The 56,372-nt window shown below is 72.0% G+C and carries 53 protein-coding genes and 2 pseudogenes (1 of these 55 only partly in view); 27 read left to right on the plus strand and 28 right to left on the minus strand.

Annotation, left to right across the window (positions count from 1 at the left end; translation table 11 throughout):
• Positions 1–22: 22 nt before the first annotated feature.
• From AB0O48_RS29845 to AB0O48_RS29860, 4 genes are all read left to right on the plus strand, one after another.
• Positions 23–1,123, plus strand: a complete 1,101-nt coding sequence (locus tag AB0O48_RS29845) for a magnesium and cobalt transport protein CorA (protein WP_365069314.1) — start codon at positions 23–25, stop codon at positions 1,121–1,123.
• Between the two features lie 176 nt (positions 1,124–1,299).
• Positions 1,300–1,719, plus strand: coding sequence for a YchJ family metal-binding protein (locus AB0O48_RS29850; protein ID WP_365069315.1), 420 nt, complete (start codon positions 1,300–1,302; stop codon positions 1,717–1,719).
• A 188-nt stretch (positions 1,720–1,907) separates the two neighbouring features.
• On the plus strand, positions 1,908–2,618 hold the full coding sequence (locus tag AB0O48_RS29855; protein WP_365069316.1) for a hypothetical protein: 711 nt from the start codon (positions 1,908–1,910) through the stop codon (positions 2,616–2,618).
• The gene (locus AB0O48_RS29860) at positions 2,615–3,001 is read left to right on the plus strand and encodes a VOC family protein (protein WP_357239319.1); all 387 of its coding nucleotides are present in this window, start codon (positions 2,615–2,617) and stop codon (positions 2,999–3,001) included. The genes AB0O48_RS29855 and AB0O48_RS29860 overlap by 4 nt, the downstream gene beginning before the upstream one ends.
• A 61-nt stretch (positions 3,002–3,062) precedes the next feature.
• Here AB0O48_RS29860 and AB0O48_RS29865 read toward each other — a convergent pair whose 3' ends face one another.
• From AB0O48_RS29865 to AB0O48_RS29875, 3 genes are all read right to left on the minus strand, one after another.
• Positions 3,063–3,779, minus strand: a complete 717-nt coding sequence (locus AB0O48_RS29865; RefSeq protein WP_357239322.1) for a metalloregulator ArsR/SmtB family transcription factor — start codon at positions 3,777–3,779, stop codon at positions 3,063–3,065.
• A gap of 86 nt (positions 3,780–3,865) precedes the next feature.
• Positions 3,866–5,194 (minus strand): MFS transporter, encoded by a 1,329-nt coding sequence (locus AB0O48_RS29870; RefSeq protein ID WP_357572681.1) that lies wholly within the window; start codon positions 5,192–5,194, stop codon positions 3,866–3,868.
• A 211-nt stretch (positions 5,195–5,405) separates the two neighbouring features.
• A complete protein-coding gene (locus tag AB0O48_RS29875) occupies positions 5,406–6,536 on the minus strand; it encodes a hypothetical protein (RefSeq protein WP_365069317.1) in 1,131 nt (376 codons plus the stop codon).
• A 232-nt stretch (positions 6,537–6,768) separates the two neighbouring features.
• On the opposite strand from AB0O48_RS29875, the gene AB0O48_RS29880 reads away from it, so the two are divergent.
• The 4 genes from AB0O48_RS29880 to AB0O48_RS29895 all read left to right on the plus strand — a co-directional run bounded on the left by AB0O48_RS29880 (position 6,769) and on the right by AB0O48_RS29895 (position 10,899).
• On the plus strand, positions 6,769–7,878 hold the full coding sequence (locus tag AB0O48_RS29880) for an N-acetylmuramoyl-L-alanine amidase (protein WP_357239330.1): 1,110 nt from the start codon (positions 6,769–6,771) through the stop codon (positions 7,876–7,878).
• A 106-nt stretch (positions 7,879–7,984) separates the two neighbouring features.
• Positions 7,985–9,559, plus strand: a complete 1,575-nt coding sequence (locus AB0O48_RS29885) for an FMN-binding glutamate synthase family protein (RefSeq protein ID WP_357572685.1) — start codon at positions 7,985–7,987, stop codon at positions 9,557–9,559.
• A gap of 159 nt (positions 9,560–9,718) precedes the next feature.
• Complete coding sequence (locus AB0O48_RS29890; RefSeq protein ID WP_357239336.1) at positions 9,719–10,300, plus strand: N-acetyltransferase; 582 nt, start codon at positions 9,719–9,721, stop codon at positions 10,298–10,300.
• Positions 10,297–10,899: a GNAT family N-acetyltransferase gene (locus tag AB0O48_RS29895; protein WP_365069318.1), complete on the plus strand. Its 603-nt coding sequence runs from the start codon at positions 10,297–10,299 to the stop codon at positions 10,897–10,899. The genes AB0O48_RS29890 and AB0O48_RS29895 overlap by 4 nt, the downstream gene beginning before the upstream one ends.
• Here the strand turns inward: AB0O48_RS29895 and AB0O48_RS29900 are convergent.
• Positions 10,794–11,768 carry a YafY family protein gene (locus AB0O48_RS29900; protein WP_357573012.1) on the minus strand — a complete coding sequence of 325 codons (975 nt, stop codon included), beginning with the start codon at positions 11,766–11,768 and terminating at the stop codon, positions 10,794–10,796. The genes AB0O48_RS29895 and AB0O48_RS29900 overlap by 106 nt on opposite strands.
• Positions 11,769–11,863: 95 nt before the next feature.
• Between AB0O48_RS29900 and AB0O48_RS29905 the strand changes: the two genes are divergently transcribed.
• The 3 genes from AB0O48_RS29905 to AB0O48_RS29915 all read left to right on the plus strand — a co-directional run bounded on the left by AB0O48_RS29905 (position 11,864) and on the right by AB0O48_RS29915 (position 14,033).
• Complete coding sequence (locus AB0O48_RS29905) at positions 11,864–12,301, plus strand: VOC family protein (RefSeq protein ID WP_357239345.1); 438 nt, start codon at positions 11,864–11,866, stop codon at positions 12,299–12,301.
• A 58-nt stretch (positions 12,302–12,359) separates the two neighbouring features.
• Positions 12,360–13,547, plus strand: coding sequence for a DNA polymerase IV (gene dinB, locus AB0O48_RS29910; protein ID WP_357573013.1), 1,188 nt, complete (start codon positions 12,360–12,362; stop codon positions 13,545–13,547).
• A gap of 123 nt (positions 13,548–13,670) precedes the next feature.
• Positions 13,671–14,033 (plus strand): hypothetical protein, encoded by a 363-nt coding sequence (locus tag AB0O48_RS29915; protein WP_357239351.1) that lies wholly within the window; start codon positions 13,671–13,673, stop codon positions 14,031–14,033.
• 106 nt (positions 14,034–14,139) lie between these two features.
• On the opposite strand, the gene AB0O48_RS29920 is transcribed toward AB0O48_RS29915, so the two are convergent.
• Entirely contained in the window at positions 14,140–14,802 is a 663-nt protein-coding gene (locus AB0O48_RS29920) for a ThuA domain-containing protein (protein WP_357239354.1), read from the minus strand.
• A 65-nt stretch (positions 14,803–14,867) separates the two neighbouring features.
• On the opposite strand from AB0O48_RS29920, the gene AB0O48_RS29925 reads away from it, so the two are divergent.
• Together AB0O48_RS29925 and AB0O48_RS29930 are read left to right on the plus strand one after the other, a co-directional pair.
• The gene (locus AB0O48_RS29925) at positions 14,868–15,203 is read left to right on the plus strand and encodes a helix-turn-helix domain-containing protein (protein WP_357239357.1); all 336 of its coding nucleotides are present in this window, start codon (positions 14,868–14,870) and stop codon (positions 15,201–15,203) included.
• Positions 15,200–15,892 carry a nitroreductase family protein gene (locus AB0O48_RS29930; RefSeq protein ID WP_357239360.1) on the plus strand — a complete coding sequence of 231 codons (693 nt, stop codon included), beginning with the start codon at positions 15,200–15,202 and terminating at the stop codon, positions 15,890–15,892. The genes AB0O48_RS29925 and AB0O48_RS29930 overlap by 4 nt, the downstream gene beginning before the upstream one ends.
• On the opposite strand, the gene AB0O48_RS29935 is transcribed toward AB0O48_RS29930, so the two are convergent.
• The gene (locus AB0O48_RS29935; protein WP_365069319.1) at positions 15,837–17,318 is read right to left on the minus strand and encodes a nitrilase-related carbon-nitrogen hydrolase; all 1,482 of its coding nucleotides are present in this window, start codon (positions 17,316–17,318) and stop codon (positions 15,837–15,839) included. The two genes, AB0O48_RS29930 and AB0O48_RS29935, sit on opposite strands and share 56 nt — an antisense overlap.
• Positions 17,319–17,427: 109 nt before the next feature.
• Between AB0O48_RS29935 and AB0O48_RS29940 the strand changes: the two genes are divergently transcribed.
• The gene (locus AB0O48_RS29940; protein WP_365069320.1) at positions 17,428–18,588 is read left to right on the plus strand and encodes a sensor histidine kinase; all 1,161 of its coding nucleotides are present in this window, start codon (positions 17,428–17,430) and stop codon (positions 18,586–18,588) included.
• Positions 18,589–18,634: 46 nt separating this feature from the next.
• A complete protein-coding gene (locus tag AB0O48_RS29945) occupies positions 18,635–19,288 on the plus strand; it encodes a response regulator transcription factor (protein WP_365069321.1) in 654 nt (217 codons plus the stop codon).
• Positions 19,289–19,347: 59 nt separating this feature from the next.
• Here AB0O48_RS29945 and htpG read toward each other — a convergent pair whose 3' ends face one another.
• Positions 19,348–21,264 carry a molecular chaperone HtpG gene (gene htpG / locus AB0O48_RS29950; protein ID WP_365069322.1) on the minus strand — a complete coding sequence of 639 codons (1,917 nt, stop codon included), beginning with the start codon at positions 21,262–21,264 and terminating at the stop codon, positions 19,348–19,350.
• 162 nt (positions 21,265–21,426) lie between these two features.
• On the opposite strand from htpG, the gene AB0O48_RS29955 reads away from it, so the two are divergent.
• Positions 21,427–22,125 (plus strand): SDR family oxidoreductase, encoded by a 699-nt coding sequence (locus tag AB0O48_RS29955; protein WP_357573019.1) that lies wholly within the window; start codon positions 21,427–21,429, stop codon positions 22,123–22,125.
• 63 nt (positions 22,126–22,188) lie between these two features.
• Here the strand turns inward: AB0O48_RS29955 and AB0O48_RS29960 are convergent, their stop codons facing one another.
• Positions 22,189–23,637 carry a M28 family peptidase gene (locus AB0O48_RS29960; protein ID WP_357239380.1) on the minus strand — a complete coding sequence of 483 codons (1,449 nt, stop codon included), beginning with the start codon at positions 23,635–23,637 and terminating at the stop codon, positions 22,189–22,191.
• A gap of 203 nt (positions 23,638–23,840) precedes the next feature.
• On the opposite strand from AB0O48_RS29960, the gene AB0O48_RS29965 reads away from it, so the two are divergent.
• Positions 23,841–26,600, plus strand: a complete 2,760-nt coding sequence (locus tag AB0O48_RS29965) for an ATP-binding protein (protein ID WP_365069323.1) — start codon at positions 23,841–23,843, stop codon at positions 26,598–26,600.
• Between the two features lie 34 nt (positions 26,601–26,634).
• Here the strand turns inward: AB0O48_RS29965 and AB0O48_RS29970 are convergent, their stop codons facing one another.
• Complete coding sequence (locus AB0O48_RS29970; protein ID WP_357239386.1) at positions 26,635–27,393, minus strand: hypothetical protein; 759 nt, start codon at positions 27,391–27,393, stop codon at positions 26,635–26,637.
• The gene (locus AB0O48_RS29975; RefSeq protein WP_357239389.1) at positions 27,390–27,890 is read right to left on the minus strand and encodes a SigE family RNA polymerase sigma factor; all 501 of its coding nucleotides are present in this window, start codon (positions 27,888–27,890) and stop codon (positions 27,390–27,392) included. Before AB0O48_RS29975 ends, AB0O48_RS29970 begins: the two co-directional genes overlap by 4 nt.
• A gap of 135 nt (positions 27,891–28,025) precedes the next feature.
• Here AB0O48_RS29975 and AB0O48_RS29980 point away from each other — a divergent pair, with 135 nt between their 5' ends.
• Positions 28,026–28,862: a DUF3152 domain-containing protein gene (locus AB0O48_RS29980; protein WP_357573021.1), complete on the plus strand. Its 837-nt coding sequence runs from the start codon at positions 28,026–28,028 to the stop codon at positions 28,860–28,862.
• Positions 28,863–28,994: 132 nt separating this feature from the next.
• On the opposite strand, the gene AB0O48_RS29985 is transcribed toward AB0O48_RS29980, so the two are convergent.
• The 8 genes and pseudogenes from AB0O48_RS29985 to AB0O48_RS30020 all read right to left on the minus strand — a co-directional run bounded on the left by AB0O48_RS29985 (position 28,995) and on the right by AB0O48_RS30020 (position 34,419).
• Positions 28,995–29,699 (minus strand): trypsin-like serine protease, encoded by a 705-nt coding sequence (locus AB0O48_RS29985; protein ID WP_357240637.1) that lies wholly within the window; start codon positions 29,697–29,699, stop codon positions 28,995–28,997.
• Positions 29,700–29,702: 3 nt separating this feature from the next.
• A pseudogene (locus AB0O48_RS29990) lies at positions 29,703–30,110 on the minus strand (snapalysin family zinc-dependent metalloprotease); the annotation flags it as partial.
• Positions 30,111–30,297: 187 nt separating this feature from the next.
• Positions 30,298–30,876 (minus strand): dihydrofolate reductase family protein, encoded by a 579-nt coding sequence (locus AB0O48_RS29995; protein ID WP_365069324.1) that lies wholly within the window; start codon positions 30,874–30,876, stop codon positions 30,298–30,300.
• Positions 30,873–32,072: an RNA polymerase sigma factor gene (locus tag AB0O48_RS30000; RefSeq protein WP_365069325.1), complete on the minus strand. Its 1,200-nt coding sequence runs from the start codon at positions 32,070–32,072 to the stop codon at positions 30,873–30,875. The genes AB0O48_RS29995 and AB0O48_RS30000 overlap by 4 nt, the downstream gene beginning before the upstream one ends.
• Before the next feature lie 20 nt (positions 32,073–32,092).
• Positions 32,093–32,446: a YciI family protein gene (locus AB0O48_RS30005; RefSeq protein WP_357573024.1), complete on the minus strand. Its 354-nt coding sequence runs from the start codon at positions 32,444–32,446 to the stop codon at positions 32,093–32,095.
• Positions 32,447–32,485: 39 nt separating this feature from the next.
• Positions 32,486–32,899: a DUF6069 family protein gene (locus tag AB0O48_RS30010; RefSeq protein ID WP_365069326.1), complete on the minus strand. Its 414-nt coding sequence runs from the start codon at positions 32,897–32,899 to the stop codon at positions 32,486–32,488.
• A gap of 115 nt (positions 32,900–33,014) precedes the next feature.
• Positions 33,015–33,842 (minus strand): peptidoglycan-binding domain-containing protein, encoded by an 828-nt coding sequence (locus tag AB0O48_RS30015; RefSeq protein ID WP_357239408.1) that lies wholly within the window; start codon positions 33,840–33,842, stop codon positions 33,015–33,017.
• A 202-nt stretch (positions 33,843–34,044) separates the two neighbouring features.
• Complete coding sequence (locus tag AB0O48_RS30020) at positions 34,045–34,419, minus strand: L-rhamnose mutarotase (RefSeq protein ID WP_357239411.1); 375 nt, start codon at positions 34,417–34,419, stop codon at positions 34,045–34,047.
• Between the two features lie 262 nt (positions 34,420–34,681).
• On the opposite strand from AB0O48_RS30020, the gene AB0O48_RS30025 reads away from it, so the two are divergent.
• The 3 genes from AB0O48_RS30025 (at position 34,682) to AB0O48_RS30035 (ending at position 37,739) form a co-directional block, all read left to right on the plus strand.
• Positions 34,682–35,311, plus strand: coding sequence for a TetR/AcrR family transcriptional regulator (locus tag AB0O48_RS30025; RefSeq protein WP_357239414.1), 630 nt, complete (start codon positions 34,682–34,684; stop codon positions 35,309–35,311).
• 33 nt (positions 35,312–35,344) lie between these two features.
• Positions 35,345–36,838, plus strand: a complete 1,494-nt coding sequence (locus AB0O48_RS30030) for an MFS transporter (RefSeq protein ID WP_357239417.1) — start codon at positions 35,345–35,347, stop codon at positions 36,836–36,838.
• Positions 36,839–36,947: 109 nt separating this feature from the next.
• A complete protein-coding gene (locus AB0O48_RS30035; RefSeq protein WP_365069327.1) occupies positions 36,948–37,739 on the plus strand; it encodes a maleylpyruvate isomerase family mycothiol-dependent enzyme in 792 nt (263 codons plus the stop codon).
• A gap of 42 nt (positions 37,740–37,781) precedes the next feature.
• On the opposite strand, the gene AB0O48_RS30040 is transcribed toward AB0O48_RS30035, so the two are convergent.
• The 3 genes from AB0O48_RS30040 to AB0O48_RS30050 all read right to left on the minus strand — a co-directional run bounded on the left by AB0O48_RS30040 (position 37,782) and on the right by AB0O48_RS30050 (position 41,313).
• A complete protein-coding gene (locus tag AB0O48_RS30040; protein WP_357573026.1) occupies positions 37,782–38,981 on the minus strand; it encodes an RtcB family protein in 1,200 nt (399 codons plus the stop codon).
• Between the two features lie 125 nt (positions 38,982–39,106).
• Entirely contained in the window at positions 39,107–39,229 is a 123-nt protein-coding gene (locus AB0O48_RS30045; RefSeq protein WP_357239426.1) for a hypothetical protein, read from the minus strand.
• An 86-nt stretch (positions 39,230–39,315) separates the two neighbouring features.
• Positions 39,316–41,313: a translation factor GTPase family protein gene (locus AB0O48_RS30050; RefSeq protein WP_357573027.1), complete on the minus strand. Its 1,998-nt coding sequence runs from the start codon at positions 41,311–41,313 to the stop codon at positions 39,316–39,318.
• 360 nt (positions 41,314–41,673) lie between these two features.
• On the opposite strand from AB0O48_RS30050, the gene AB0O48_RS30055 reads away from it, so the two are divergent.
• Together AB0O48_RS30055 and AB0O48_RS30060 are read left to right on the plus strand one after the other, a co-directional pair.
• A complete protein-coding gene (locus tag AB0O48_RS30055; protein WP_365069328.1) occupies positions 41,674–43,065 on the plus strand; it encodes a glycosyltransferase family 39 protein in 1,392 nt (463 codons plus the stop codon).
• A gap of 75 nt (positions 43,066–43,140) precedes the next feature.
• Positions 43,141–44,100 (plus strand): YafY family protein, encoded by a 960-nt coding sequence (locus AB0O48_RS30060; RefSeq protein WP_365069340.1) that lies wholly within the window; start codon positions 43,141–43,143, stop codon positions 44,098–44,100.
• Here the strand turns inward: AB0O48_RS30060 and AB0O48_RS30065 are convergent.
• Positions 44,088–44,696, minus strand: coding sequence for a hypothetical protein (locus AB0O48_RS30065; protein WP_365069329.1), 609 nt, complete (start codon positions 44,694–44,696; stop codon positions 44,088–44,090). The two genes, AB0O48_RS30060 and AB0O48_RS30065, sit on opposite strands and share 13 nt — an antisense overlap.
• Before the next feature lie 280 nt (positions 44,697–44,976).
• Positions 44,977–46,245, minus strand: a complete 1,269-nt coding sequence (locus AB0O48_RS30070) for an RICIN domain-containing protein (protein ID WP_365069341.1) — start codon at positions 46,243–46,245, stop codon at positions 44,977–44,979.
• 199 nt (positions 46,246–46,444) lie between these two features.
• Here AB0O48_RS30070 and AB0O48_RS30075 point away from each other — a divergent pair, with 199 nt between their 5' ends.
• Together AB0O48_RS30075 and AB0O48_RS30080 are read left to right on the plus strand one after the other, a co-directional pair.
• Positions 46,445–47,632, plus strand: a complete 1,188-nt coding sequence (locus AB0O48_RS30075; RefSeq protein WP_365069330.1) for a spore photoproduct lyase family protein — start codon at positions 46,445–46,447, stop codon at positions 47,630–47,632.
• Between the two features lie 291 nt (positions 47,633–47,923).
• Positions 47,924–49,672, plus strand: a complete 1,749-nt coding sequence (locus AB0O48_RS30080) for a cellulose binding domain-containing protein (protein ID WP_365069331.1) — start codon at positions 47,924–47,926, stop codon at positions 49,670–49,672.
• A gap of 139 nt (positions 49,673–49,811) precedes the next feature.
• Here AB0O48_RS30080 and AB0O48_RS30085 read toward each other — a convergent pair whose 3' ends face one another.
• The gene (locus tag AB0O48_RS30085; RefSeq protein ID WP_365069332.1) at positions 49,812–50,675 is read right to left on the minus strand and encodes a M15 family metallopeptidase; all 864 of its coding nucleotides are present in this window, start codon (positions 50,673–50,675) and stop codon (positions 49,812–49,814) included.
• An 80-nt stretch (positions 50,676–50,755) separates the two neighbouring features.
• Positions 50,756–51,724, minus strand: a pseudogene (locus AB0O48_RS30090) (acetylxylan esterase).
• A gap of 183 nt (positions 51,725–51,907) precedes the next feature.
• On the opposite strand from AB0O48_RS30090, the gene AB0O48_RS30095 reads away from it, so the two are divergent.
• Complete coding sequence (locus tag AB0O48_RS30095; RefSeq protein WP_357239448.1) at positions 51,908–52,942, plus strand: LacI family DNA-binding transcriptional regulator; 1,035 nt, start codon at positions 51,908–51,910, stop codon at positions 52,940–52,942.
• 131 nt (positions 52,943–53,073) lie between these two features.
• Here AB0O48_RS30095 and AB0O48_RS30100 read toward each other — a convergent pair whose 3' ends face one another.
• The 3 genes from AB0O48_RS30100 to AB0O48_RS30110 all read right to left on the minus strand — a co-directional run bounded on the left by AB0O48_RS30100 (position 53,074) and on the right by AB0O48_RS30110 (position 55,987).
• Entirely contained in the window at positions 53,074–53,901 is an 828-nt protein-coding gene (locus AB0O48_RS30100; protein WP_365069333.1) for a peptidylprolyl isomerase, read from the minus strand.
• A 104-nt stretch (positions 53,902–54,005) separates the two neighbouring features.
• Positions 54,006–55,214 (minus strand): D-alanyl-D-alanine carboxypeptidase, encoded by a 1,209-nt coding sequence (locus AB0O48_RS30105; RefSeq protein WP_365069334.1) that lies wholly within the window; start codon positions 55,212–55,214, stop codon positions 54,006–54,008.
• Positions 55,215–55,258: 44 nt separating this feature from the next.
• Complete coding sequence (locus tag AB0O48_RS30110) at positions 55,259–55,987, minus strand: MerR family transcriptional regulator (protein ID WP_357573036.1); 729 nt, start codon at positions 55,985–55,987, stop codon at positions 55,259–55,261.
• A 165-nt stretch (positions 55,988–56,152) separates the two neighbouring features.
• Between AB0O48_RS30110 and AB0O48_RS30115 the strand changes: the two genes are divergently transcribed.
• Positions 56,153–56,372: the beginning of an excinuclease ABC subunit UvrA gene (locus tag AB0O48_RS30115; RefSeq protein WP_357239460.1), read on the plus strand. It continues 2,075 nt past the right edge of the window; the window shows 220 of its 2,295 coding nt (coding positions 1–220); the start codon lies at positions 56,153–56,155; the stop codon falls past the right edge of the window.

Below are 56,372 nucleotides of genomic sequence, written 5' to 3' on the forward strand. Positions count from 1 at the left end.
GCGGGCGACGGGGAGGCACGCGGTGGATCAGCGACCGGTACGGGACCGGGCCGGTCGAGGCGTACGCGCCCTGGCCCGTCGACTGCTCGGCCGGGTCGAGGACGACTCCCCCACCCCACGCCGGTCCAACCCGGACGCGGTCGTCGACTGCGCCGTCTACGTCGACGGCCGGCGCGAGCCGGGGCAGCCGCACTACGCCGACGCGTACGCCCGGGCGCGGTACGGCCGCAACGCGTTCGTGTGGCTGGGCCTGCACGACCCGGGGCCGGCCGTGCTCGCCGCGGTCGGCCGGACCTTCGGCCTCGACGAGCTGACCGTCGAGCAGGCGCTCGCCGACGGGCACCGGCCCACCGTGCAGCGGCACGGGCCGGTCACGCTGCTGGTGCTGCGCACCGCCGGGTACGTGGAGCACGACGAGCTGACCGACACCTCCGAGGTGATCGACACCGGGGACGTGATGGTGCTGCTCGGAGACCGGTTCGCCATCACCGTGCGGCACGGCGCCGCCGGGGCGCTGCGCAGCGTCCGCGCCGACATCGAGCGTCGTCCCACGCTGCTGGCCGCCGGCCCCTGGGCGGTGGCGTACGCGGTCTGCGCCCGGATGGTCGACTCCTACCTGGAGGTGGCCGGGCACGTGGAGCGGGACCTGGAGCGGGTCGAGGAGGAGGTGTTCGCCCGCGACCGCAGCGCCGACATCCAGCACATCTACCAGCTCAAACGGGAGGTGGTGGAGTTCAAACGGGCGGTGTTGCCGTTGCAGGCGCCGATGCGGACGCTGCTCGACCCCGACGGCCCACCACGCGCCCTGCACCGCTGGTTCGTCGACGTGGACGGCCGGCTGGCCCGGGCCGTCGACCGGGTCGCCGCGTACGACGATCTGCTCACCTCGATCGTGCAGTCCCGGCTGGCGCAGCTCGCCGTCGAACAGAACAACGACATGCGCAAGATCGCGGCGTGGGCGGCCATCGCGGCCACCCAGACCGGCATCGCCGGCATCTACGGCATGAACTTCGACCACATGCCGGGGTTGGCCTGGCGGCACGGCTTCGCCGCCTCCCTGACCCTGATGGCCGTGGTCGCCCTGGCCCTGTACCGCCTGTTCCGCCGCTCCGGCTGGCTCTGACCGCCTCGGGCGGCTCTGACCGACTCGGCCGGTCTGATCGACTCGGGTTCCTTGAAGTCGGGGTGTCGGACCCTTTCGGATACCGCGACTTCCAGGAAGTCGAGTGGATCAGGCAAGGGCCGCGCGCCACAGCGACCGGCGGGAGCCGTTGCCCGGCGATGGGGCAGGATGACGATGTGGGTAAGGGTGCGGGACGCCGACGGGCGAACACGACGACCGGGCGGGCCTGCCCGTGCGGCTCCGGCCGGGCATACGCGGACTGCTGCGCCCCGGCGCACGGCGGCGACAGCCCGGCGGCGACGGCCGAGGCCCTGATGCGTTCCCGGTTCAGCGCCTTCGCCCTCGGCGACTCCGGTTACCTGCTGCGCAGCTGGCACTCGTCGACCCGGCCCGCCTCCCTGGACCTGGACCCCGGGCAGCGGTGGACCCGGCTGGAGATCGTGGACACCGAGCGGGGCGGCCTGCTCGACGCCGCCGGCACGGTGACGTTCCACGCCCACTACCGGGCTGCGGGCCGGCCCGGCACGGTGACCGAGCACAGCCGGTTCGTCCGCGAGGACGGCCGATGGTTCTACCTCGACGGTGACCAGACCTGACGGTCGAATTGGCGTAGGATCTCCTTGGCGTCGTCCTACGCCGCACCTCCCTCCCGGCGCTCACGCCGCCGGCCACGCGGAGGCAAAGGGGGCCTGGAGCCCTCGGGACGTGGTGCCACATGCCCCACTCCGGCGGGGTCGGCGGGAGCGTGAGTCCCGGTGACCGTGCCGTTGACCGGGAGCATGTGATGACCAACCAGAGATCGTTCAAGACCCGGGTCCGCACCCGGATGGAGAAGACCGGCGAGAGTTACACCGCCGCTCGTCGGCACCTGATCAACAAGGCCGCCGCGCCGGCCACCGAGGTGCCCGCGGCCCCATCTCCCGCGTCCGCCGCCGCGCAGACCGAGCGGATCACCGACGATCTGATCCGCGCCCGGACCGGCCGCGGCTGGGACGAGTGGTTCGCCCTGCTCGACGCCGTGGGCGCCACCGAACGGACGCACACCCAGATCGCCCGTCACCTGGTGGTCGAGCACGAGGTGCCGGGTTGGTGGGCACAGACCATCACCGTCGGGTACGAGCAGGTGCGCGGCCTGCGCGCGCCCGGTCAACGGCGCGGGGGCGGCTTCGAGGCCAGCGTCAGCCGGACGGTGGCGGTCCCGGCGACGCGGCTGTTCGCGGCTTTCGCCGACGAGACGGTACGCGCCCGTTGGCTGCCCGACGTCGAGGTGCGCGTCCGCACCGCCACCGCGCCGCGCAGTTTCCGGGCCGACTGGGCCGGTGGTCCCACCCGGATCGTGGTCGGCGTCGACGCGGTCGGCGAGTCGAAGGCCCGGGTCGCCGTCCTGCACGAGAAGCTGACCGCAGCCGAGCAGGCCGCCGAACTGAAGGCGTACTGGCGGGAGCGGCTCACCGCGTTGAAGGCACTGCTCGAGTCGAACGGAGACCACCGATGACCATGACCTTCATCAACCTGCCGGTGCGCGACCTGACCACCGCCGCCGAGTTCTACCAGGCACTCGGCTTCACCAGCGACCAGGCCGAGCCGGACGGAGACTCCATGGTCCTCACCATCTCCGACAGCACCCGGCTCGTGCTGCACCTGCGCTCCGGTTTCGAGTCGTACACCGGGGTCGCCGCCACCGACACGGAGACCAGCCGGGAGGTCGTCGTCGGGCTGTCGGCGCAGAGCCGCGAGCAGGTCGACGAGCTGGTCGACAAGGCGACGGTCGCCGGCGGGCAGCCGCTCGGGCCGGGGATGGCCAACGGGCCGATGTACATGCGCGGCTTCCGCGACCTCGACGGCCACCAGTGGTCGTTCCTGCACCTGGCCGGCTGACCGTGCGGCCCGGCGGCGGCCTCCTCGGGCCGCCGCCGGGCACCTCGTCGATTCGGGGTGATCAGTCCGGCAGGTCGGCGGCCAACCGGGCGAGGCCGGGCAGGATCTTGTCCCGCCAGCCGGGCCCCATCCGCGCGAAGGCGTCTCGGGCCCGGGGGTCGTCGAGGTCGAATCCCGAGTGGTCCAGGAACAGTCGGGTGCCGTTGCCCTCGGGAACCAGCCGCCAGGTCAGCGTCCAGTTCTCGTTGAACGTGTAGACGAGACGCCGCTCGGGCTCGACCTCGGTGACCTCGCAGGCCACCGCTCCCCAACCGGGCATCTGTAGGTGGAAGCGGTGGCCGACGACGGCGGCGACGTCGCCCGGCACCCACCAGCGGGCGAGCAACTCCGGCTCGGTGAGGCTGCGCCAGACCTTCGACGGTGGCGCGGCGATGAACTGGTCCACGGCGATGGTGGCGGTATCTGTCATGGTCTCCTCCAGGAGCATGTCGGCGAGGGTACGGAGGCGGTGGCGCCAGAACCGCTCGAAGGGGTGGAGCCAGTCGCCCACCTGGGCGAGCGGCTCGGCGGTCAGGTGGTAGTGCCGTTGTCGCCCGGTGGGCTGGTCGTGCACGAGCCCGGCCCGCCGCAGGATCTGCAGGTGCTCCGCGACGGCAGGCCGGCTCAGCTCGAAGCTGGCGGCGAGGTCACCTGCCGTGCGGGGCCCGTCGCTCAGGATTTCCAGCAAACGTCGGCGGACCGGATTCGCCAGTGCGAGGAAGAGGTCGTCGTCGGGCACGTCAGGAATGATGCGTCGGAAACTCCCGACACGTCAAGAACTCCCGACATAACCGTACGTGACGGTGTCTCAGATCACTGCGACTCTCAGTCATCAGCACTTCCGGCACGGAGGGCGAGTTCGGCAGGCGACCGGCGGCGGGTCAGTAGCACCAGCGGCATCACGAGGTACGCCCCGGCGATCAGCGCGAACGCCACCGCATTGCCGGCCACCGTGGCGAGCAGACCGTAGACGGCGTACGTCACGATGATCAGCACGTCGGTGGCCATCCCGGCCAGGGAGGTGACGGTGGCGCGGCTGGTGCCCGTGATCCGAGCCTGGAGCCGCGCGTCGGCCAGCACGGTGGCCAACTGCGCGGCGCCGAAGGCCACCGCGAGCAGCACGAACCCCGCCGGGTGCCGAAGCAGGGCACCTCCGGCCAGTGCGACGCCGACCAGCCCCAACAGTGCGGCGTACCCTCGGCGGCCCAGCCGCTCCCCCGCCGGGGCGAGCAGCCCGCCGACTGTCACCCCGGCCCAGAGCAGCAGGAGCAGCAGGGGTACGGCCCGCGCCCCGACGCCGGTGTCCAGGGCCAGCAGCGGTGTGTACTCGTCCAGGGCACCCCAGTCGGCGGCGACCACCGCCACCAGCAGCACGGCGGCCCGTACCGGCGGATGGGTGCGGACCTGCGCCACTCCGGCGCGCAGCGTGTCCCACCACCCCAGGTCACGATCGTCGTCCGGGTTCGCGGGTGGGACGGTGTCCGGCTCGTCCGGTCGGAGTGGTGCGGCACCCACCGACCGAGCGGCCAGCGCCGACTCGGGGACCGGGACGGGCACGGCGGCCGGTGGGCGGTGCTCCGGCATCCGGGCGGCGACGAGCGTGGCGAGTAGGCAGGCCAGCACGCTGGCCGCGCCGACCGCCGGATATCCGCCGGCGGCGAGCACCGGGCCGGCGAGCACTCCGGAGAGCACCACGCCCAGCACGCCCGCCGTCCGCGCGCGCCCGAGCACCCGGGCGTACCGGTCGACCGCGCCGAGCCGGTCCAACTCGGTCCACACCAACGCCTCCAGCGCACCGGAGACCAACGCTCCGCCGGCGCCCCAGAGCAGGAACCCGACCGCGAACGCCGGGTACGACGGCAGCAACACCCAGAGCGCGAAACCGGCGGCGGCCACCAGCGGCGCGAGGCACAGCAGCAGCCGTCGGGACACCACGTCGGCCCACGCGCCGGAGGGCACCTCGAACAGGATGCCGGCCGCCGACCAGACGACGAAGAGCGACGAGATCTGCCCCACCGACAGCCCGGTGTCGGCGAAGAACACCACGTACAGCGGGTAGAGCAGCACGAGGTCACTGAGGAACGCGTACCCGTAGAGGGTGATCGTCAGCCGGCGGGCCGCCAGGTCGGGCACGCGTGCGGCGATGTGGATCATTAGGCCTTCCCGTGGGAGTGGAGACGGACACCGGACGTGCGGTGCCCGTGGCGGCCCACGGTTTCGGCCTACGGTGCGGGATCAATGTCGCCAGGTCATGCCGGCGATGCTAGCCGCGTCCCGCCGCGTCGGCGAGCGCTTTCGGCGTGCCGGGCGAGACACCGCGGGGTGGGGTCGCTTCCGGACCCCACCCCGCTGGCATCGTGGCGAATCAGCGGCGGTTCGGGTCGACCGGCGGGATGACCGTGGTGGTCTCGCTGTCGTCGCCGGCCCGCTGTCCGGGAACCGGGCCGCCGGCACCGGTGCCGACGACCTGGGTGGTGTCGGCGTCGCGGCTGACCACCTGGGTGGTGTCGGCGTCGGTCCGCGCCGATGGCAACCGCTCGGTGTCCAGGTCGGCCGGTCGGGTCACGATCTGGGTCGCCTCCGGGTCGGCCGAACGGGTCACGATCTGCGTAGCCTCCGGGTCGGCCGGGCGGGTCACGATCTGCGTGGCCTCCGGGTCGGCCGGGCGGGTCACCACCTGCGGATCGGCCGGCACGGTCACCACCTGGGTGGCCTCCGGATCGCTGACCGCCTTCGACGGGCGGACCGGGTCGGCGGTGGGGGTCGACCGCCGGGCCAGCTCGGCCTCGGCGTCGCGGCGACCGGCCCGGTAGGCGCGGGTGTGCGAGGCGATCACCTGCGACTCCTGCTCCGCACGGCTCAGCCACCCCTCCCAGCGGCTCTGCATCGGACGGATCAGGCCACCACCGACACCCACGACGAGGATCCCGCCGACGGTGGCCAGCACGGCGATCAGCACGGGCGTGGTGACCGCGGTGGCCACCCCGATCTGGTTCAGCGCGGCGATGACGCCGAGACCGAGAATGAACACCGAGGCGATGTTGGCCAGCACCCGGCCGTACGACAGTCCGCCGAGCGCGCCGCTGATGATGTCCTTGACGGCGTTGGCGATGGCGGCGGCGACCACGACGATGACGATCGCGACGAAGGCTCGGGGCAACCACGAGATCACCGCGGCGAGCAGGTCGGAGATCGGGTTCGGCCCCCAGATGCCGAAGGCGAGCTGGAGGGTGAACAGCAGCACCGCGTAGTAGACGAGCTTCGCGACGATGTCGCTGGCGTCGTACCGGGAGCGACTCAGCGCCCGACGGATGCCGCCGCGCTCGACGGCGCGGTCGAAGCCCACCCGCTCCAGGACCTTCTCCACGATCTTCAACACAGCCTTGGCGATCAGCCAACCAGCCACCAGGATCGCCAGGAAGGCGACGGCCTTGGGCAGGAAGAGCATCACCGAGCGGAGGGCGTCGCCCACCGCGTCGCTGACGTTGTCACTCATCTGGTCATTCCTCTACGCGCAGCCGGGGATGGTCAGTTCCCGACCTACCCTCGACCCGGCGTGGGGAAACGCCTGCCGCTGACGGCCCGACCGGCTGGATCATGGGCTCCGCCCTCTAGCGCGCGAGCAAGTCTTGGCAATATTCTCCGGAGTGCGTGCGGCCACTGGAGCTACTTTTCATCCCCGCCGTCGGCCGCAGGAGGAGATGTCAATGCACGTCGATCATTCCGAAGTGGACCGCCGGACACTGCTGCGCGCCGGTCTCGGCGCCGCCACGGTCGCCGTCGTCGGGAGCGAACTCGCCTTCCCCACCACGGCACAGGCCGCGCCCGGCACCGACCTGGACTGGATCATCAGCTGTGACGAGTGGGCCGCCCGCCCGCCGAAGGACCCGCTGTCGGTGAGCGCCATCGCCACCAACAAGATCATCGTGCATCACATGGCGTTCCCGAACGTCACGGACTACTCCCGCGAGCAGGCGGTCAAGCTGGCCCACGACTGCCAGGACCTGCACATGGACGGCAACGGCTGGTCGGACACCGGCCAGCACTTCACGGTGAGCCGCGGTGGCTACGTGCTGGAGGGCCGCCGGGGCAGCCTGGAGCGCCTCGAAGCCGGCGACCGGCAGATGGTCTCCGCCCACTGCCCGGGTGAGAACGGCCGGGCCATCGGCATCGAGAACGAGGGCACGTACGTCACCGAGACGCCGCCGAAGGCGCTGACCGACTCGCTGGTCACACTCTGCGTCGCCATCTGCCGGCAGTACGGGCTGCACGCGTACGACATCTTCGGCCACTGGGACTTCCGCACCACCGAGTGCCCGGGGGCGGCGTTCTACCGGCAGTTCCCCGAGCTGCGGCGACGCGTCCACGCCGCCCTGGGCACCAAGCTCGGTGACGTGCCGGCGCGCCGCTGGCCGGACCTGTGGCGCTTCGTCAATTCCCCCTCGGTCCGGGTGGTGCAGCACCTGCTCGCCCACCGGGGCTACGCGGTGACGGTCAGCGGCACGTTCGACGCCGCGACCGTGGCGGCCGTGCAGGACTGGCAGGCCCGAAACGGCATTGCGGTGGACGTGGACGCCACCCTCACCACGCCGACCTGGGAGACCCTCGCTCCGGAACTCGACCAGCACGCCACCGGCGCGCCGGTCACCGCGGTGCAGGAGATCCTCGCCACCAAGGGATACGCGGTCACCGCGACCGGGGCGTACGACCACGCCACCCGGGCAGCCGTGCAGGACCTGCAGGCGCTGCACGGGCTTCCCCGCAACGGCAAGCTCAGCACGAGCACGTGGTGCGCGGTCGTCGGCGGGTCGGTCCGCCAGTCGTTCCAGCACCGCTGAGCGGTGGTGGCGGTGCGGGTACTCCCGCACCGCCACCCGGGCTGCCACCAGCGCGTTGCTGCGGCCGGGCGGTTTGGCGCACGGCGTGGCCGGAAAGACTGCCGGTATGAGATGGGCCCGTCGAGCCGTACCCGCCGTCGCCACCGCCGTCGCGGCGCTCGCCGCGCGGGATCTGATCCAGCGCGACCACGCGTTGCTGCGCAACTTCCCGGTGCTCGGCCGCGCCCGGTACCTGTTGGAGGCGATCGGGCCGGAGCTTCGGCAGTACATCGTGGCCGGCAACGACGAGGAGCGGCCGTTCACCCGTGACCAGCGCCGCTGGGTGTACGCGTCGGCGAAGCAGGAGAACAACTACTTCGGCTTCGGCACGGACAACGACATCGAACACACCCGCGGTTACCCGATCATCAAGCACCGCACGTTCGGCCGGGCGGTGCCGCCGTCCACCCCGACCGCCGGGCACGACGTGCGGTTGCCCTGCGCGAAGGTGCTCGGCGCGGCCCGGGGGCGAGCCCGCGCCTTCCGCCCGGAGTCGGTGGTCAACATCTCCGGGATGAGCTTCGGCTCGCTCTCCGGCAACGCCATCACCGCGCTGAACAAGGGGGCCGCGCTCGCCGGTTGCCTACAGAACACCGGCGAGGGCGGCCTGTCGCCGTACCACCGCAACGGCGGGGAGTTGGTCTTCCAACTCGGCACGGCGTACTTCGGCTGCCGCGACGAGCACGGCCGGTTCAGCCTGGACAGACTGAAGGACCTGGTCGCCGGCGCGCCCGTGCGGGCCTTGGAGATCAAGCTGAGCCAGGGCGCCAAGCCGAGTCTCGGTGGGCTGCTGCCCGGGGCGAAGGTGTCCGCCGAGATCGCCGCCACCCGGGGCATCCCGGCTGGTGAGGACTGCGTCAGCCCCTCCCGGCACGCCGAGTTCTCCGACTGTGACAGCCTGCTCGACTGGGTGGAACTGTTGGCCGCCGAGACGGGCCTCCCGGTCGGCATCAAGTCGGCGGTCGGCGACCTCGGTTTCTGGCAGGAGCTGGCCACCCTGATGCGCGACACCGGCCGGGGCGTCGACTTCGTGACGATCGACGGCGGCGAGGGCGGCACCGGTGCCGCGCCGCTGATCTTCAGCGACTCCGTGTCGCTCCCGTTCCAGCAGGGCTTCTCCCGGGTCTACAAGGTCTTCGCCGAACACGATCTGCACGAGCGGGTGGTCTTCGTCGGCGCCGGCAAACTCGGCCTGCCGGACAACGCCGTCGTGGCGTTCGCGCTCGGCTGCGACATGGTCAACGTGGGTCGGGAGGCGATGCTGTCGATCGGCTGCATCCAGGCCCAGAAGTGCCACACCGACACCTGCCCCACCGGCGTGGCGACGCAGAACGCCTGGCTGGCCCGAGGCCTGGACCCGACGCTGAAGTCGGTCCGGGCGGCAAACTACCTGCGGACGTTGCGCCGCGACCTCACCAAGGTCGCCGAGGCCTGCGGGGTGGAACACCCCGGCCTGATCGGCACGGACGCCGTGGAGATCCTGGACGGCCGCACCGGCTCCACCCCACTGCACGAGGTGTACGGCTACCAGCCGGACTGGGGGATGCCCTCGCCGACCGACCAGGCGGAGATCATTCGGCTGATGGCCCCCGAGGCGCCCAGGGGCGGCAGCGCCCCGCCCTCGGCCACCGCCGTCGGCTGAGCCGCGCCCACCCCGCCCGCGCCGATCTTGCACTTACCGTCGCGACAAACAGCGGCACTCTAGGCATATCGGCGACCGAAACTGCAAGATCGGCGCGGGCGGGGCGGGGTGGGGGTAAAGGCGTGGAGTCATTGTCTGGTGTGCCCGTATCGTGGCGCGGTGCTGATCAGACGCGAGACGTCCGCCGACGTCGATGCCATCCGGGCGGTACATGCCGCCGCCTTCGCCAAGGCCACGGGCGACGGCGCGGCGGTCGAGGCAACGCCCGACCAGGCCACGCCCACCCAGGCCACGCCCACCCAGGCCACGCCCGTCGAGGCGACGCTTGTCGACGCGCTGCGCGCCGACGAGGGCTGGCTGCCCGCGTACTCCCTGGTGGCGACCGATTCGGACGGCCGGGTGGTGGGGCACGTGGTGGCCACCCGCGGCCGGGTGGCCGGTGAGCCGGTCGCGTTGGGCCTGGGGCCGCTCGGGGTGCTGCCGGAATGGCAGCGGCGCGGCGTCGGCAGCGCGTTGATGCACGCGGTGCTCGGCGCGGCCGACGCCCGTGACGAGCCGCTCGTCGTGCTGCTCGGGCACCCCGACTACTACCCACGCTTCGGGTTCCGGCCGGCCGTCGAGCTGGGCGTCACCCCGCCCCAACCATGGGGGCCGCGATACTTCATGGCCCGACCGATGAACGCCTGGCGCGAGTCGATCCGGGGCGAGTTCCGCTACGCGTCCCCGTTCGACGACCTGTGATCCCACCGCGGATCCGCCGGCGGCGCGCCACCGACCTCGACGGATGTGTCGCTGCGCTCGCCGAGGTCCACCGGGTCGACAGGTACCCGCTGAACTGGCCCACCGACCCGCACCGCTGGCTGCGCGAACCACACCCGGCGCGCGCCTGGGTCGCCATCGCGGCTGACGCCACCGCCGAAGACGCCGACGGCGCAATTGTCGGGCACGTCTCGGTACACCGGCTGCCCGGCCCGGCGACCGGGCCGCCGGCCCGACCGACGGCCGCCCTCGCGCGTCTCTTCGTGGTGCCGGGCGCCCGAGGGCTGGCGCTGGGCAGCGCACTACTGGCGCGGGCACGCCAGTGGGCGAACGCCCGCGGAATCGATCTGGTGCTCGACGTGACCTGCGACGACGCCGCGGCCACCGCCCTCTACGAGCGCACCGGGTGGCGCTGCACCGGCACCAGCACCGCACCGTGGACCGCCCCGGACGGCAGCCCGGTGTCGCTGCGCCACTACGCGCTGCGCTCCGACACCGTCCCGGCCATCGCCGCGAGGCGGCGGGCCAGCAGGCCGGCGGCCTCGCGCAGCTCCGGCGGCTCCAACACCTCCACCTCGTAGTCCAGGCGTGCGAGGTGCGCGGCCAGCCAGTCCAGGCTCTCGCCGCCCACGACCAGCACACACCACCCGTCGCGGTCGTCCTCGACACGCCCCACCTGGGGCGGCACCAACGCCCGCACCCGGTCGGGCGGGGCGTGCACCCGCGCTCGGGCCACGTACCGGTACGGCGCCCCGGTCACCGACTGTTGCACGAAGGCGACCGGATCCGGGTGTTCGCGCGCCCGGAACCGCCAGGTCGTCGCCACCGCGGCACCCATCCGGTCCAGGCGGAACGTACGCCAGTCGTCGCGGTCGACGTCCCAGGCCATCAGATACCAGCGGCGACCCGTCGTGACCATCCGGACCGGCTCGACCGTCCGCTCCTCCTGCCCGCCGTCGCGGGCGGTGTAGCTGAACCGGACCCGCACGGCGTCACGACAGGCCCGTGCGAGAGTCACCAGTAACTCCGCGTCGATCGCGGCCACCGGACCGATGAGTGTCTCCGTGGCGCCGTGCACGGCCCGCACCTCGGCGCGCAGCCGCGACGGCATCACCTGGTCGAGCTTCGCGAGCGCCCGCAACGCCGCCTCGCCCGCCCCGGCGACCGTGCCGCCCGAGGCCAGCCGCAGGGAGACCGCAGTCGCGATCGCCTCCTCGTCGTCCAGGAGCAGCGGCGGCAGCCGGGTGCCCGCGCCGAGTTGGTAGCCGCCGCCGACGCCCGCCGTCGCGTACACGGGGTAGCCCAGCACACGCAGACGCTGCACGTCACGGCGCACACAACGGCTGGTGACCCCCAGCTCGGCGGCGAGCTCGGCGGCCGTCCAGGATGGCCGCCGTTGCAGCAGCGCCAACAGCCGAAGGACCCGCTCGGTGGTCGCCTCGACACGCATGCGCCGATCGTTGCACGGATAGCGGAACGATCCTGTCCGCTATCCGCGAGAGGCTACAGATCATGACCGACCAGACAAGGACACAAGGAGCTGACATGGCCCGCGACATACAGATCACGTTCGACTGTGCCGATCCGGCGGCGCTCGCGACGTTCTGGGCCGAGGCCCTCCGCTACCAGGTGCAGGCGCCACCCGGAGACTTCGAAACGTGGGACCAGGCGCTCGAAGCGATGGGAGTGCCGCCGGAGCACCGCAACGACGCGTCCGCGGTGGTCGACCCCGACGGCTCGGGGCCTCGGCTGTTCTTCCAGAAAGTGCCGGAGCCCAAGCGGGTCAAGAACCGCGTACACGTCGATGTGCGGGCCGCGCCCGGCCTGGCGGGCGACGAGCGGATGGCGGCCCTGGAGGAGGAGGCGGATCGGCTCGTCGCGCACGGCGCCACCCGGCTCGATCGGCACGAGCCCGCTCCCCCGCTGGGCGCCGGTCACCTCATCATGGCCGACCCCGAGGGCAACGAGTTCTGCCTGGACTGAACCGGGCGTTCACCCAGCTCACCGCCGTCGCCGCCGGACGCCATGCGAACATGTGTACGTGTCGTCCGGCGCCCACATCCTGCATGCCGACCTGGACGCGTTCTACGCGTCGGTCGAGCAGCGTGACGACCCGCGCCTGCGCGGGCGGCCGGTCATCGTCGGCGGAGGCGTGGTCCTCGCGGCCAGCTACGAGGCGAAGGCACGGGGCGTACGCAGCGCGATGGGCGGCCAGCAGGCGCGCCGGCTGTGTCCCGACGCGATCGTGGTGCCGCCCCGGATGTCGGCGTACACGGAGGCGAGCCGCGCGGTCTTCGAGATCTTCCGACAGACCACACCGCTGGTCGAAGGGCTCTCCATCGACGAGGCGTTCCTGGACGTGGGAGGCCTGTGGCGGCTGGTCGGGCCACCGGCCGAGATCGCCGAGCGGCTGCGCCAGGAGGTCCGGGCACGAGTCCGCCTGCCGATCACGGTGGGGGTGGCCCGCACGAAGTTCCTGGCGAAGGTGGCCAGTGGGGTGGCGAAACCGGACGGGCTGCTGGTGGTCGCACCGGACGCCGAGTTGGCGTTCCTGCACCCGCTGCCGGTCGAGCGGTTGTGGGGCGTCGGCCCGGTCACCTCGGCGAAGTTGCGCGAGCACCGGATCCGTACCGTCGGCGAGGTGGCCCGACTGGGCGAGGCCGCGTTGGTGTCCCTGCTCGGGTCGGGCGCCGGGCGGCACCTGCACGCGTTGGCGCACAACCGCGACCCCCGCTCGGTGCAGGTCGGGCGCCGACGCGGTTCGATGGGCGCGCAGCACGCGCTGAGCCGTACCCCGCATGCCCCGGCGGAGTTGGATGCCATCCTCGCCGGCCTGGTCGATCGGGTCTCCCGGCGGATGCGGGCGGCGGGGCGGGCCGGACGCACGGTGATGCTGCGGCTACGTTTCGGCGACTACACCCGGGCGACCCGCTCGCACACCGTGGGCAAGGCGACGGCCGACACGACGCCGCTGCTCGCCGCCGCGCGGGCACTGCTTCGGGCCGCACTGACCGAGATCGATCGCCGTGGTGTGACATTGATCGGTGTCTCGGTGGGCAATCTGGACGACAGTCCGGTGCAGCCGGAGCTGCCGTTCCACCGCGACCCGGGCGCCGAGCTGGATGCCGCGGTGGACGCGGTCCGCGACCGGTTCGGATCGGCGGCACTCACCCGCGCGGTGCTGCTCGGCCGGGACCCGGGAGTGGAGATGCCACTGCTGCCGGATTGACCGATCTGCGTGCCGCGTCCCGGCGACCGCTGCGACCGGAGACACATCACAGCAGGTCGGCGGTTTAACCCACGGCTGACGGGTGACCCTTGTGGGGTACAGCCTGACAAGGGGGGACCCACAATGTCCGACGACGACACCAGCAACCGACCGAGTCGCCGCGCCGAGCGCCCGCACGACGTGACCGATCCTCTGCTGTGGCAGCTGGCGATCGACGTGCTGAGCGCCCACGAGCCGGACGACGAGGGTCACTGCCGCAACCTCCAGTGCGCCGGGCAGTCCTGGCCGTGCGCGGCCCGCAACGGCGCCGAGCAGTCGCTGCGACTGGCCCGCAGCACCCCGAACGCGGTCGAGATGACCATCGACGGCGACGAGGGCGGGACGGGCTGGTCCGGGGAGAGCGCCGCACCGGCCCCCCGATGGGGTTGGAATGCCGGCCCGGCCGCGTCGCACCGCGGGTCGAAGGCGTCCGCCTCCGCTGCGTGACCGCGGCACCCAAGGGGTACGACGCTCGGGCTGAGCACACCACACGCACGAACGCTCGGCCGGTGACCCGGCCGAGCGTTCGGCAGTGACAGCGCAGCCACGCTGCTCAGCTCTCGTGGCGCAGCCACGCCGTGCTGCGGCGCAGCAACTCCACGTGCGCCGGCGACTCGTACGACCGGGCGTCGTGACCGAGTGCGTCGTAGACGATCCGGCTGCTCCCGACCGTGCGCGCCCAGACCAGTGGGTGGGTGGCGCCCCCCTCGTCGTGGACGTAGAGAGTCTCGACGTCGACGCCGTCGATCAACTCCAGGTCGGTGTAGCGCTCGTCGTGCACCTCGAAGTCCGCGAGACCGGCGGTGATCGGGTGCGCGACGTCGGTGCGTCGGATGAGGCTCGACCCGATCGGCGGGTGGAAGGTCCGGCCGTGGTCCCAGGCGGCGCCGACCGTGGACCGCCAGGTCGCGAGCTGGGGAAACGCGATCGTCGCGCTGTGCAGCGCGAGCAGGCTGCCGCCACCGGCCAGGAAGTCGTCGAGGACCCGGCCGAATTCCTCGTCCTCCGGGATCGGGGCCGTGCGGTCGGCGCTGGCGTTCACCACGAGCAGGCGGGCGCCGTCGAGTGCGGCCGCGAGGTGGTCGACGGTGGTCACGATCGCCACCTGGCCCGCGTCGCCGACGAGTTTGGCGATCGCCGCGCTGGTCTCCGCCAACGGATGCCAGGGATCGGCGTGCGGTCCCTCCCCGCTGAAGATCACCGTGTCAATCGACATGATCATGCTCCGCTCATCATTTGGACGATTTTCGAAATCACGAAACCAAAGCTAGCATGGCGTCCATGAGAGCCCTCCATCATCCCGATCTCGCCTCGGTCGACCTCGCCACCGTGCTCGGCGCCCTCGCCGACCCGGTGCGCCTGAGTGTCGTACGACAGCTGGCGCAGGCCGGTGGCGTCGTCTGCGGACAATTCGACGCGTTGTCCGAGGTGAGCATCTCCACGCTGTCGCACCACCTGAAGGTGCTGCGGGCAGCCGGCGTCCTCCGCGTCATGCCGAACGGCAGCTTCCGCCGGCACGAACTGCGTGCCGATGAGATCAATGACCGGTTTCCCGGTCTCCTTGCCGCGATCATCGCCAACCTCGACGTACCCCAACGAGTGGGAGTCCCCGCATGAGCGACACCGGACCGGCCGGGCGGAGCGGACCGCCAACCCTGGGCCTGTCCGCCGACGAGGTCCTGAGCACGACCCGCGCCGTCCGCAAGCGTCTCGACCTGGGACGCCCCGTCCCCCGTGACGTGATCGAGGACTGCCTGCGTATCGCGCTCCAGGCACCCAGCGGCCGCAACCGGCAGCGCTGGGACTTCATCTTCGTCGAGGATCCGCAGACCCGGGCGGCCGTCGCCCGACTGTGGCGACTCGGCCTGATGACGCCGCCACCGGCGTCGGGCGGCACCGGGCCGGCCTTCAGTCGGATGAACTTCGCCTCCGAGCAGTGGGGCCGGATCGCCGGCAGCCTGCAACACCTCGCGGACCACCTGCACGAGGTCCCGTTGCTGCTCATCCCCTGTCTGCGGGTCGAGTCCCGCGCCGAGTTGGCCACGGCGCGCGGGCAGGCCGGGGCCTGGGGTTCGGTCATCCCGGCGTTCTGGAGTTTCATGCTGGCCGCCCGGGAACGCGGGCTCGGCACCGCGTGGACCACGAGCCATCTCAGCTACGAACAGGAGATGGCCGACCTGCTCGGCATCCCCTACGACACCGTCGTGCAGGTGGCGCTCACGCCGGTGGCATATACCCTGGGCACGGACTTCAAGCCCGGTCCGCGGGCCGACGCGGACGGGTTCGCCCACTGGAACCGCTGGTAGCGGACCGCCGCCGCGCGCCACCGACCGCGACGACCAACAGGGCCACGGACAGCAACGGGAACCAGTCTCCGGTACGCGAATAGACCGTGCCCCATCCCCTGGTCGGAGCGCTGGCGACCAGCAACTCCGCGTCACCGGCCCGGTCCTCACCCCACAGCCTGCCACCGGCGTCGGAAACCGTCAGCCGGCCGGACACGGCGGCGCGGACCACGGTGAGCCCGTTCTCCACACCCCGAACCAGGGCGATGCGGCTGTGCAGCCAGCCGTCGGAGGTGAAGTCCAGGGCGGGAACGAGCAGCACCGACGCGCCGGCCGCCCGATACCGCCGGACCAGGTCGGGGTAGTCCAGGTCCTTGCAGATCGCGACGCCGAACCGCCCCTGCACGATCACCTCGTCGTCACCAGGCGTCAGCCACTCCTCCAGGCCCGGGATCAGGTGCTGTTTGTCGTACGTGGTGATCGCTCCGGACGGGTCCAGCACCAGCGCGACGTTGCTCGCCGTGCCAGCCCGCCGCAGCACCGCGCCGACGACGACCTGAGCCCCGGTCTGCCGCAGCGCGTCCACGAGCAGGGGCAACGTCGTATCCGTCACCGCGAACACCTTCTCCGGCAGCACGACGACGCGTGCCCCCCGATCGACCAGGCCCGCGACCCGCGCACCGTAGCGGGCGAGCAGGTCCCGGCCGACCGGCTCGTCGATCGGGAGTCCGTCCTCGGGCTGCCGCAGGGCGACCAGGCCGACGGTCAGCGGCGCGGCCCGCTCCGGGGACCGGTGCAGCGACCAGGCCGACCACGTGCCGACGCCGACCAGGAAAGCGAGCAGGCACGCGAGGGCGGGGCGTGGACTGTCGCGCCGGCAGGCGAGGGCGGGGCGTGGACTGTCGCGCCGGCCGCCGCGGGTCGGTCGTGCGCCGCCGAGCAGTGCGGCGAGGGCGATCGGGACGGCGAGCAGCAGGTAGGTGACGCCCCAGACGCCGGTGAGGGCGGTCACCTGGATGACCGGACGGACGTCGGCCTGCGTGTAGGCGAGGCTCCACCACGCGCCGTGCGGGAACAGGTGGGACGCGGCGTACTCGCCCAGCACCCAGAGGGACGGCACGGTGAGGACGGCGGTCACGGTCCGCCCGCGCAGCAGCACCTCCCGGGCGAGCAGGACCGTGCCGCCCGCCAGGCCGAGGCCGAGGCCGAGCACACCGGCCACCCCGGGGACCGGTAGGCGCAGGGTGTCGAGGTAGTACCCCACCATGCCGAGCTGGCCGATCGACCAGCCGAGGATCGTCGCGCCGAGCGCGGTCCGCGGGCCTACCCGCAGCGAGGCGAGGAGCAGCGGAATCGGGGCGAGCCAGGTCAGCGCGGCGACGGGGTGCAGCCCGGTACCACCGAGCCAGAGCAGGCCGCTGAGCAGCGCGGCGACGATCGTCATCATGCGTCGATCGTGCGGCCGGAGCGGCGGGGGCGGATCGCCGTACGGACCGGGTGCGATCTGGTCCCGTGGAGGGAGGCGCGGGAGCGCCGGGCCGGACGATACTGCCGACGTGAAGCGGTACGTCAATCTCGCCGTCACCGTGGCCGCCGTCGCCGCGACCGTGCTGCCCGCGCTGGCCGGCGGACCACGCGCCTGGTGGGTGCTGCCCCTCGCGGTCCTGTCGTCCGTCCCGGTGCTGTGGCGCGACCGCGCGCTGGTTGCCGTCGCCGTCGTCGTGGGCGTCGCCACGACCGTCTCGGCCGCGCTCGGCGCACCCCCGCTGCTGCCGGTCGGTCCGCTCGTCTGCCTCTACACGTTCGCGGCGCGGTCCTCCCTGCCGATCCGCCTGCTCGGCCTCGTGCTCACCGCGGCCGGGCTGGTGGTGTCGCTGCTCCATCCACACCCGGACGTGGAGGTGCTGCGGTACCTGTCGGTCGCCTACCTCTTCGCGTACGCCCTGGGCACCAGCACCCGCGCCCGCCGTACCCAGGCCACCGCCCTCGCCGAACGCGACCGTCGTGTCGCTGGTGAGCGGGCGGCGGCCGTGCTGCGCGAACGCGCCCGCATCGCCCACGACCTGCACGACATCCTCACCCACGCGGTCGGTGTCATGATCGTCCAGGCGGAGGCGGGGCCGCTGCTGGTCCGGCCGCACCCGGACCGCGCCGACGCCACGTTCGCCACGATCGCCGCCACCGGCCGGGACGCGGTCGTCCAACTCCGCCGTGCGGTCGGCGGCCTGCGCGAACCCGCCGACCACCCACTCGACCAGCCGGGCCTGGCGCACCTCACCGCCCTCGTCGCACGCGTGCGTGCCACCGGGCTGGACGCCGTCCTCACCGTCGCGTCCGGACCGGCGGAGACCGTCGACGGAGCGCGGCCCACGCCGCCGGCCGGGCAGGCCGGTGTGGTGCTTGTCGAGCCGCCCGCGGACGTCGGGGTCGCCGCCTACCGGATCGTGCAGGAGTCCCTGACCAATGTGGTTCGCCATGCCGGGGCAGCATCGGTCCGCGTCCTGCTGACCGCCAGCGCGCGGGAGTTGACCGTGTCGATCACGGATGACGGCCACGGCGGCCGGGTCGCCGGCGCGGAGGGGCCGGGCTACGGGATCCTCGGCATGCGCGAGCGCGCCCAGGCCTGCGGCGGAACCCTGCACGCCGGTCCCGCCGCGGACGGCCACGGCTTCACCGTCACCGCCACCCTGCCGATGCGGGCACCGGCGGTGGCCTGATGGGGGCAGTCGCCGCCGCCCGGCACCCGACGCCGGGGTGGTGCTGATGCTGCGTGTCGTGCTCGTCGACGACCAGGACCTGTTCCGGGCCGGGTTCGCGACGATCCTCGGGGCCGAGCCGGACATCGAGGTGGTCGCCGAGGCCGCCGACGGTGCGGGCGCCGTGCGTGCCGCCCTCGACCACCGACCCGACGTCGTCCTGATGGACATGCGGATGCCCGTCCTCGACGGCGTCGCCGCGACCCGCCAGGTGTGCGCCCGTACGCCGAGCCGGGTCCTCGCCCTGACCATGTTCGACACCGACGACTACCTGTACGCGGCGCTGCGGGCCGGGGCCAGCGGCTTCCTGCTGAAGGACGCTCCCCGAGCCGAGTTGGTGAACGCGGTCCGCGTGGTCGCCGCCGGCGAGGCGTTGCTCGCCCCCGGCGTCACCGCCCGGGTGATCGGCGAGCTGCACCGGCGCGGTCACCCGGATCCGGCCCGGGCAGCGGCGGTGACCGCCCTGACCGCTCGCGAGACGGACGTCCTGCGCCTGATCGCGGCCGGCCTGTCCAACGCCGAGATCGCCGCTCACCACCACCTGAGCGAGCACACGGTGAAGACGCACGTCGGCAACCTGTTCGCCAAACTGAACCTGCGTGACCGTGCCCAGGCGGTGATGGTCGCCTACGAGTCCGGTCTGGTGATCCCCGGCCACTGACGTGACCGGCCGGCGGGTCCGCGGTGCGGGAGGCCCGCCGGCCGGAGGGGTGACGCCGGTTACAGGGTGCGCGCCAGCCGGTCGGCGAGCGTCCGGGTGAAGCGGGCCGGGTCGGTCAGCTCACCGCCCTCGGCGAGCACCGCCAGGCCGTAGAGCAGCTCGGCGGTCTCGGTCAGGGCGGTGGGATCGGTGCCCTGCTCGTGGGCCTTGCGCAGCCCGGAGACGAGCGGGTGGCCGGGGTTGATCTCCAGGATCCGCTTGGTCGCGGGGATCTCGTGCCCCATCGCCCGGTACATCTTCTCCAGGGTCGGAGTGAGGTCGTGGGCGTCGCCGACGACGCAGGCCGGTGAGGTGGTCAGCCGCGACGACAGGCGGACCTCCCGGACACTGTCGGTCAGGGTGGTGCCCAGCCAGTCGAGCAGCGCGGCGAACTCCTGTCGCTGCTGCTCGCGCTCAGCCTCGGCCTGCTGCTTCTCCTCGTCGGTGTCCAGGTCGATCTCGCCCTTGGCGATCGAGCGCAGCGTCCGGCCGTCGTACGTGCCGACCCGCTCGACCCACACCTCGTCGACCTGGTCGGTGAGCAGCAGCACCTCGTGGCCCTTGGCCCGGAACGCCTCCAGGTGCGGGGAGTTCTCGATGGCGGCCCGCGACTCGCCGGTGGCGTACCAGATGTCGCTCTGGCCGTCCTTCATCCGCGACACGTAGCCGGCCAGGTCGGTGGGCTCGGCCGGGTCGTGGGTGGAGGCCACCGACAGGATGTCCAGCAGGGTGTCCCGGTTGTCGGTGTCGTCGATCAGCCCTTCCTTGACCACCGCGCCGAACTCGGTCCAGAAGGTGCGGTAGCGCTCGGCGTGGTTGGCCTTCAGGTCCTTGACCGTGGAGAGGATCTTCTTGACCAGGCGACGACGGACGATCTGGATCTGCCGGTCCTGCTGGAGGATCTCCCGGGAGATGTTCAGCGACAGGTCGTGCGCGTCGACCACACCCTTGACGAAGCGCAGGTAGGTGGGGATCAACGCCTCGCAGTCGTCCATGATGAACACGCGCTTGACGTAGAGCTGGACGCCCCGGCGGCCCTGCGGGGAGAACAGGTCGAGCGGGGCGTGGCTGGGCAGGAACAGCAGCGCCTCGTACTCGAAGGTGCCCTCGCCCTTCATGTGCACGACCTCGAGCGGGTCGGCCCAGTCGTGGCTGACGTGCTTGTAGAACTCGTTGTACTCGGTGGCGTCGACCTCGTCGCGGGGCCGCGCCCAGAGCGCCTTCATCGAGTTGAGCGTCTGCACCTCGCTGGTGGCGGGGGCGTCGTCGGTGCCGGGGCGCTCGACGGTCATCCGGATCGGCCAGGCGATGAAGTCGGAGTAGCGCTTGACGATCTCGCGGATCGTCCACTCGGCGGTGTAGTCGTGCAGGTTGTCCTCGGTGTCGACCGGCTTGAGGTGCAGCGTCACCGTGGTGCCCTGCGGCGCCTCGTCGACTCCCTCGATCGAGTAGGTGCCCTCGCCGGTGGACTCCCAGCGGGTGCCGCCGGTCTCGCCGGCCTTGCGGGTCAGCAGGGTGACCCGGTCGGCGACCATGAACGCGGCGTAGAAGCCGACGCCGAACTGGCCGATGAGGTCCTGCTTGGCGTGGGTGTCGGCGGACTCGCGCAGCTGGCGCAGCAGCTCGGCGGTGCCGGACTTGGCGATGGTGCCGATCAGCGCGACCACCTCGTCGCGGGTCATCCCGATGCCGTTGTCCCGCACGGTGAGGGTACGGGCGTCCCGGTCGATCTCCAGGGCGACGTGCAGGTCGTCGGTGTCGGCGACGAGGTCCTTGTCGACGAGCGTGGCCAGCCTCAGCTTGTCCAGCGCGTCGGACGCGTTCGAGATGAGTTCCCGCAGGAAGACGTCCTTGTTCGAGTAGATCGAGTGGACCACCAACTGAAGCAGCTGACGCGCCTCGGCTTGGAACTCCAACGTCTCGGCCTGATTGCTCACACCGTCTCCCTTCTCGGCTCGTGCGCAGGTTCGCGGAAAGGATACGAGTCGTCACCGGCCGCGTGGTGACCGCATCCCGGTCGTATTCCCGATCGGGACGGGCCGTCGGCGTGACATGGCTGACTTTGGCACACAGAAGTCAGGTGGGATAGCGTCACCACCATGAAGATCGCAGGAAGCACCGCCCTCGTCACCGGCGCCAACCGTGGCCTCGGCCGACACCTGGCCGCCGAACTCCTCGCCCGGGGCGCCACCGTCTACGCCGGCGCCCGCAACCCCGACAGCGTCGACCTGCCCGGCGTGACGCCGGTGCGCCTCGACATCACCGACCCCGCCTCGGTGGCCGCCGCCGCCGAGCTGGCCGGCGGCGTGAACCTGCTGATCAACAACGCCGGCATCGACACCCGGACCGACCTCCTCGACGGCGACCTGGACCTCGTCCGGCTGGAGTTGGAGACCCACTACGTCGGCACCCTGTCGACGATCCGGGCCTTCGCGCCGGTGATCGCCGGCAACGGCGGCGGAACGATCCTCAACGTGCTCTCCGTGCTGTCCTGGTTCGGCTCCCCGACCCACGCGGCCTACAGCGCCGCCAAGTCCGCCGAGTGGGCGATGACGAACGTGCTGCGCGTCCAACTGGCCGAGCGGGGCGTCCGGGTCGCCGGCCTGCACGTCGGCTACCTGGACACCGACATGGCCGCGGACATCACCGGCCCGAAGTCCGACCCGGCGACGGTCGCCCGGATCGGCGTGGACGGCATCGAGGCCGACTCGTACGAGATCCTCGCCGACGACCTCAGTCGTCAGGTGCAGGCCGGGCTGGCCGGCGGCGTCGCCGCGCTCTACCCGCAACTCCCCTGACCCACGACGCGACGGGCCGCCACCGGAGACAACCGGTGGCGGCCCCTTTGCTCGGGTACGCGGTCAGCTCGCCTGCAACGTCACGTCGTCGAGCACGAAGGTGGTCTGCAACGACGAGTCCTCGGTGCCGGTGAACCGCAGCGTCACCGTCTGCCCGGCGAACCCGGCCACGTTGAGGCTGCGCTGCACGTAACCGGCCGCGGCGTTGAGGTTCGAGTACGTGGCCAGTGTTGTCGAACCCACCTGCACGGCGAGCCGGTCGTACGCCGTGGAGCCGGTGGTCTCGGCGGTGTCGATGTGCAGCCAGAACGACAGCGTGTACGTGGCGCAGCCGGCCGGCAGGGTCACCGACTGGTACAGGCTCTCGGTGCGGGTGCTGCCGTACCCGTTGAGCCACGCCTTGTACGACCCGGTCCGGGCCGGCTGGCCGCTGGCGTTGGTGATCACGCCGGAGGACGCGGTCCACGGCGAGCTGCCGTTCTCGAAGCCACCGTTGCCGACCACCTGACCGCCGGTACAGGTCGGGGTGCCGCCGCTCACGGCGAGCTGCCACAGCGCGTACGCGACGCCGTCGGCCGCCCGGTTCAGCACGGTGGCGCTGACGTTGGCGGTGGTGTCGCAGGACCGGTGGTAGCAGGGGTCGTACGCGGAGTTGGCGGTGCCACCCCACTTGGCCGCCTGGGCACTGGTCTTGCGGGCGCTGGCGCCGGCGGCGTAACCCGAGGTGGGGATGCCGGCCTGCTGGAAGTAGTAGTCGTCGGAGCGGCCCTGACCCTCGACGTTCTCCTCCGGCTGAAGGCCCAACGAGTCCCAGTACGCCTTCAGCGGCGCCGCCGTGGTCGAGCTGACCCGGTTGATGAAGTAACCGCCGTTGACCGAGCCGACCATGTCGAAGTTGTAGTAGCCCTTGAGGTAGCCGCGCTGGGTGGCGTTGAGCGAGTTGACGTAGAACCGGGAGCCGTTGAGCCCCTGCTCCTCGTCGGTCCACCAGGCGAACCGCACCCTCTTCGTCATTGTCGGGTTCTGCGCGGCCAGGACCAGCGCGTTCTCCAGCAGGGTCGCCGAGCCGGTGGCGTTGTCGTTGATGCCCGGACCGGCCGACACGCCGTCCAGGTGCGCCCCGAACATGACCACCTGGTCGGCCGGGCCGCCGGGCCACTCCGCGATCAGGTTGTTCGAGGGGTACCGGCAGTTGGAGCAGTACTGCTCGGTGACGGTGTAGCCGGCCGACTGGAGCCTCGTCTTGACGTAGTTGAGTGAGGCGGTGTAGCCGGCGGAGCCGGCCCGTCGGTTGCCACCGTTGCTGGTGGCGATGGTGTTGAACTGGGTCAGGTGCGCCTGGACGTTGGTGATGGAGATGTCCGGTGCGGCCAACGCGGCGGCGGCCGCGGCGATCGGCCGGGTCACTGTCGCGGTCGAAGGTGACGCGGTCGCCGGCTGGGTGGCCAGCGTCACCGTCATCCCGGCGAACACGGCGAGCGCGACACCCGCGCTCAGCGTTCTGCCTCTCATGGGGGCTCCTCGGGGTTGGAGAGATACCCGAGACACTTACAGATGTCGATGCCACAAGCATCGGTCGTTCGTGCCGAACCGCCACCGCTTCGACGGTAGGTACCGGCGTCGGCACAGGTGAGTAGAGGTGCCAGGATGGGTAGGTAACGCCAGCAGGGGTCGTCGGGCCCGGAACGGGGGCTTGCGATGGGGTCGGATCAAGCGTGACAGGACCCGACACCGACCTGTTCAGCGGCGGTGGTGACACCGGCCGGCTGATGGCGGAGCTGAACTGGGCCCGCACCCCACTCGGCCCGGTGACCAGTTGGCCGCAGAGCCTGCGCGCCGCGGTCCGGACGGTGCTCTCGTCCCGCTACCCCATGCTGCTGCTCTGGGGAGAGGACTTCTCCCAGCTCTACAACGACGCGTACTCCGCGCTGATCGGCGACAAACACCCCGCGGCGCTCGGCGACGACGTCCGGGTGACCCTGGCCGAGGGCTGGGACGTCCTCGGCCCGCTCATCGACCAGGCCACGGCCACCGGAGTGGCCAGTTGGGTCCCCGCCCTCCGGCTGCTGCTGGAGCGGGCCGGCTACCGCGAGGAGGCGTACTTCAGCGTCTCGCACGCGCCGGTCCGCGACGACGACGGCCGCACCGTCGGCGTCCTCACCGTGTGCAGCGAAGTCACCGAGCAGGTGGTCGGCGAACGTCGGCTGCGACTGCTGCGCGACCTGTCCGTTCTCGGCGACGGACGCACCGTCGACGCGCACGCCACCAGCGCCCGGCTGACCGACGCGATCCAGGGCCACCCGCTGGACGTGCCGTTCACCGCCATCTACCTGCGCGACGGCACGATCCTGCGGCTCGTCGCCTGCACCGGCGGCGACCAGGGGTACGCGCGGGCACTACCGGACACCGTCGAGCTGGCCGACCCCGACCCGGCCGCGAACGCCTGGGGGCTGGCGGACGCCGCGCAGGGCCGACCGACCGCGGTGCCCGACGTCGCCGACCGGCTGCCCCTGCCCGGCGGCCCGTGGGGCGACCCGGTCCGGACCGCGCTGGCACTGCCGCTGCCCTCGGGCGGCGAGGAACAGCCACTCGGCGTCCTGCTGGCCGGGGTCAGCCCCAGCCGGGGGCTGGACGAGGCGTACCGGTCCTTCTACCAACTCCTGGCCCAGCAGATCGCCGTGGCGCTGCGCAACGCCCAGGAGTACGAGCAGGAGCGACGCCGGGTCGAGGCGCTCGCCGAACTGGACCGGGTGAAGACCGACTTCTTCGCCAACGTCAGCCACGAGTTCCGCACTCCCCTGACCCTGATCCTCGGCCCGCTCGCCGACGCCACCGCGCCGTTGCCCCTGGTGCAGCGGGAGCGGGTGGAAACCTCCTGGCGTAACGCCACCCGACTGTTGACGCTTGTCAACAGCCTGCTCACCTTCTCCAGCCTGGAAGCCGGGCGGGCCCGCAGCGACGCCCGCGTGGTCGACCTGTCGGCGCTCACCGCCGAACTGGCCGGCGTGTTCCGGGCCGCCGTCGAGCGGGCCGGGCTCACGCTCGAGGTGGTCTGCCCGCCGCTGCCCCGGCCGGTCACCGTCGACCCGGTCAACTGGGAACGCATCGTCACGAACCTGCTGTCCAACGCCCTGAAGTACACGTTCATCGGCCGGATCCGGGTTGCCCTGGAAGCCGACGACGAGGAGGTCCGCCTCACCGTCGCGGACACCGGCATCGGCATCGCCGAAGCGGACCTGCCGAAACTCTTCGAACGCTTCCACCGGGTCCGCGGTGCCCGCGCCCGCAGCCACGAGGGCACCGGCATCGGCCTGGCCCTGGCGTACGAGCTGGCCCGGCTGGAGGGCGGCGCGATCCGGGTGACGAGCAGCGTGGGTGTCGGCAGCACGTTCACCGTGGCGCTGCCCTGGTCGACGGCGGGCCGCACGGCGGGGACCGGGCCGTCGCCGGTCGGACGGGGCGACGCGGCCCGGGCCACCGTCGAGGAGGCGATGGGCTGGCTCAGCGAGTCGGGCGGCGATCCGACGGAGCCCGGCAACGTCTCCGGCCCGGCCGTGGACGAGTTGGCCGGCGCACGGATCCTCGTCGCCGACGACAACGCCGACATGCGGGCGTACCTCAGCCGGCTGCTCACCGGGCAGGGCTGGCGGGTGCGGGCCGTCACCGACGGCCGGCAGGCCCTCGACGAGGTCCACCGCGAACCGCCGGACCTGGTCCTCACCGACGTGATGATGCCGGTCCTGGACGGCTTCGACCTGGTCCGGCGGCTCCGCGCGGACCCGGCGACCCGGTCCCTGCCGGTGCTGGTGCTCTCCGCCCGGGCCGGCGGGCGGGCCAGCGTGGAGGGCCTCAACCTGGGCGCCGACGACTACCTGGTGAAGCCGTTCGCCGCGGCTGAGCTGATCGCCCGGGTCCGGGCCGGGATCCGGCGGGCCCGCAGCCACCCGACCGGCGACGCCACCGCACCGACTGTCGACGCGGCGCCACCGCGGCCCGACCCGGTCACCGCCGTCGCGCCACCCCGGACTGTCGCAGCCGGGCTCGACGCGCCAGGGCTGGCACAGGGCCCGACCGACCCGAGCGGGCTGGGCGACACCCTGGATGCCGGGTGGACCTACCCGTCCGCGCCCACCTCGGCCGCGGCCATGCGTCGCGACGTCCGGCTGACGCTCGACGACCTCGACGTCGACCCGGACGTGTTGGAGGATCTCCTGCTCGCCGCGTCCGAGGCGATGAACAACGCGGTCGAGCACGCGCAGCGGCCCAGCCGTCCGGAGGTGCGGGTCCGACTCCAGGTGGGCGGCGGGCGGGTCCGGATCTCGGTGCGGGACTTCGGCACCTGGCGCGACCGCCGCCCGGCGATGGACCGGGGACGCGGCGCGTTGCTGATGAACGCCTACGGCGACGTGCGGCTGGTCTCCACCGCCGAGGGGACGACGGTGACGATCGAGCGCCGGCTGGCCGACCCGGCCTGAGCGGTCTCGTTGACCGGTCCGGCCGGCCGGCGCGTCAGAGTCGGCGGCCGGAGGCGTCCCGGGCGATGATGCCGTCGAGCCGATCCCCCGGGGTCAACACGGCCGGCTCGAACCAGAAGATCACCACCTGCTTGTCGAGACTCCAGCGGGCAAGTCGGGCGTGGACCTGCCGGCCGTCCACCGTGCCGGTGATCTGCTGGGCGGGGCCGACGAAGTAACCGAAGGTCGGCGCCGGCGCGGTCGACGAGCTTTCGTCATAGCCGATCTGGTGGAACCCGGGCCTGCGGTCGGACCCCTCGACGTCGTTGACCAGGATGTCCGTGGTCAGTGCGCCGTCCGGAGACTGGCGACCGGCGGCCAGCCCGATGGTCACCTTGGGCGCACCGGGCAGGGTCACCGGGACGAAGTAGTAGATCCGCCGGTCGGCGCCGTGACGTATCCCGCTGTCCACGAACTGACCGAGGGGCTTCGGTGGCGGCTCGTCGCGGCCCGCCGTCGGCGGCGGCGTGGAGTCCGCCGACTTCTGCGCCCACGGCGAGGCACCGACCGACGGTGGCGCGACGGCGACCGGCGGCGGGTGCTCGGTCGGCGCCGGATCGCCCGGCCCGGACGCGCCGACCGCCACCACGACCACGGCGGCCAGGCCGGTCGCGAGCGTCGCCGCCCCGACTCCGGCGACGCGCCGACGGGTACGCAACCGACGCCCCTGGCGCAGCACGGTGTCCAGATCGAGCACGGCGTCGGGACGCTCGGTCGCCCGCATGGCCTGGCGGAGCCGTTCCAGCTCGCTCATCGGCGCGCCCTCTCGTCGGCTGTGTGGGGCGCGGCGGTACGCAGCTTCTCCAGGGCTCGCGAGCTGGTGCTCTTGACCGTGCCCACGGATACGGCCAGTTCCCGAGCCACCTGCGCCTCCGGAAGGTCGAAGTAGTAGCGCAGCACGACGATGGCCCGCTCACGAGGGCTGAGCGCGCCGAGGATGGTGATCAACCAGCGCCGGGTGGCCACGTCGTCGGCCACGTCGTCGCGCCGCTGCTCCGGCACCTCGTCGGTCGGATACTCCCGCATCGGTCGTCGCCACCCGTCGACCAGGTGGTTGACCAGGGTGCGGCGGGCGTACCCGTAGGCGTCGTCGTCGTGGACCCGCGACCAGGACGCGTAGGTGCGGACCAGCGCGGTCTGCGCGGCGTCCTCGGCCTGGTGGTGGTCGCCGGTCATGAGGAACGCCGCATGCACCAGTCGCGCGGACGCCGCTTTCGCGAACTCGACGAACTCCGCGTCACCCCGCGCCACCCCGAACCCTCCCCCGTGCCACACCGCTAGGGACGGGCGAGGCCGGGAAAAGGTTGAGTCCACGTCACAGCAACTTTTCCCAGTGGTCGCCCGTCTTCTCCTCCGCGCCGCCGACCGGCGCGCGAGGGGAGAGACATGTCGACGAAGGTTACCCGCCCATGGCGTACCGCCTCAGCGGCGTTACTGCTGGTGGTGGTGCTGCTCACCGGGTGCGGTCTGCCGGCCGGAGGGCAACCCGGCACCGGTCCCGTCGCCGCTGAGCCGCAGCCCAGCCGGCCGGCCACGGTCACCGCTTCCGGTCGGCCGACCGGAGTCACCGGTGTCCCGCCCAGTTCCGCGCCGACCGTCGACGTCACCTACCCCGCCACCGGCGGCAACCGCTGGACGACGGCACCCGCCGAGGCGGCACCCACGGGAGCGACCGGCGGTCGGTTGCTGCGCTACCGGATCGTCGTGGAACGCGACATCCGGGGCCTGCCGGTGGGCGACGTCGCGACGGCCATCTCCACGACGCTGAACGACCCCCGCGGGTGGACGGCCGGCGGGACGTGGCGGCTGCGCCGGGTGGGCGCCGGCGGGCCGGCCGACTTCACCATCTACCTGGCGACCCCCGGCACCCGCGACACGCTCTGCCAGGACGTGCCCGACGCCTACACCTCCTGCCGCAACGGTGGTCGGGTGGTGCTCAACGTGGCGCGCTGGGTCAAGGGGGTGCCCGGTTACGGTGCAAGTCTGACCACCTACCGGGAGTACATGGTCAACCACGAGGTGGGGCACAAACTCGGGTTCGGTCATGAGCGGTGCCCCCGGCGGGGCCGGCTGGCACCGGTCATGCAGCAGCAGACGTTGGGCCTGCACGGCTGCACCGCGAACGCCTGGCCGTACCCGACGGGCACGGACCGCTACAGCGGGCCGGTCGGGGCGTACGACGACGACATCCCGAGGCGCGAGGGTGCGTACCCGGCAGCCTGAGGCCGACGGCTCGCGGGTCACCCTCCGGTTCGCGGGAGGCGCTCCTGGTCGTATCGCAGCGTGGGATGGCGTGGGTGACACCGGGGCGGGGGCGCGTCTGGCGCTCGCCCCCGCCCACGATGTCGCCGACGGTCAGACGGGCAGGCCACCGACCTGGGTGGAGATCCACGAGCGGATCGACGGCAGGTCGACGTAGATGGACGGGCCGGTGGCGCAGGTGGAGTTGTTGTTGCCGGCCCGACTCGTCGCGCCGATCAGGTTCCACACTCCGCTGACCCGGCGCACCTGCGGCCCACCCGAGTCGCCGTAGCAGGCGCCGGAGTTGCCGTTGGTGTTGTTGGTGCAGATCTCGTACGCGCCGTTGATACCGGAGCACCGGCTGTCGGCCACGATGGACGTGTCGAGTTCGTTGGCCACGGTCGGAGCCGATCCACAGCCCCGCGGGGCGCAGGTCTGGCCCCAGCCGATGATCCGGGTGGCGGTGCCGACCGCGCCGGAGGTGCTCGGGATCGGGGCCGGCGCGTACGGGACCGAGCTGGCCAGTTGCAGCAGCTTGACGTCGACGTTCGGGTGGTTCACCGCACGGGTCACCCGCACCACGGTCCCGCCGCTGGTGCGGTTGGTGCTGCCCACCCGCACGGAGGACGGGGTCGAACAGTGCTTGGCGGTGACCGCCCAGTTGCCCTTGATCAGGGTGCCGGTGCAGCCGGAGACGTACACCAGGAAGGGGTAGTTCTCGGAGGCCGGCCGGCCACCGACCACCAGCGGGCCGACGTCGGATGCGCCGTTCCAGGTGTATGCCGTACTGGCCGGCGCGGCCAGGGTGCCGGTGAACAGCGAGTTCACCCGGCTCGCCTCGGCCGCGCTGGGGTTCGCGTTGCGGCAGGAGACCGGTGCGCTGCTGCCGGACATCAGGTCGGAGCAGAGGCCGGTGCGCCGGTCCGGCAGACCCAGGATGTGGCCGACCTCGTGGGTGGCGATGCGGGTGCGGTCGTAGCCCTGGTTGACGGCCGTGCGGCCCATCCAGATCCGGCCCGAACCGAGGCCGGTCGACTGCGCGCGGGGCCAGCCGTCGTCGACGTAGATGGTGATGCTGGCCGGGGTGCCGGCCAGGAGTCGGACAGTGCTGACCCGACTGTTCCAGATCTGCGCCGCCTGGTCGAAGTTGGTGCGGAACTCGCCGGTCCGGCTCGCGTCGTAGTAGACGGTCCGGACGGCGGCGGCCGGCGTGCCGGTGGCGAGCTGCATCCCGGCCGCCGCCAGGATCGCCACCAGCATGGCCAGCGCGGCGCGTCTCAGTTGTCCTCGGAACATCGGGCACTCCCCTGCGCTCGTCGGCGGCCACCGGCCGCCATCTCATCGATGCACGTAGATGTTAATGTGACGGCGATCGATGATGGGCATAGCGGAAGCGTCATACCGGCGAGCCGGTCGGTCAGACGTGCAGGGTGGGGCGGTAGACGAGTTCCTGGGAGCGACCGTCGAGGATCCGGCTCTCGACCAGTTCCAGGTCGAAGTCGGCCGCCTCCGAGAAGATCGGCTTCCGTCCGGTCTGACCGGTGACGACCGGGAAGATCGTCACCTGGACGAGGTCGACCAGACCGGCGGCCATCAGCGCCCGGTTCATCGACAGGCTCCCGTGCGATCGCAGGGGCACGTCGGATTCCTCCTTGAGCCGGGCGACGACGTCCACGGCGTCACCGGCTACGACTGTCGCGTCCGGCCAGTCGAGCGGGCCTTGCAGGGTGTTCGACACCACCGTCGCCGGGAGGCTCCTCATCCGCGTGACCCAGGCGTCCCGTACCTCGGATTCCTCGGTGCTCGCGGCCAGCATCTGCGCGAACTCCTGGTACGTGCGGGCCCCGAAGACCATGCGCTGCTCCTCGCCGTAGACGGCCAGGCGGTGGGCGAGCAGCTCGGGGCCCTGTTTGCCCCAGTAGCCGCCCCAGTTGCCGCTGGTGCTGCCGAAGCCGTCGAGGCTGGAGAAGACGTCGACGGTGTAGGTGGCGGTCATGATGTGCTCCGTTCAGAGGTGAGTGCGGCACGACGGGCCTGCAGGTGGGCCCGCTCGGTGTCGTTGGTGGCCAGTTCCATGGCCTGGTCGTAGGCGGCTCGGGCCTCCTCGTGGCGGCCGAGCCGGACCAGCAGCTCCGCGCGGGTGGCCGGCAGCCGGTGGTAGCCCGGGAGGTCGAGGTCCGCCAACCCGGCGAGGGCCTGCGCCGGTCCCTGCACCTCGGCGACGGCAACCGCACGGTTGAGCGCGACGACCGGGCTCGGCCGGAGCGCGAGAAGCTGGTCGTACAGTGCCAGGACCTGCGGCCAGTCGGTGGCGGCGCCGTCGGTGTGCACCGCGCCGATCGCGGCCTGGATCTGGTACGGGCCGGGCTGGTTACGCCGCAGGCAACGCCGGACCAGGTCGTGCCCCTCGGTGATGAGCGCCCGGTTCCACAGCGACCGGTCCTGGTCGGCCAGCAGCACCAGCTCGCCGGACGGGTCGAGCCGGGCCGGCCGGCGCGCCTCGGTCAGCAGCAGCAGGGCGAGCAGGCCGAGCACCTCGGGCTCGTCGGGCATCAAGGCGGCGAGCTCGCGGGCGAGCCGGATCGCCTCGGCGCACAGGTCCGTTCTGATCAACGGTCCGGCGGTGGACGCGTAGCCCTCGTTGAACATCAGGTAGAGCACGGTGAGCACGTACGGCAGTCGGTCCGGCAGCTCGTGTTCGGCGGGCACCCGGTAGGGGATGCCGGCGTCCCGGATCTTCTTCTTCGCGCGCACGATGCGCTGCGCGACCGTCGACTCCTGGATCAGGTAGGCGCGGGCGATCTCGGGTACGTCGAGACCGCCGAGCAGGCGGAGCGTGAGGGCGGTCCGCGCGTCCGGACCGAGCGCGGGGTGGCAGCAGGTGAAGATGAGGCGCAGCTGGTCGTCTTTCACCGGTCCCACCTCTCGGGGCTCGTCCTGGTGGTGCAGCAGCAGAGCCTGGGCGTGCCGCGCCTCGCGGGTCGACTCCCGGCGGAGCCGGTCCACCGCCCGGTTGCGGGCGGTGGTCACGATCCAGGCACCCGGGTTCGGCGGCGGGGTCTGCCACTTCTGCAGCGCCGTGGTGAAGGCGTCCTGGACCGCCTCCTCGGCGAGGTTGAGGTCACCGAGGATGCGGGCCAGGGTGGCGACGCAGCGGCCGTACTCCGCGCGGTAGATGCTTCCCAGGTCCATGTCGGTCGGCCGGCTCCCGGTCAGGCCTGGGACAGGTCGTCGAAGGGGCGCACCTCGACCGGGCCGCAGGCCGCCGCGCACTTCTCGGCCCAGGCCAGCGCCTGGTCCAGGTCCGCGCACCTGATGACCCAGAAGCCGGCGATGTGCTCCTTCGTCTCGACGAACGGCCCGTCGCTCATGGTGGTGGCGCCGTTCTCGATCCGTACGACGGTGGCGCTGTCCGGCGACCGGAGCCCTCCGCCGAAGACCCAGGCGCCCGCGGCCTGCATCTCGTCGTTGATCCGGCCGGTCTCCCGGAACATGGTCTGCGTCTCCTCGTCGGACGGGTCCGGCTCCCCCTCGACGGCGTGCACGGACAGCAGGTACTGCTTCATGACGATCCTCCAACCGTTCGATGGTGCGATGGCGACAGGTCAGGCGGCCAGGCGGCGCGCGACAGCGGGGATGACGATCACGGCCGCGACCAGGTGAGCGACCATCAGCAGCGCCTTGGTGGCCGACCCCGCGTCGACGATCACGTCCGGCACCAGCGACAGGAGCGTCAACACCACAGTGGTACGGACGAACGCGAACCGGGGAAGCCTGGCGAAACGGGACAGCACCGCGGCGAGAATCACCCCGACCAGCGAGAATACGGCGGTCAGCACACCGAAACCCGTCACCGGAATGGGCGAGTCGGCCACGTCGAGGCTGATCCCCGCCGCGCGTCCGACGGCGGCGACGGCCATGGTGGCGGCGCTCGCGGCGAGCGTGGCGGCGACACCGGTCCGGATCAGCGCACCGACGGTCGAGGTGATGGCGGGCGTGGTGGTCGCTGTGGTGGTCATCGTGCCCTCCCGTGGGTGTGGCCCGCCGCGGTGGCGGGCTCTCACCAGGGCTACGAATGGACCAGGTCCCAATCGACAGGCACGCCCACGTTCTTGTCGACGACTTTCGTGGACCTCAGAGCGTGCGCTGGTATTCCTCCCAGGTCCGCTTCGGGCTGACCGCTGGGCCATCATCGACGCCCCGGTTGGCCAGGCCGTTACGACCGAGGTAGTAGTCGCCGGCCTGGTTCTGCGCACCTGTCGACTGGTCGGTGTCGGAGAGCGCGATGGCGTGGATGTGGTAGCCCCAGTCCCCCTGGGCCGGGGTCCGTAGCCACGCGGCAAAGCCCACCGTGCGCAGTCGACGCAGCACGTCGGTCCGGACCGACGAGGAGAGACCGCTGACCGAGAGGTCGAGGGCGCCGCCGCCGTCGTGCGTGCCGGCGGAGGCGCCCACACCGCTGCTGTACGAGCCCTGCGTGATGCCGAGCTGGCGGCCAAGTAGGCGTTCGGCCTCGATCAGCATCGACCTGGTGCGCGTGTTGACCTGCACACCGCGCAGGGTAACCACGCTGCCGGGTGAGATCGCCCGGACCACGGTGTACCGTCCCTCGCCGAGCGACCGCAGTGACGACGGGCCGGGTAGACCTGTCGCGTCGAGACCGGCGTAGCCGAGGGACCGCTGGTACGCGGCGTACGCGGCGATCGTGCTGGTGCCGAAGTGACCGTCGACGTACGCCGACGAGAGCAGCCCTCTCGCCTGGAGTGCGCGCTCCACAAGCAGGACGCTGTCCTTGGCACCCTCGGTCAGCGCGGTGTCCGGCCGACGCGGGTCGATCTGGGCTGCCTTGACCAGCGCCTCCATGTCCAGCTGAGGCAACGCGGCCGTGGCCGAGCCAGCCAGCGGTACGGCGCCGACCACAGCCGCACCGGCGGCGACGAGCAGGTTCCTTCTCGTGAGCACGCTTCCTCCGTAGGATATTGACCAATCCACATGAACGGATGAAGCTAGTCTTCAATGCGCGAGCCGAGTTGTCACCCCGTTGGAGCGTACAAACCTCCAACGGTGACCGTTGGCCACCTTCGCGGGGGCGGACGCGGTAGTGAGCGGTATGCCGCAGATTCATCATCATGACTTTGCGACATACCGCTCAACACTCACTCGTCTAGTTGACGGAGCCCTGCTGGGTCGGGTCGGGTGCCTGCGCGACCGCCTCGTCGTCCAGGTGCCAGATCTCGCGCATCGGGGCCCACCAGTCTCCCGAGCCGGGCTCGGCGATCGACTCCTGGCACGGGTCGGTCAGCTTCCACCACTCCTGCGTCTGCGGGTCCGCGGCGATCAGCCGCGAGTCGGCCTCGTAGTCGTCGCCGACGTACTCGTAGTAGCCGAAGAGCAGGTCGTCGTGCAGGAAGATGGTGTAGTTGCGGAAGTTCGCCTCGCGCAGCGTCTGCTCGACGCTGGGCCAGACGTCGGCGTGGAGCCGCAGGTAGGTTTCCCGCTGCTCGGGGCGGAGCCGGATCACGCAGCCATGACGTTTCACGTCGTGCCCTTTCGTGTGAACTGGTTCAGGGGTGCCGAAAGCACCTGACCGTAGCGGTTGAGGGGTGCCGGGCAGGGGCCGGCCGCCGGCGATGTCGACCGGTGGTCCTCCTGCCCGGACTACCGACCGCCAGGTTCACCCGCCGGACGCCTGTCGGAAACGCAATCGTTTCGTGAACTCGGTGCGACGCAACTCACGAAACCCTGCACCTTCACCAATCCGGAACTACTGTGAGTACGACATCGTTTCGCGGGGGGTTGGGATGCTGGGTGGTCAGCAGGTGGGCGCGGGCGCCGGGGTGCCGGCCGCCCGGGTTCCCCGGTGCACCGACAGCGACCTGTTCGGTGTGGTCATCGACCTGCTGCGCGAGGTCGGCTTCGACCGGATGACCATCGACGCCGTCGCCGCCCGCGCCCACGTCAGCAAGGCCACCATCTACCGGCGCTGGGACGGCAAGGCCGAGCTGGTCGTCGCCGCCCTGCGCGACCGGCACGTCGGCGTGCACAACCCGCCCGACACCGGCAGCCTGCGCGGTGACCTGATCGAGCTGCTGCGGGCCACGGCAGCGATCTGCGTGGCCGACTGCGACCTGATGCAGGCGCTGACCTTCGCCATGCGGACCAACCCCGAGCTGGAACGCCTGGTACGTCACCAGGTGCTGCCGGCCGGGCGGGTGGCCAGCACCGCCATCCTGGTCCGGGCCGCCGCCCGGGGGGAGATCCCGCCGGAGGCCGGCGAACGGGAGCTGTTCCACGATCTCGCGCCCGCGCTCACCCTGTCCCGCATCGTCGCGCACGGCCTGCCCGCCGACGACGCGTTCCTCATCCAGGTCGTCGACCAGGTGCTGATCCCGGTCCTCCGCTACCAGCCCGACCGCCCGTCACCGGCCTGACCCACCGACATCCGCAACACGGAAGGCTTCACCATGCCCGGAACCACCTCGACCGCACCTGGCGCATCCGGCGCCGGGGCGTCGACAAGCACGCCGCACCCGCGGCGTTGGATCGCGCTGGCGGTCATCGCGGTCTCGCAGCTGATGGTCGTCCTGGACGCCACCATCGTGAACATCGCACTGCCGAAGGCCCAGGCCGACCTGGGGATCACCGACGCGAACCGGCAGTGGGTGATCACCGCCTACACGCTGGCCTTCGGCGGGCTGCTGCTGCTCGGCGGTCGCATCGCCGACTACTGGGGGCGCAAGCGCACCTTTATCGTCGGCATGACCGGTTTCGCGCTCGCCTCCGCCCTGGGCGGTCTGGCCACCACCGGCGGGATGCTCTTCGCCGCCCGCGCGTTGCAGGGCGCCTTCGGTGCGCTGCTCGCCCCGGCCGCGCTGGCGCTGCTCACCGTGCTGTTCACCGAGGCCACCGAACGGGCCAAGGCGTTCGCCGTGTACGGCGCGATCGCCGGCGGCGGATCTGCGGTCGGCCTGCTGCTCGGTGGGGTGCTCACCGAGTACGCCAACTGGCGCTGGTGCCTGCTGGTCAACATCCCGGTCGCCGCGATCGCCATCGCGTTCGCGCTCCCGCTGGTGCCGGAGAGCCGGGCCAAGGGCAACACCCGCTACGACGTACCGGGCGCGGTCGTGGTGACCGCCGGCCTGGTCTCCCTGGTGTACGGCTTCACCAAGGCCGCCGAGGACGGCTGGGACGCCACCGCGACGCTCGGCTTCATCGCCGCGGGCGTGGTGCTGCTCGCCGCCTTCGTGGTGATCGAGCTGCGCTCCAGCCACCCGCTGCTGCCGCTGCGGATCGTGCTGGACCGCAACCGGGGCGGGGCGTTCCTCACCTCGACGCTGATCGGCGCCGGCCTGTTCGGGGCGTTCCTCTTCCTGACCTTCTACTTCCAGGTGGTGCTGCAGTACAAGCCCCTGGAGGCGGGTCTCGCGTCGCTGCCGGTCACCGCCGGTGTGCTCATCGCCGCCGGTGGCGCCAGCCAGTTGATGCCGCGACTGGGCGCCAAGCCGCTGATGGTCGCCGGTGCCGTGCTCGCCGCCCTGGGCATGCTGGTGCTGACCCAGATCGACGCGGACACCTCGTTCCTCACCCACCTGCTGCCCGCGCAGGTCATCCTGGGCCTGGGGCTGGGCTTCACCTTCGTCCCGCTGTCCAGCCTCGCCCTGGTCGGGGTGCCGGAGCACGACGCCGGCGCGGCCAGCGCGACGCTCAACGCCACCCAGCAGATCGGTGGCTCGCTCGGCACCGCCCTGCTGAACACCTTCTACACCAGCGCGGTCGCCGCCTACCTGGTGGGCCGGGCGCCGAACCCGGTCACCCAGGTCGAGGCGCTGGTGCACGGTTACCGGGTGGCCTTCGCCTGGGGCGCGGCGCTGATCGTGCTCGCCGGCCTGGCCACCCTGGTCCTGGTGAAGGTCCGCAAGGAGGACGTCCCCACCGGCACCACCGTGCACATGGGCTGAGCTGACCGATGTGGCCGCCGGCCGGAGCGCCCCGAGCGTGGGGTGGACCGGCCGGCGGCCACGTCCGGTAACGTCCCGACCATCGTCGAAAATCCGTTTGAGGAGATCCATGTCGACCCCTGCTGACCAGATCATCACAGCTCTGCGCGCGGGCCACGAGGAGCTCGCCGCGCTCGTGCGGGACCTCAAGGAGGACGACCTGCTCCGGCCGTCGGGGGCCAGCGAGTGGCAGGTCTCCCAGGTGCTGAGTCACCTGGGCAGCGGCGCCGAGATCAACCTGGCGACGCTGGACGCCGCCCGCACCGGCGCACCCGGCCCGGACGGGGACTTCAACCGTGGCGTCTGGGCACGCTGGGACGCGATGGCCCCGGCCGAGCACGCCGCCGGGTTCCTCGCCGCCAACGAGCGGCTGGTCGAGGCGTACGAGGCGCTGGACGCCGAGACCCGCTCCTCGATGCGAATCGACCTCGGTTTCCTGCCGGAGCCGGTGGACGTGGCCACCGCGGCCCGGTTCCGGCTCAGCGAGTTCGCCCTGCACCAGTGGGACACCGAGGTGGCGTTCAACCCGTTCGCGGCGGTGACGCCGGGCGCGGTGGCGCTGCTGCTCGACCAGATCGGCGGCATGCTGGCCTGGACCAGCCGACCGCAGGAACTGGGCGGGCGGGAGGCCACGCTGCTGGTCCGGGTGCACGCGCCCGAGCGGACGTTCGGGCTGCGGCTGGGCGAGAAGGTCGAGGTCGTCGACGCGCCGGAGCGTCCCGACGGCGAGTTGGAGGCCCCGGCCGAGGCGTGGCTGCGGCTGGCCACCGGACGGCTGGACACCCAGCACACCCCGGACGGGGTGCGGGCGACCGGTTCGGTGACCCTCGACGACCTGCGCCGGGTCTTCGTCGGCTTCTGACCAGCGGCCGTGCGGGCCGGTCAGCCCGGCCCGCACGGCACGTCAGCCCTTCACGCAGACCACCTGCTTGAGGTGCGCGACCACCTCGACCAGGTCCTCCTGCTGGGCCATCACCTCGGTGATGTCCTTGTACGCGCCGGGGATCTCGTCGACCACCCCGGCGTCCTTGCGGCACTCCACCCCGGCGGTCTGCGCGGCCAGGTCCTCGGTGCTGAACGTCCGCTTGGCCTGCGCCCGCGACATCCGGCGCCCCGCCCCGTGCGACGCCGAGCAGTACGCGTCCGGGTTACCCCGGCCCCGCACGATGTACGACCCGGTGCCCATCGACCCGGGGATGATGCCCAGGTCACCCCGGCCGGCCCGGATGGCACCCTTGCGCGTCACCAGCACGTCCACCCCGTCGTAGCTCTCCTCGGACACGTAGTTGTGGTGGCAGCTGATCGACTCGTCGTAGGCGACCTGCGGGAACTGCTCCCGCACCACCCCGCAGAGCAGGGCCAGCATGACCGCCCGGTTGCGCCGCGCGTACTCCTGCGCCCACCACAGATCCCGCCGGTACGCGTCCATCTCCGGCGTCCCGGCGAGGAACACGGCCAGGTCCCGGTCCGGCAGGTCGGCGTTGTGCGGCAGCCCCCGGGCCACCCCGATGTGCCGCTCGGCCAGTTCCTTGCCGATGTTGCGGGACCCGGAGTGCAGCATCAGCCAGACCCGCCCCTCGTCGGCGCCGCCCTGCTCCAGGCAGACCTCGATGAAGTGGTTGCCCCCGCCGAGGGTGCCGAGCTGCCGCCGCGCCCGCGTCTCCAACTGTGCCACCCGCCGGTCCAGGCCGGCGAACCGGCCCCAGAAGTCGTCCCAGCCGGCCTGCTCCAGACCCCGGATCCGACGCGTGTCGACCGAGTCCTCGCGCTGGGTGAAGCCGACCGGGATGGTGGCCTCGATCGCGGAGCGCAGCCCGGCCAGGTCGTCGGGCAGGTCGGCGGCGGTCAGCGAGGTACGCACCGCCGACATCCCGCAGCCGATGTCGACGCCGACCGCGGCCGGCGAGACGGCCTGCCGCATCGCGATCACCGAACCGACCGTGGCGCCCTTGCCGAAGTGCACGTCGGGCATGACGGCGACACCCTGCACCCAGGGCAACGCACCGATGTTGCGCAGCTGCTTGGCGGCCTGCGGCTCGATCGCGTAGGGGTCGGTCCAGACCCGGACCGGAGCCCGGGTACCGGCGAGAGGGGTGAATCCCATCGTGGTCTCCTCGTGTCGTGCGATGACCGTTGATGATCAGGTATGAGCGCGGCGGCGGTGCGCGGATACGAAACGGCCGCCCGATCCCGGTGGGATGGGCGGCCGGCGGACGCGTCAGCGTCGCGTCAGTCGCGCCACCCCGGCTCGTTGCGCCGCAGCGCCGGGTACGCACAGGCTCTGGTGGTGCCGAGCAGAGACCCGCCGGCAGGGAGCAGCCGGGCGGCATCGGTGCGGATGCGTCGTGGCACGGCGTACTCCCTTCGGGGTGTGGCTCGGTCGACCTTGCACCGACGAGCCTAGGAGGGCTGCGGGGCGTCCGCAATGGATATCGCCGTTACCGGCCGCCGACCCGGCGGGCGACCGCCAGCAGATACCCCTTGCGATCCAGCGGGTCGTTGTCCCAGCGGGGCCGGGTGGGGCTGGGACCGGGCACCGGGCGGTACCTGTCGAACTCGGTCTCCAACACACCCTCGCCCCGGGTCAGCGCGGGCAGGCGACGCTCCAGCGCGTGCACCCGGCCCGCCGGGATCTCGCCCCGCACCAGGTACGACGTGCCCCGCCCGATGGTGTCGGTCGGCACCGCGTCCAGTCGCGTGAGCGCCGGCAGCAGCGTGCCGAGGACGTCACCGGGCACCTCCAACCGGAAGCGGTGCACCGGCTCGTGGACCCGCGTACGGGCACGGGTGAGCGCGGCCATCAGCACCAACGGGGTGAGATTGCGGAAATCCCCGGCGGTGCTGGACATGCTCTTGTCGAAGCTGCCGTGCGAGTGGCTCTGCCGCGCCCAGTAGCCGGCGTGGGTCATCGTCACCTCGCAGTCGGGGACCTCCCACCCGTGCAGCCCCTGGCGCAGGGTGCGACGTACGGACTCCTCCACGGCGGCGAAGAAGGCGGGTGGCATCGAACCCAGCTCGACGCCGAGGTGGAACCTCACACCGGCCCCGGTCGGCGCCGGGCCGATCCGCAGCCCGACGGTGGCCAGGAAGGGGTTGGGCGCCACCGCGATCACCTCGACCGCCTCGCCGACGCGGCACACCCGTTCCACGTGCACCACGCTGGTCTCCCGGAACGTCACCCGCACGCCGAAGTCGTCGGCCAGGGTCGCCTGGATGACCTCCTTCTGCACCTCGCCGTAGAGCGACACGCTGATCTCGTGCCGCCGGTCGTCCTGCCGCAGGTTGATCAGCGGGTCCTGTTCGGCGAGTTGGCTCAGCGCCGCGTGCAGCGCGGCCCGGTCGACGGGGCGCTCCGGCACCACCACCGTCTCCAGCGTGGGTGGCGCGAAGTGGCGGTCCGCGACGGCACGTTCCGGGGGTACGCCGACCGGGTCGCCGATCCGCGCGTCCGGCACACCCCACAGCCGGGCGATGTGGCCGGCACCGACCGACGACGCCACCACGTCGGCCCCCTGGCTGGCGACACGTATCGCCGTGACCAGCGCGGCGTCGGCCGTACCGACGCGAACCCGGTCGCGAACCCGGATCGTGCCGGCGAAGAGGCGGACCAGGGCGATCCTCTCCCCCGCCGGTCCCCGCTCGATGGCGAACACGGTGCCGGAGACCGGGGCGTCCAGGTCACCCTGACCGGTCGGCAGCAGTTCGGTGATGCCGGCGATCAGCGCGCCCACGCCGGTGCCGGTGATCGCCGAGCCGGCGTACACGGGCTGCACCAGCGCCCGGCGGGTCCGCGTCGCCAACACCCGGCGCAGCCGCGGGTACGGCACCGCCGACGGGTCCGCCACCCAGTCGGCGAGCAACCCGTCGTCCTGCCCCGCGAGCACGTCGAGCAGCCGGTCGGTGAACCCCACGTCGGCGGGGCCGTACGGCGAGCAGTGCGCGCCGCGAGTCCCCGGCGCCACCACCGAGCCCATCGCCACCACGGTCGGAGTGAGCTTCTCCGCGACGGCCCGCACGACCCGCTCGGGGTCCGCCCCGGCCCGGTCGACCTTGTTGACGAAGATCAGTGTCGGGATGCGCAGCCGCCGCAGGGTCCGCATCAGCACGCGGGTCTGCGGTTGTATCCCCTCCACCGCGGAGATCACCAGCACCGCGCCGTCGAGCACGCCGAGCACCCGCTCGACCTCGGCGATGAAGTCCGGGTGACCGGGCGTGTCGATCAGGTTGACGGTCACGTCGTCCAGCACGAAGGAGACGACGGCCGAGCGGATGGTGATCCCGCGTTGCCGTTCCAGAGCCAGGGAGTCCGTACGGGTGCTGCCCGCGTCGACACTGCCGAGCTGGTCGGTCACGCCAACGTCGTGCAACAGCCGCTCGGTCAGGCTGGTCTTACCGGCATCGACGTGAGCCAGGATGCCGAGGTTCAGAGTCTTCACGCAGCGTCAGGTCCTTCAGGTAGGCGACAGATCCCCTCTGGTCGGACATCGACGCAGCGCGCATGGTGACTCCCTGGCTGTTGGTGGCGGTTTCGGGTAGTTCAGCAGGCCGTCGCGGCTCGGACAACCGATTTAGCCGGCGCTCCCGTTCACGTACCGTCCGGCTCCGCGACGCCGCGTGCTCACCTGACGCGGCTAGGTTCGCGCGGCACTGTCCGCCCCTGTCCCGGGAGAACCACCATCACCGCCACCTGGCCGTCGCACCATGTCGGCACCGTCGCCACCGCACCGGACCTGCCTCGGGCGGACGCGGATCGTGGACCGCGCGACATCCGGTTCGGCGCGACGGTGGCGGGTTGGGTGCTCCCCGCCCTTGTCGCGCTGGCGCTTGGCCGGTGGCGGCTGACCGGTCCGGCCCTCTGGGCCGACGAGTTGGCCACCTGGGGCGCGGTCCGGTTGAGCTGGTCGCAGCTGTGGCAACTCGCCGGTTCGGTGGACGCGGTCCTGACTCCCTACTACGCCCTGATGAAGGTGTACGTCGCCGTGGCCGGCACGTCCACGGCCGCGCTGCGGCTGCCCTCGGTCGCCGCCATCACCGTCGCCACGGTGGTGGTGACCGCGCTCGGGCGTCGACTCGGCGGCCCCGGGACCGGGATGCTGGCGGGGCTGCTCTTCGCGATCCTGCCGGTGACCTCCCGGTACGCGCAGGAGGCCCGGTCCTACGCCCCGGTGATCCTCGGTGCCGCTGTCGCCGTGTGGTGCCTGATCAGCCTGCTGGAGGAGCCCACGCGTCGCCGCCTCGCCGGGTACGCCGCCGCCGTCGGCTTCGTCGGGCTGCTGCATCCGCTCAACGGCCTGCTGATGCTCGCGGGTCACGCCGTCGCGGTCGGCTGGTGGCAACTCCCTCGCCGGGCCGAGGGCTGGCGGACCGTACGCGGGTGGGTGACGGCCGCCGGCGTGGGTGTGCTGCCGGCGCTCGCGCTGTCGGTCTGGGGTCGGGGGCAGAGCGCCCAGGTGTCCTGGATCGCGCTCGTCGACCTGGGTGCCCTCCAGGCGTTCCCGGAGCGGCTCTTCCACTCCGCGGCCGTCGGCGGGCTCGTCCTCGTCCTCGCGATCCTCGGCGTGCGCCGCGCCCCGGCGTACGTGTGTCTGGCCGGCGCGGCGTTCGTCCCGTTGGCGCTGCTGTTGCTCGCCGGCACCCAGCTACACGTCTGGGTGGCCCGCTACGTGCTTGTCGTGCTGCCGGCGCTGGCCGTCCTCGCGGCGTCCGCCCTGGCCCGCGTCGGACGGTCGTCGGCCGTCGTCGCGGTCGTCCTGGCGGCCGTCCTAGCCCTCCCCGCACACGTCGCCATTCGCGCCCACGCCGGTCACAGCCAGGACTCGTACCGGATCGCGGCGGTCATCGGTCCCCACTACCGACCCGGCGACGTCGTGGTGTTTCCGGACAGCCACCCGAGCATCCCCTGGTCACCGCGCGACATCTACGAGCGCTACCTGCCGGCCCCACGCCCACCGGACGTGCTGCGCGTCGCCCCGCAGCGCAGCGACGGCCGGTTCCTGGCGACGGAGTGCCCGGACGCCACCTGCCTCGGCACACCACCGCGCATCTGGGTCGTCGGGGCCGATCCCGCGGCCGACCCGCTGCGGGACATGGCACCCGGCAAGCGGGAACGGATCAGCGCCGGCTACCGGGAGGCACAGCGCTGGCGGTACCCACTGCTCAGCATCACCCTCCTGGAGCGCACGGCCTGAGGGGCCCGGCAGTAGTAGCCGACCAGGGCCGATCGCGGAAGGAGAGCTTCCCCGATGCCTGGCAGACTCGCGGGCATGGTGGAGACCTCGGTGCGGCTGCTGCGGCTGCTGACCCTCCTGCAGGTTCGCCGGGAGTGGTCCGGCCCGGAACTGGCCGAACGGCTGGCGGTCACCACCCGCACCGTGCGCACCGATGTGGAGCGCCTGCGGGTGCTGGGCTACCAGATCGAGTCCCACCCGGGGGTCGCCGGAGGCTACCGGCTCGGCGCCGGATCGGCCCTGCCGCCGCTGCTGCTCGACGACGACGAGGCCGTGGCGGTGGCCGTCGGGCTGCGGGCGGCCGCCGGCGGTTCGGTGACCGGAATCGAGGAGACGTCGCTGCGGGCGCTTGCGAAGCTGGAGCAGTCGCTGCCGTCGCGGTTGCGGCACCGGGTGGACGCCCTGCGGGCCGCGACGGTCTCCGCCGCGGGCGGCGGCCCGACCGTGGACGCCGACACGCTCACCGCCGTGTCGACGGCGGTGCACCGGGCCGAGCGCCTGCGCTTCGACTACGCCGGGCATGACGGTACGGCCACCGTGCGCGACGTCGAGCCGTACCGGCTGGTCTACACCGGTCGGCGCTGGTACCTGCTCGGCTGGGACACCGACCGGGCCGACTGGCGCACCTTCCGCGCCGACCGGATCCGGCCCCGGGTGCCGACCGGCCCACGCTTCACCCCGCGGGAGCCGCCCGGCGGCGACGCGGTCGCGCACGTGCTGCGCGGAGTCGGCTCCACCGCCTGGCCGCACCCCGCCCGGGTACGCCTGCACGCGTCGGCCGACCAGGTGGCCCAGCGGATCCCCAGCACGGCGGGCCTGCTGGAGGCGATCGACGAGCGGACCTGCCTGCTGCACACCGGCGGGGAGTCGCTGAGCAACCTGGCCGCCTTCCTCAGCACCATCGAGGTCGACTTCGACGTGCTCGACCCGCCGGAGTTGCGCGCCGTGGTACGTGCCGTCGCCGCCCGGTTCGGTCGGGCCGCTCAGGCGTCGTAGCGGCCCTGGCGTCGCCGGTAGTAGGCGTAGGCGACCGCGGCGAGCAGTGGTCCCCACAGCAGCAGCGGCAGGTAGCAGGCGTAGAAGATCGCGGCCTCCCCCTCACCGCGCTGCGTGGGGAAGTCCGCCGGGAGCGGCGTGCCCCGCATGGTGACCCCGGCGAATATCTGGATGAAGGCGCTGGTCCACAGGACGGTCAGGACCGTCGCGCCGAGCGTCGCGGGAATGAGGGCGGCCGGCGTCGGCACCCGGCGGCCACCCAGCCAGGGAATCCAGCGCGGGAATCGCTCTCCCCAGCCGGCGACGAGACCGACGGCGGTGAACGCGATCAGCTCCGCCACGATCGAGAGGCAGACGACGTACACCCGCCCGTCGAACCCGACGCCGTCGCGGAACGCGACCGGGAGCCGCCAGAGGCCGGAGGGCAGCACGGTGAACGGGATGACGTAGGCGGCGACCCGCGCCCAGTGGGGCACTCCCGCCACCGGGGCGTGGGCCTTACGCCACGCCACGCGTAGCCGCGATTCTCCGGTTTCGGCGACCATCGGTGGCGACGTCGAGGGTTTGGGAGCATCGAGGCGGTCAGGTGTTCTCATGCCGCTCACGCTAGGAACCGAGCAGGCCGGGCCACCTCCCTCTCGCGAGGGAGTGCACCACCCGGTCGGTCGACCACCGTCGGTCATCGTGCGGCGCCAGGTCTCCCGAGCCGTCCGAGCCGGACCTCACCAACTGCCCGGGGGTGACCTCTGGCCGCTGGCGACACCTGTCGGCTTCGGCTCCGCCACCATCGTGTCGTGGTGACGGAGCCGAAGCGCCGACCCCTTGGTCGTGCCGGCCGATGAGGCGGGCGGCAGACGGGCTGGTCGGGCCGGGCAGCTAGGACTGCGGCACCAACCGGAAGGACTGCGCGGCGGTGCCGTTGCAGGTGTATTGGATGAGTTGGACGCTGTCCGCCGTGGACGCTCCCGGCACGTCGAGGCACTTGCCGCTTTGCCGGTTGACCAGGCGGTAGTAGCCGCCGCCCTCCGATTCGGCACGCCACTGCTGGTTGTTGCCACCGCTGTAGGACCAGAGCTGGATCGGCGCCGAGTCGGCTGTCGACCGGTCGGTCACGTCGAGCACCTGGGCGGCGTTGGTGCGGTTGTTGACCCGCAGGTAGCCGCCGCTGGTCGGCGCGAACTGGTACTGCTGCGCGGCGCTGCCGTTGCAGGCGTACTGCTGGATGGCCGTGCCGTTCGCGCTGGCGGCGGCGCGCGCGTCCACGCACTTGCCGTTGCCCCGGTTGACCACCGTGTGCCAGGCGGTCGGTGAGATCGTGCCGCCGGTCGGCGGAGGCGTGGTCGGGGTGGTGGTGCCGGCGCCGGCGAGCCAGTGCAGCCCGTCGATCAGCAGCTGGTTCTGCTGCGCGCTGTCGAACGTCGACGACAGCCCGGTGTTGGTGCTGTAGTTCATGGCGTTGTGCCCGAAGTTGGCGTAGAGCATCTTGTACTGCCGGTTGCTCCACACCAGCGGGTAGTACCCGCCGTACCAGGACTGGTTGGGGTCGGTGCCGACCGGGAAGCTGGACGCGTCGACCGAGGCGAGGATGTCGATGTTCGGGTTCTGCCGCAGGTCGTTGCTCCAGGAGTACCACTCGCTGATCGACGACGGGAAGGTCGCCGGGAGGTTCCGGGTGGCCGGGTGGGTGCGATTGTCGGCGCGCATGGTGACCCGGGTGGGTCCCCAGGTGTTGGTCTGAAACGAGCCGGTGCCGAGGAAGGTGTTGTAGTACCAGCTCCAGCTCGACGGGTTGTCGGTCCACGCGCTGACGTGGAAGCCGAACCACGCCCCGCCGTTCTGCATGTACTGCTGGAACGCGGCCCGCTGCGCGGTGGGCGGCGCGTCGTCCAGGAACATGACCACCTTGTACTGGGCCAGGTTCGCGGTGTTCAGCAGACCCCAGTTGTTGGTGGCCTCCCAGGAGAAGCCGTGCTGCGCGGCGGCCTGCGGGAACCAGGCCCGGGCGTCCCGGACGAAGTCGATGTGCGCGGCGTCCCAGGTGCCGTTGTAGAAGGCCAGGACCTTGAACGTCGGCGCGGCCTGCGCGGACCGCGAGGAGTTGACCGCCAGGCCGGCGCTCAGCGCGACCAGCAGAGCGACGAACACCGACAAGATTCGTCTGGTACGGGAGGAGAGTTCTGCGATCACCTGATCGTCCCTTCGGTGGGGACGCGCGCCGCCGCGTCGACCTGCATCTGTTCACAAGGTTTACAGATAGACGAAAGGTTATGCGGTGGCACCGGCGGCGTCAATCATGGGTCGGCTGAACGGGTGGGATTCCGGTGCCAGCGGGTACTCCGGCCCGATGACCAGCCCGGACGCCGTCGACGTCGACACGCCCCTCGCCGTCGACCTGCCCGCCGCGCCGCACGACGCCAGCGGCGAGTGGGTGCCGACCCGTGACCTCGCCGGGCTCGCACCCGCGGCCCGGCCGGCCCGCCGCTGGACCCCGCGCCGGGTGGTGGCCACCCCGGCCGCGCTGGAGCACCCGCACGGCCAGCGGATCGTCGAGCTGGTGCAGGCACAGGGCATCGAGGTGGAACACCTGCGAGCCAACCGGCTCACCGGGGTACGCGGACAAACCGACCGGGAGACGTACGCGCGGGCGAAGGCCACCATGGCGATCGTGGTCAGCCCACCCTCGCGGCGCACCCTGCAACCCATCGCGCCCAGCGCCGACTGGCGGGTCGACCTCGCCGAGGGCTGCCCGGCGCACTGCCAGTACTGCTACCTCGCCGGTTCGCTGTCCGGCCCGCCGGTGACCCGGGTGTACGCGGATCTCGACGACATCCTGGCCGGGCTGGCCGCGTACGCCGGGCGTGGGACGGTGACCAGCCGCAACGCGCGACGCGCCGACGAGGGCACCACCTTCGAGGCGTCCTGCTACACCGACCCGCTCGCGCTGGAGCACCTCACCGGCAGTTGGCGGCGGGCGGTGCAGCACTTCGCCGCCTGGGACGCGCCCGTGCAACTGCGCTGGACCACCAAGTACGCCGACGTGGACACCTTCGTCGGGCTGCCGCACGCCGGCCGTACCCGGGTCCGGTTCAGCGTCAACTGCGCACCGGTGAGTGAACGGTTCGAGGGCGGCACCGCCCGGGTGCCGGAGCGGCTGGCCGCGCTGCGCCGGCTCGCGCTCGACGGCTACCCGGTCGGGCTGACCATCGCCCCGATCATCGCGCTGCCCGACTGGCGGGAAAGCTACGGCGAGTTGCTCGACCAGGTCCGCGCGGCGGTCGACGGGGTGCCGGAGCTGGACCTGACCGCCGAGCTGATCACCCACCGGTTCACCCCGGGCAGCAAGGAGGTGCTGCTGGGCTGGTACCCGCGCACCCGGCTGGAGATGGACGAGGAGTCGCGCAGCCGCAAACACGGCAAGTTCGGCGCGGTGAAGTACGTCTACCCGCGCGACACCATGGCCGAGCTGCGCGGCTGGTTCACCGCCGAGCTCGCCTCGCGGGTGCCGGCCTGCCGGATCCTCTACTGGACCTGAGCCGTCCCCGGCATGTTTCGGAAAACTTTCGCGAACCTCGCCGTCGTCGCTTGACGGCAACCTTCTCATCCACCACAGTCGATGCGGGTGTAGGTAGGCGTGCCGTCGGGAGCTCGGCCGCCAGCGGGGCATTGAGCGATGTGGTGTCGGGTGCGATGGGCAGCACCTGTTAGCGCTCACACTGTGCCGCACCGCTGTCCTGGCCACGGTGGCGGCGTGGCCCGACAGCGATCTGTCATGGCAACGCGGCACTTCGCGTGTTCACGCCCCCGATCATCAGGAGAATGGTCCATGAGAAGACCCAGAGTTATCCGGGCCGCCGCGGTGTCCGCCGGCGCGGTGCTTGTGGCATCGACGGCGATCGCCGTGGCGATGCCGGCCGGGGCAGCGGCCGCTGGCTGTTCGGTGGATTACAGCGTGTCGTCGCAGTGGCAGGGCGGGTTCGGCGCCAACGTCGCCATCACCAATCTCGGTGATCCGGTCAGCATCTGGACGTTGGCCTGGTCCTACAGCGCCGGCCAGACCGTCACGCAGGCGTGGAACACGACACTGACCCAGAGCGGCGCGGCGGTCACCGCCAGGAACGTCAGTTACAACGGGGCGATCGCCACCAACGGCACCGTCTCGTTCGGCTTCAACGGCTCGTGGACCGGCAGCAACCCCGCGCCGGCCAGCTTCACGCTCAACGGGGTGGCCTGCACCGGCGAACCGGCACCGACCACGCCACCGCCGACCAGCGCACCGCCGACGACCCCGCCACCAACCACCCCACCGCCGACGACCCCACCGCCGACCACTCCGCCGCCGAACGGGCCGGCGGACATCACGGTGAACAGCGCGACCAGATACCAGACAGTCGACGGGTTCGGGGCCGCGCAGTCGATCTGGGGTAGCGCCTGGTCGACGACGGACACCCAGACGCTCGTCGGGCTGGGCGCCAACCAGTTGGGGCTGTCCATCGTGCGGACCGGCCTGTCGCCGGTGTCCAGCGAGTGGGCGACGCACGTGGACTCGCTGAAGACGGCGGAGTCGTACGGGTCGAACGTGAAGATCCTCGCCTCGCCGTGGACCGCACCGGCGGCGTGGAAGACGAACAACAGCCGGGTCAACGGCGGCAAGCTGAGGACCGACTACTACGACGACTACGCGAACCATCTGAACAGCTACGTGCAGTACATGCGTGGCCAGGGCGTGAACATCGACGTCACCTCGGTGCAGAACGAGCCGGACTGGCACCCGGATTACGACTCGATGGACTGGAGCGGCACCGAGCTGCGCAATTTCGTCCGGGACCAGGGCACGAAGGTGCAGAACACCAAGCTGATGGTCGCCGAGGCGGTCAACCTCAACTACAACTTCACCGATCCGACCCTGAACGACACCACCGCCCGCAACAACATCGGCTACATCGGCGGGCACCTGTACGGCACCGAGGAGTCCGGCCGGCTCAAGCCGTATCCCCTGGCCGCGCAGTACAACAAGCCGGTGTGGATGACCGAGTGGAACCTGCACGCCGCCGACGGTGGCGGCTCCAACATCTGGGGCAACCCCGCCAACGGCACGGTCTGGAACGAGACGCTCGACGACATCATGCGCACCGTGCACCGGTCGATGGAGGCGAACTGGAGCGCCTACATCTGGTGGTACGGCAAGCGCTACTACTCCTTCATCGGCGACGGTGAGTCGGCGTTCGGCACCGTCGCGGGCGCTCCGCTCAAGCGCGGGTACGCGTTCTCGCAGTACGCCAAGTACGTCCGCCCCGGCTACCAGCGGGTCGCCCTGACCAAGAGCTCCAAGGCCTCGCCCCTGGAGGTGACCGCCTACCAGGGCGACGGCAAGGTCACCCTGGTGATCCTCAACCGCTCGAACAGCGCGGTCACCAACGCCGTGGTCCAGGCGCCGCAGAACGTCACGCGGGCCGAGCACTACCTCACCTCGCAGAACGCCAACGCGGCCAGCCAACCGACAAGCGTCAACGGCGGTCAGGCCACCATCAACGTCGCCGCCCGCAGCATCTCCACGCTCGTGTTCACCCTCTGAGGGCCGCACCGCCCGTAGGTGGGCGTGTGGGTGTTGGATCGCGGATCCGCACCCACACGCCCCACCGGCCGCCCCCGGTCGGAGCGGACGCGGTATCGACCGGCCGGGTCAGCCAACGCGCGTGCCGGACGGCGGCGCATCAGCCGACCGACGAGCGGGCGACCGGCGCGGCGAAGAACGTGTCCGGGTACGGCTCGTCGCGCAGGCTGTAGTGCCACCACTCACGGTCGTAGTTGACGAAGCCGGCGTCGGTCATCAGCCGCTGCAACAACCGCCGGTTGTCTCGCGCCGTCCCGGTGATGCGGGGGTCGGCGGTGTGCGCCCGGGAGTCGAAGCAGTCGAAGCCCGTACCCATGTCGACGCTGTTGTCGGCGAAGCGCCGCCCCGGGGGCGCGGTGCAGGCGACGAGCGGCTGCCCACGCCGGTACGCGGGCTGGTCGGCGGCGGGGTCGTCCACAAGCGTCAGGTCCATGGTGCTGCCCCGGCTGTGCGCGGTGGGCGCCCCGATGTAGCCCTCGGCGAAGAGCCGATCCTTGGCCAGGTCCGGGTAGAACTCGGCCTTGGTCTGCTGCTCGCCGGGGCGCTTCGACCAGGCGACGAAGTCGTCCACCGCCGGCTGCGGGCGGTAGCAGTCGTACACCTTGAGGCTGTGCCCGCCGGCCAGGGCGGCGTCCTGCACCCGGCGCAGCGCCTCGGCGGCCTGCCGGGTGAGCAGGCACAGCGGCTCCGGGTAACCGGCGATCGGGCGGCCCACGAAGTTGTGCGCCGTGGCGTAGCGGATGTCGGCGTGGATGCGCGGGTCGACGTCACTCAGGTCCACGAATCCGGGCAGCCGGGCGGCCGCGGAGCTGGACGTCGCGGGGGTGGGCGTCGCGGAGGTGGGCCGGGGGGTGGGACTCACCGGCGTCGACGGGGGCGCGGCCGGCGCGGGGCGGGGCTCCGGCCGCGAGCAACCGCCGAGCAGCACGGCGACCACGAGCGCGACGGCGATCCGGTGACCCACCTCTCCTGTCTATCAGCCGGGCCGGCGGCGCGGGCCGGATGCACCCGTTCCGGGTCGGCCCCGCTCGGCACGTGGCCCGGTCAGCTCTCGGTCAGGTGTGCGCGCAGGAAGACCAGCGCCGACTCGTCGTCGTCGATCCCGCCGGCCTCGTGGCCGTTGTAGCGCCACACCGCCAACTCGCTCGGCCCGGCGTGGGCGTTGGCCGCCGCATAGACCGTCGACGGCGGGACGATCTCGTCCATCAACGCCACCGAGTACCGCGCCGGACGGCGGCAGCGGCGGGCGAAGTTGACCCCGTCGACGTACGCGAGGGTGGTCAGCACCCGCTCCTCGGCGTACCGGTGGATCGCCAGGTAGTCGCGGATCTCCCGGTAGGGGCGGGCGGCGGTGGTCACCACCGCGCGCGGAATGTCGCAGAGGAACGGCACGAACGCGACCACCGCCCGTACCCCGGGTGCCAACGCGCCGGCCGCGAGCGCCAGCCCTCCGCCCTGGCTGTGCCCGAGCACCGCCACCCGGGTCGGATCGACGAGCGGCAGGGTCCGGACGGCGTCCACCGCCCGGACGGCGTCGGTGATCAGCCGCCGGTAGTATTAGGTCTTCGGATCGGCGATGCCCCGGGTGGTGACGCCGGGCGCCTCCGGCCCGGCCGCGCCGAGGTCCGGGGTGTCGCCCCGGCTCCAGCCCGAGCCCTGCCCCCGGGTGTCCATCTGCAGGTGCGCGAACCCGGCGGCGGCCCAGAGCAGGTTCTCCAGCGGGTGCCCGCGCCCGCCGCCGTAGCCGGCGAACTGGACCACCGTCGGCAACGCCGTGTCGGCGCCGCGGGGCACCCGCAGCCAGGCCCGCACGGACTGGCCGGCGAAACCCGCGAAGGTCACGTCGAACACGTCGATGCTGTCCAACTCGGTCGCGACCGGCTCGGCCCGCACCGGCCAGCCGGCACGCCGGGCCTCGGTCAGGGTGTCGGCCCAGAAGTCGTCGAAGTCCGCCGGCTCCGTGACGACGCCGCGGTAGTCCCGCAGCTGTTCCTCAGGTAGATCGGTGTACATGCCGTCCCCGGTCGACGAAGTTCCGGAAAGATTCCGTAACTTCGCCGAACGCTAGAACCGACCTGGCATGTCGTCAACCCCCGTCGGTGAGGCAAGATGACGCGTGGAACGGGCACACCGTTCCGGGATCCTCGGTTGACGACGTCTCGTGGTCGTTCTTCCGGCACGGTGAAGGAGACGCGGGTGGGCGCGGACGACGGACGCAGGGTGACCATCACCGCGATCGCACGGGAAGCCGGGGTGTCGGTGCCGACCGTGTCACGGGTCCTCAACGGTCGCTCCGATGTAGCACCGGACACCCGGGAGCGGGTCGAGGAGTTGCTGCGCCACCACGGCTACCGGCGACGCACCAGCCGCAGCGTTCGCCGCGCCGGCCTCGTCGACCTGGTCTTCAACGACCTGGACAGCCCCTGGGCCGTGGAAATCATCCGCGGCGTGGAGGATGTCGGGCACGGCGCGGGAGTCGGCACGGTGGTCTCCGCGATCCACCGGCAGCCCACCGCCGCCCGGCAGTGGCTGCAGAACCTGCGCACCCGGGCCACCGACGGGGTCATCTTCGTGACCTCGCACCTCAGCCCGCCGCTGCACGCGCAACTGCGCCGCCTCAACGTGCCGGTGGTGGTCGTCGACCCGGCCGGTGTCCCGGCCATGGACGTGCCGACGATCGGTGCCACCAACTGGGCCGGCGGAATGGCCGCGACCGAGCACCTGCTGGCGATCGGGCACCGGCGCATCGGCCTGGTGGCGGGGCCGACGCACCTGCTGTGCAGCCGGGCGCGGCTCGACGGTTACCGGGCCGGGTTGGAGAGCGCCGGAGTGCCGGTGGACGACGAGCTGATCTACCCGGGCGACTTCTACCACGCCTCCGGGTTCTCCGGCGCGACCGCGCTGCTCGACCTCGCCGACCCGCCGACCGGCATCTTCGCCGCGAGTGACCAGATGGCCTTCGGCGTCTACGAGGCCATCCGGCGGCGCGGGCTGCGGGTGCCGGACGACGTGAGCGTCGTCGGCTTCGACGACCTGCCGGAGGCCCGCTGGGCATCGCCACCGCTGACCACGGTGCGGCAGCCGTTGGTCGAGATGGGACGGTTGGCGGCCCGGACCGTGCTGCGCCTGGCCCAGGGTGAGGGCATCGACTCGCCACGTGTGGAACTCGCCACGGAACTTGTCGTCCGCGACAGCACCGCCCCGCCGTCCGGGTCGCCCGGCCCGTCGTGAGGCCGGAACTGGGTCGGTAACCGGTCGGACCAGTTCCGATCCGCTTCCGAGAATTTCGGTCGCCGGGCTGACCCGGCTGGCGCTTCCGCTGGCGCGGTGAGCGGCCGAGTGCCGCCCACCGCGCCGCGTGCTCAGTGGTGGTGGTGCGCGCGGACGGCCTTGCGAATGGTCACCGGCAGCGCGGGCGCGCCGTCGACCGGTGCCGGGTCCTCGGCGGTCGGCGCCACTCCCCCGGCCGCGATCCGGTCCAGGGTGGCCAACCCGGCCGCGTCGACCTCGCCGAAGATCGTGTAGTTGGGGCGCAGCGCCGAGTTGGCGTAGACCAGGAAGAACTGGCTGCCGTTGGTGTCCGGCCCCGCGTTGGCCATCGCCAGCACGCCCCGGGCGTACACCCGGCGTTCCCCGGTCGGGTCGGTGGGCGCCGGCGGCAGGTCGGTCGGCAGTTCGTCGCGGTACCGGTAGCCCGGGCCGCCCTCGCCGGTGCCCGACGGGTCACCGCACTGCAGCACGCTCAGCGTCGGGTACGCGGTGAGCCGGTGGCACGGGGTGCGGTCGTAGAAACGCTTGCCGACCAGGTGCAGGAAGCTCTGTACGGTGCACGGTGCGGCGGCCCGGTCCAGCGTCAGCCCGATCGGTCCGTGGTTGGTCGACAGGGTCACCCGGACACTGCCCCGGGCCGGGGTGCGCCGTGGGTCGGGCGGCAGCGGCACTGGCCGGGCCGCGGGCTCGTCGGGTGTCTCGGTGTACCCGCACGGGCCGTGGGTGGTGCGCGGCGGTCGGGTGGCGGCGTCCGCGGCGGTGGAAGCGCCCTCGGCGGCGGCGGGCGCGGCGACCGCGCTCGGGGACGCCCCGACGACGAGCGCCCCGGCGAGCGCGGTCACCCCCGCGAGGCGGGACAGGACGTGCACCGGCCGGCGGGGTGCCGCCACGCCGCGGTGCGGTTCGAGTTCACTCGACACGGTGATCCTCCTGGACTCGTGGTGCCAGAAAGACCGGAGTCTATGGACACCGGCACCCGATGTCGATCCGCCCGGGCAGTCAGCGGCTCCGGCCAGTCAGCGGCTCAGGGCAGCCGACGGCGACGCCGCCACAGCAGCCCGCCCAACAGCGCCAGCACCCCCGCGCCACTCACCGCGGTCACCGACCACAACCATCCCGAGCCGGTACGCGCGGGTCCGCTGGCCGCCGCCGGCCGGGGCGCACCGGGTGCGGCCAGCGCGGACGGCGCCGCCGACGGCGTGGCGGTCAGTTCGCCCGGCTCGACCAGCCGGCCGACGGACGCGTCCCGGGGCAGCGTGAAACCCCAGTCCAGCAGGGCCGCGCCCTGCTCCCAGCCGCGCTTCGGCGCCGGTTCGGCACCCAACAGGGTGACCACCAGCCGTCGGCCGTTGCGTTCGGCGGCGCCCACGTAGGTGTGCCGGGCCAGGTCGGTGAAGCCGGTCTTGCCGCCGAGCGCGCCCGGGTACCGGTAGATGAGTTGGTTCTCGTTCTGGATCTGGAAACCCTTGGTGCGCTGCGCCGGCTGGGTGGGAATCTGCGTCTGCTCGGTCAGCGCGTACCGGCGGAAGGTCGGGTCGGCGAAGCAGGCCCGGGCGATCAGCGCCAGGTCGTACGCGCTGGTGAACTGCCCCTTGCCGTCCAGCCCCGACGGGGTGACCGCGTGGGTCTGCAGCGCGCCCAGGTGGTGGGCCTGCTCGTTCATCGCGCGTACGCCGGCGGCGCTGTCCGTCCCGCTGCCGAGCCGGGCCAGCGCGTTGGCGGCCTCGTTGCCGGAGTTGAGCAGCAGCCCGAGCCAGATAGTCTCGATGGTGTACCGACCGCCCGCGACGAGTCCCACGGCGGAGGAGCCGGGCTCGATGTGCATGTCGTCCTCGGTGACGGTCACCGTCTGCTTCGGGTCCAACCGAGGCAGCATCGTGGCCGCCAACAGGAGCTTCTGCACGCTGGCCGGGGTGCCGTACTCGTGTGGGCCGCACCCGCCGAGCACCTGGCCGCTGTCCAGGTCGGCGACCAGCCACGACGTGGCGGTGATCGCCGGTGGCGCGGGGGCGCCGGCCGGCACGACCAGGCCGGTCGTGTCCAGGGCCGCGCCGCCGACCACCCGCTGCGCGGGAACGGCGGGCGGGGGTGCGGGGCGGGGCGGGCGGGACACCGCCGGGGCCGGCACCCGCGGGCACCGCACGGTTGCCCCGGCGGACGCTCCCGCGGCGGCGACCGGCGCGGGAGCGAGCAGGATGGCGGACGCCGTGGCCGCCAGCAGCGCAGCTCTCATGTGCCCGACCCTAGCCAACAAGATCGCTCGGTGGGACGGGTCGGTCAACCCGCCTCGCCGCCACCGCGCAGGTAGTCGTGCAGGGCGGCCGTGCCCCGCAGCCGGCGCAGGCTGCGAATGTGCAGGTCCTGCTCGCGGCGGGCCAGTTCGGCGCGGACGCGCTGGGGGCTGCCGGTGGTCCGCAGTTCCTCCAGCACCGCCTCGATGATCTCGAACGGGTACGCGCCTCGGCGCAGCAACGCGATGACCTGCGCGGCGCGTAGTTCCACCTCGTCGTACACCCGGTAGTTGGTGCCCGGAGCGCGACTCGGGCGCAGCAGCTCGCGCTGCTCCCAGAGCCGGAGCTGGGAGGTTCGCACCCCGACCAGGGCGGCGACCTCGCCGATGCGGGCGGCGCGGCGTGGTGCGGGCCGCGCCAACGGTGGGCTGGCCAGCACGGTCACGAAGGCGCCGAGCACCCGGCGGATCTCGGCGCGTTCCCGGTCCAGCTCGGCGTGACCGCCGTCGAGCGCGGCCAGGGCCGCCGGCAGGTCACCCCGATGCACCGCCGCCATGATCTCCCGGGCGCGACTCCAGCCGTGCCCCTCGGCCAGCCGTCGCGCGACGCTCAGCGCCCGGGCATGCGCGGTCGTGAAGATCCGGTAGCCGCTCTCGGTCCGCCGCGCCGGGGGCAGCACACCCTGCTCGACGTAGTTGCGCACCTGCTGCACCGAGATCCCGACGGTGGCCGCCAGGTCCACGGCCCGGAGTCGATCCTTCGGGGAGACGTCCACGCGAGCCACCGTACCGCTTACGACGTGATTTGAGACTTTCCCGGACGTGCTGCTGCCTCCTGCGCTTGGTTCTCCACGAAAGTCTCTACATGGGGATGAATGAGACAATGGAACCCGCCAGCATCGGCGGGGCACAGTCCCGCCACGACTCCGTGAAGGGTTCGCATGTCGCAGCCAGCATGGTCCGCCGCCGACAGCCACGACATGATCGAGGTACGCGGGGCGCGGGAGAACAATCTCGCCGACGTCTCGGTCGACATCCCCAAACGCCGGTTGACCGTCTTCACCGGCGTCTCGGGCTCGGGCAAGTCGTCGCTGGTCTTCGGCACCATCGCCGCCGAGTCCCAGCGCATGATCAATGAGACCTACAGCGCGTTTCTCCAGT

It is taken from the genome of Micromonospora sp. NPDC085948 (genome assembly GCF_040686315.1).
Taxonomy (GTDB): domain Bacteria; phylum Actinomycetota; class Actinomycetes; order Mycobacteriales; family Micromonosporaceae; genus Micromonospora.

What these genes read in the sequence shown, in the direction of transcription:
- AB0O48_RS29855 (WP_365069316.1), top strand. Translation starts at nt 1,908, where the DNA reads ATGACCAACCAGAGATCGTTCAAGACCCGGGTCCGCACCCGGATGGAG.
- AB0O48_RS29860 (WP_357239319.1), top strand. Translation starts at nt 2,615, where the DNA reads ATGACCATGACCTTCATCAACCTGCCGGTGCGCGACCTGACCACCGCC.
- AB0O48_RS29870 (WP_357572681.1), bottom strand. Translation starts at nt 5,194, where the DNA reads ATGATCCACATCGCCGCACGCGTGCCCGACCTGGCGGCCCGCCGGCTG.
- AB0O48_RS29875 (WP_365069317.1), bottom strand. Translation starts at nt 6,536, where the DNA reads ATGAGTGACAACGTCAGCGACGCGGTGGGCGACGCCCTCCGCTCGGTG.
- AB0O48_RS29885 (WP_357572685.1), top strand. Translation starts at nt 7,985, where the DNA reads ATGAGATGGGCCCGTCGAGCCGTACCCGCCGTCGCCACCGCCGTCGCG.
- AB0O48_RS29900 (WP_357573012.1), bottom strand. Translation starts at nt 11,768, where the DNA reads ATGCGTGTCGAGGCGACCACCGAGCGGGTCCTTCGGCTGTTGGCGCTG.
- AB0O48_RS29905 (WP_357239345.1), top strand. Translation starts at nt 11,864, where the DNA reads ATGGCCCGCGACATACAGATCACGTTCGACTGTGCCGATCCGGCGGCG.
- AB0O48_RS29915 (WP_357239351.1), top strand. Translation starts at nt 13,671, where the DNA reads ATGTCCGACGACGACACCAGCAACCGACCGAGTCGCCGCGCCGAGCGC.
- AB0O48_RS29920 (WP_357239354.1), bottom strand. Translation starts at nt 14,802, where the DNA reads ATGTCGATTGACACGGTGATCTTCAGCGGGGAGGGACCGCACGCCGAT.
- AB0O48_RS29925 (WP_357239357.1), top strand. Translation starts at nt 14,868, where the DNA reads ATGAGAGCCCTCCATCATCCCGATCTCGCCTCGGTCGACCTCGCCACC.
- AB0O48_RS29930 (WP_357239360.1), top strand. Translation starts at nt 15,200, where the DNA reads ATGAGCGACACCGGACCGGCCGGGCGGAGCGGACCGCCAACCCTGGGC.
- AB0O48_RS29935 (WP_365069319.1), bottom strand. Translation starts at nt 17,318, where the DNA reads ATGATGACGATCGTCGCCGCGCTGCTCAGCGGCCTGCTCTGGCTCGGT.
- AB0O48_RS29945 (WP_365069321.1), top strand. Translation starts at nt 18,635, where the DNA reads ATGCTGCGTGTCGTGCTCGTCGACGACCAGGACCTGTTCCGGGCCGGG.
- AB0O48_RS29955 (WP_357573019.1), top strand. Translation starts at nt 21,427, where the DNA reads ATGAAGATCGCAGGAAGCACCGCCCTCGTCACCGGCGCCAACCGTGGC.
- AB0O48_RS29960 (WP_357239380.1), bottom strand. Translation starts at nt 23,637, where the DNA reads ATGAGAGGCAGAACGCTGAGCGCGGGTGTCGCGCTCGCCGTGTTCGCC.
- AB0O48_RS29970 (WP_357239386.1), bottom strand. Translation starts at nt 27,393, where the DNA reads ATGAGCGAGCTGGAACGGCTCCGCCAGGCCATGCGGGCGACCGAGCGT.
- AB0O48_RS29980 (WP_357573021.1), top strand. Translation starts at nt 28,026, where the DNA reads ATGTCGACGAAGGTTACCCGCCCATGGCGTACCGCCTCAGCGGCGTTA.
- AB0O48_RS29995 (WP_365069324.1), bottom strand. Translation starts at nt 30,876, where the DNA reads ATGACCGCCACCTACACCGTCGACGTCTTCTCCAGCCTCGACGGCTTC.
- AB0O48_RS30000 (WP_365069325.1), bottom strand. Translation starts at nt 32,072, where the DNA reads ATGGACCTGGGAAGCATCTACCGCGCGGAGTACGGCCGCTGCGTCGCC.
- AB0O48_RS30005 (WP_357573024.1), bottom strand. Translation starts at nt 32,446, where the DNA reads ATGAAGCAGTACCTGCTGTCCGTGCACGCCGTCGAGGGGGAGCCGGAC.
- AB0O48_RS30010 (WP_365069326.1), bottom strand. Translation starts at nt 32,899, where the DNA reads ATGACCACCACAGCGACCACCACGCCCGCCATCACCTCGACCGTCGGT.
- AB0O48_RS30025 (WP_357239414.1), top strand. Translation starts at nt 34,682, where the DNA reads ATGCTGGGTGGTCAGCAGGTGGGCGCGGGCGCCGGGGTGCCGGCCGCC.
- AB0O48_RS30030 (WP_357239417.1), top strand. Translation starts at nt 35,345, where the DNA reads ATGCCCGGAACCACCTCGACCGCACCTGGCGCATCCGGCGCCGGGGCG.
- AB0O48_RS30035 (WP_365069327.1), top strand. Translation starts at nt 36,948, where the DNA reads ATGTCGACCCCTGCTGACCAGATCATCACAGCTCTGCGCGCGGGCCAC.
- AB0O48_RS30040 (WP_357573026.1), bottom strand. Translation starts at nt 38,981, where the DNA reads ATGGGATTCACCCCTCTCGCCGGTACCCGGGCTCCGGTCCGGGTCTGG.
- AB0O48_RS30060 (WP_365069340.1), top strand. Translation starts at nt 43,141, where the DNA reads ATGGTGGAGACCTCGGTGCGGCTGCTGCGGCTGCTGACCCTCCTGCAG.
- AB0O48_RS30065 (WP_365069329.1), bottom strand. Translation starts at nt 44,696, where the DNA reads ATGAGAACACCTGACCGCCTCGATGCTCCCAAACCCTCGACGTCGCCA.
- AB0O48_RS30075 (WP_365069330.1), top strand. Translation starts at nt 46,445, where the DNA reads ATGACCAGCCCGGACGCCGTCGACGTCGACACGCCCCTCGCCGTCGAC.
- AB0O48_RS30080 (WP_365069331.1), top strand. Translation starts at nt 47,924, where the DNA reads ATGAGAAGACCCAGAGTTATCCGGGCCGCCGCGGTGTCCGCCGGCGCG.
- AB0O48_RS30105 (WP_365069334.1), bottom strand. Translation starts at nt 55,214, where the DNA reads ATGAGAGCTGCGCTGCTGGCGGCCACGGCGTCCGCCATCCTGCTCGCT.